Annotated in this window: 51 protein-coding genes, 1 pseudogene and 1 riboswitch; of the genes and pseudogenes, 30 read left to right on the top strand and 22 right to left on the bottom strand. The window is 63.3% G+C overall.

The genetic code is table 11. The features are described from left to right. Together H0485_RS21885 and H0485_RS15535 are read left to right on the top strand one after the other, a co-directional pair. The coding region (locus tag H0485_RS21885) for an IS3 family transposase (RefSeq protein WP_354002440.1) at positions 1-109 on the top strand (109 nt) is incomplete at its 5' end. A gap of 7 nt (positions 110-116) precedes the next feature. Then, positions 117-272 (top strand): annotated as a pseudogene (locus H0485_RS15535) (transposase domain-containing protein); the annotation flags it as partial. Between the two features lie 525 nt (positions 273-797). On the opposite strand, the gene H0485_RS15540 reads toward H0485_RS15535, so the two are convergent. Beyond that, positions 798-3,884 (bottom strand): efflux RND transporter permease subunit, encoded by a 3,087-nt coding sequence (locus H0485_RS15540; RefSeq protein ID WP_226936869.1) that lies wholly within the window; start codon positions 3,882-3,884, stop codon positions 798-800. A gap of 13 nt (positions 3,885-3,897) precedes the next feature. Further along, positions 3,898-5,097 (bottom strand): efflux RND transporter periplasmic adaptor subunit, encoded by a 1,200-nt coding sequence (locus H0485_RS15545; RefSeq protein WP_226936870.1) that lies wholly within the window; start codon positions 5,095-5,097, stop codon positions 3,898-3,900. Between the two features lie 299 nt (positions 5,098-5,396). Next, positions 5,397-5,531, top strand: a riboswitch (FMN riboswitch). A 76-nt stretch (positions 5,532-5,607) separates the two neighbouring features. Here H0485_RS15545 and H0485_RS15550 point away from each other — a divergent pair. Beyond that, the gene (locus tag H0485_RS15550) at positions 5,608-6,060 is read left to right on the top strand and encodes a 6,7-dimethyl-8-ribityllumazine synthase (RefSeq protein WP_226936871.1); all 453 of its coding nucleotides are present in this window, start codon (positions 5,608-5,610) and stop codon (positions 6,058-6,060) included. 4 nt (positions 6,061-6,064) lie between these two features. On the opposite strand, the gene H0485_RS15555 is transcribed toward H0485_RS15550, so the two are convergent. The 8 genes from H0485_RS15555 to H0485_RS15590 all read right to left on the bottom strand — a co-directional run bounded on the left by H0485_RS15555 (position 6,065) and on the right by H0485_RS15590 (position 15,375). Continuing rightward, on the bottom strand, positions 6,065-7,711 hold the full coding sequence (locus H0485_RS15555) for a glycerol-3-phosphate dehydrogenase/oxidase (protein ID WP_226936872.1): 1,647 nt from the start codon (positions 7,709-7,711) through the stop codon (positions 6,065-6,067). After that, complete coding sequence (locus H0485_RS15560; protein ID WP_226936873.1) at positions 7,708-8,475, bottom strand: DeoR/GlpR family DNA-binding transcription regulator; 768 nt, start codon at positions 8,473-8,475, stop codon at positions 7,708-7,710. The genes H0485_RS15555 and H0485_RS15560 overlap by 4 nt, the downstream gene beginning before the upstream one ends. Next, positions 8,472-10,019: an FGGY-family carbohydrate kinase gene (locus tag H0485_RS15565; RefSeq protein ID WP_226936874.1), complete on the bottom strand. Its 1,548-nt coding sequence runs from the start codon at positions 10,017-10,019 to the stop codon at positions 8,472-8,474. The genes H0485_RS15560 and H0485_RS15565 overlap by 4 nt, the downstream gene beginning before the upstream one ends. 74 nt (positions 10,020-10,093) lie before the next feature. After that, positions 10,094-10,972 (bottom strand): DeoR/GlpR family DNA-binding transcription regulator, encoded by an 879-nt coding sequence (locus tag H0485_RS15570; protein ID WP_226936875.1) that lies wholly within the window; start codon positions 10,970-10,972, stop codon positions 10,094-10,096. Positions 10,973-11,100: 128 nt separating this feature from the next. Further along, on the bottom strand, positions 11,101-12,048 hold the full coding sequence (locus H0485_RS15575) for a D-ribose ABC transporter substrate-binding protein (protein ID WP_226936876.1): 948 nt from the start codon (positions 12,046-12,048) through the stop codon (positions 11,101-11,103). Between the two features lie 82 nt (positions 12,049-12,130). Next, on the bottom strand, positions 12,131-13,162 hold the full coding sequence (locus H0485_RS15580) for an ABC transporter permease (protein ID WP_226936877.1): 1,032 nt from the start codon (positions 13,160-13,162) through the stop codon (positions 12,131-12,133). Between the two features lie 22 nt (positions 13,163-13,184). After that, on the bottom strand, positions 13,185-14,726 hold the full coding sequence (locus H0485_RS15585; protein ID WP_226936878.1) for a sugar ABC transporter ATP-binding protein: 1,542 nt from the start codon (positions 14,724-14,726) through the stop codon (positions 13,185-13,187). A 1-nt stretch (position 14,727) separates the two neighbouring features. Beyond that, complete coding sequence (locus H0485_RS15590; RefSeq protein WP_226936879.1) at positions 14,728-15,375, bottom strand: DUF2291 family protein; 648 nt, start codon at positions 15,373-15,375, stop codon at positions 14,728-14,730. A gap of 656 nt (positions 15,376-16,031) precedes the next feature. Between H0485_RS15590 and H0485_RS15595 the strand changes: the two genes are divergently transcribed. From H0485_RS15595 to H0485_RS15630, 8 genes are all read left to right on the top strand, one after another. Continuing rightward, positions 16,032-17,612, top strand: coding sequence for an FGGY-family carbohydrate kinase (locus H0485_RS15595; RefSeq protein ID WP_226936880.1), 1,581 nt, complete (start codon positions 16,032-16,034; stop codon positions 17,610-17,612). Between the two features lies 1 nt (position 17,613). Then, on the top strand, positions 17,614-19,122 hold the full coding sequence (locus tag H0485_RS15600; protein WP_226936881.1) for a glycerol-3-phosphate dehydrogenase: 1,509 nt from the start codon (positions 17,614-17,616) through the stop codon (positions 19,120-19,122). 9 nt (positions 19,123-19,131) lie between these two features. Next, positions 19,132-20,064 carry a sugar phosphate isomerase/epimerase family protein gene (locus H0485_RS15605; protein WP_226936882.1) on the top strand — a complete coding sequence of 311 codons (933 nt, stop codon included), beginning with the start codon at positions 19,132-19,134 and terminating at the stop codon, positions 20,062-20,064. Positions 20,065-20,082: 18 nt separating this feature from the next. Then, entirely contained in the window at positions 20,083-21,033 is a 951-nt protein-coding gene (locus H0485_RS15610; protein ID WP_226936883.1) for a sugar-binding transcriptional regulator, read from the top strand. Positions 21,034-21,044: 11 nt separating this feature from the next. After that, positions 21,045-21,809: a triose-phosphate isomerase gene (locus tag H0485_RS15615; protein WP_226936884.1), complete on the top strand. Its 765-nt coding sequence runs from the start codon at positions 21,045-21,047 to the stop codon at positions 21,807-21,809. Between the two features lie 21 nt (positions 21,810-21,830). Beyond that, the gene (locus H0485_RS15620) at positions 21,831-22,292 is read left to right on the top strand and encodes an RpiB/LacA/LacB family sugar-phosphate isomerase (RefSeq protein WP_226936885.1); all 462 of its coding nucleotides are present in this window, start codon (positions 21,831-21,833) and stop codon (positions 22,290-22,292) included. 71 nt (positions 22,293-22,363) lie between these two features. After that, positions 22,364-23,344 carry a class 1 fructose-bisphosphatase gene (locus tag H0485_RS15625; RefSeq protein ID WP_226936886.1) on the top strand — a complete coding sequence of 327 codons (981 nt, stop codon included), beginning with the start codon at positions 22,364-22,366 and terminating at the stop codon, positions 23,342-23,344. Between the two features lie 138 nt (positions 23,345-23,482). Continuing rightward, positions 23,483-24,676, top strand: coding sequence for a multidrug effflux MFS transporter (locus tag H0485_RS15630; protein ID WP_226936887.1), 1,194 nt, complete (start codon positions 23,483-23,485; stop codon positions 24,674-24,676). A 60-nt stretch (positions 24,677-24,736) separates the two neighbouring features. On the opposite strand, the gene H0485_RS15635 is transcribed toward H0485_RS15630, so the two are convergent. From H0485_RS15635 to H0485_RS15650, 4 genes are read right to left on the bottom strand one after another with little or no spacing between them, the layout of a single operon-like run. Then, a complete protein-coding gene (locus tag H0485_RS15635) occupies positions 24,737-26,014 on the bottom strand; it encodes a F390 synthetase-related protein (protein ID WP_226936888.1) in 1,278 nt (425 codons plus the stop codon). Next, positions 26,011-26,832 carry an MBL fold metallo-hydrolase gene (locus H0485_RS15640; protein ID WP_226936889.1) on the bottom strand — a complete coding sequence of 274 codons (822 nt, stop codon included), beginning with the start codon at positions 26,830-26,832 and terminating at the stop codon, positions 26,011-26,013. The genes H0485_RS15635 and H0485_RS15640 overlap by 4 nt, the downstream gene beginning before the upstream one ends. Next, entirely contained in the window at positions 26,816-27,793 is a 978-nt protein-coding gene (locus H0485_RS15645; protein WP_226936890.1) for an NAD-dependent epimerase/dehydratase family protein, read from the bottom strand. Before H0485_RS15645 ends, H0485_RS15640 begins: the two co-directional genes overlap by 17 nt. Beyond that, positions 27,793-28,755 (bottom strand): 3-oxoacyl-[acyl-carrier-protein] synthase III C-terminal domain-containing protein, encoded by a 963-nt coding sequence (locus H0485_RS15650; protein WP_226936891.1) that lies wholly within the window; start codon positions 28,753-28,755, stop codon positions 27,793-27,795. Before H0485_RS15650 ends, H0485_RS15645 begins: the two co-directional genes overlap by 1 nt. Positions 28,756-28,921: 166 nt before the next feature. On the opposite strand from H0485_RS15650, the gene H0485_RS15655 reads away from it, so the two are divergent. The 3 genes from H0485_RS15655 to H0485_RS15665 all read left to right on the top strand — a co-directional run bounded on the left by H0485_RS15655 (position 28,922) and on the right by H0485_RS15665 (position 31,147). Beyond that, positions 28,922-29,521, top strand: coding sequence for a TetR/AcrR family transcriptional regulator (locus H0485_RS15655; RefSeq protein WP_226936892.1), 600 nt, complete (start codon positions 28,922-28,924; stop codon positions 29,519-29,521). Further along, positions 29,518-30,567, top strand: a complete 1,050-nt coding sequence (locus H0485_RS15660; RefSeq protein ID WP_226936893.1) for a sulfotransferase — start codon at positions 29,518-29,520, stop codon at positions 30,565-30,567. Before H0485_RS15655 ends, H0485_RS15660 begins: the two co-directional genes overlap by 4 nt. Before the next feature lie 157 nt (positions 30,568-30,724). Further along, positions 30,725-31,147 (top strand): hypothetical protein, encoded by a 423-nt coding sequence (locus H0485_RS15665; protein WP_226936894.1) that lies wholly within the window; start codon positions 30,725-30,727, stop codon positions 31,145-31,147. A 31-nt stretch (positions 31,148-31,178) separates the two neighbouring features. Here H0485_RS15665 and H0485_RS15670 read toward each other — a convergent pair whose 3' ends face one another. From H0485_RS15670 to H0485_RS15685, 4 genes are all read right to left on the bottom strand, one after another. Beyond that, on the bottom strand, positions 31,179-31,691 hold the full coding sequence (locus H0485_RS15670; RefSeq protein WP_226936895.1) for a flavin reductase family protein: 513 nt from the start codon (positions 31,689-31,691) through the stop codon (positions 31,179-31,181). Positions 31,692-31,711: 20 nt separating this feature from the next. Next, a complete protein-coding gene (locus tag H0485_RS15675; protein ID WP_226936896.1) occupies positions 31,712-32,389 on the bottom strand; it encodes a flavin reductase family protein in 678 nt (225 codons plus the stop codon). A gap of 4 nt (positions 32,390-32,393) precedes the next feature. Then, complete coding sequence (locus H0485_RS15680) at positions 32,394-33,530, bottom strand: HPP family protein (protein WP_226936948.1); 1,137 nt, start codon at positions 33,528-33,530, stop codon at positions 32,394-32,396. Positions 33,531-33,638: 108 nt separating this feature from the next. Beyond that, positions 33,639-35,555: a lytic transglycosylase domain-containing protein gene (locus H0485_RS15685; RefSeq protein ID WP_226936897.1), complete on the bottom strand. Its 1,917-nt coding sequence runs from the start codon at positions 35,553-35,555 to the stop codon at positions 33,639-33,641. Positions 35,556-35,724: 169 nt separating this feature from the next. On the opposite strand from H0485_RS15685, the gene dapA reads away from it, so the two are divergent. The 6 genes from dapA (at position 35,725) to H0485_RS15715 (ending at position 40,748) form a co-directional block, all read left to right on the top strand. Next, positions 35,725-36,597, top strand: a complete 873-nt coding sequence (dapA, locus tag H0485_RS15690) for a 4-hydroxy-tetrahydrodipicolinate synthase (RefSeq protein WP_226936898.1) — start codon at positions 35,725-35,727, stop codon at positions 36,595-36,597. A gap of 24 nt (positions 36,598-36,621) precedes the next feature. After that, positions 36,622-37,500 carry a DMT family transporter gene (locus H0485_RS15695; RefSeq protein WP_435531512.1) on the top strand — a complete coding sequence of 293 codons (879 nt, stop codon included), beginning with the start codon at positions 36,622-36,624 and terminating at the stop codon, positions 37,498-37,500. 49 nt (positions 37,501-37,549) lie between these two features. Further along, the gene (gene smpB / locus H0485_RS15700) at positions 37,550-38,032 is read left to right on the top strand and encodes an SsrA-binding protein SmpB (protein ID WP_226936899.1); all 483 of its coding nucleotides are present in this window, start codon (positions 37,550-37,552) and stop codon (positions 38,030-38,032) included. Positions 38,033-38,199: 167 nt separating this feature from the next. Next, positions 38,200-38,493: a hypothetical protein gene (locus H0485_RS15705; protein ID WP_226936900.1), complete on the top strand. Its 294-nt coding sequence runs from the start codon at positions 38,200-38,202 to the stop codon at positions 38,491-38,493. A gap of 158 nt (positions 38,494-38,651) precedes the next feature. After that, complete coding sequence (sseA, locus tag H0485_RS15710) at positions 38,652-39,521, top strand: 3-mercaptopyruvate sulfurtransferase (protein WP_226936950.1); 870 nt, start codon at positions 38,652-38,654, stop codon at positions 39,519-39,521. 51 nt (positions 39,522-39,572) lie between these two features. Beyond that, positions 39,573-40,748, top strand: a complete 1,176-nt coding sequence (locus tag H0485_RS15715; RefSeq protein WP_226936901.1) for an amino acid aminotransferase — start codon at positions 39,573-39,575, stop codon at positions 40,746-40,748. A 115-nt stretch (positions 40,749-40,863) separates the two neighbouring features. Here H0485_RS15715 and H0485_RS15720 read toward each other — a convergent pair whose 3' ends face one another. Together H0485_RS15720 and H0485_RS15725 are read right to left on the bottom strand one after the other, a co-directional pair. After that, positions 40,864-41,304, bottom strand: a complete 441-nt coding sequence (locus tag H0485_RS15720; protein ID WP_226936902.1) for a GNAT family N-acetyltransferase — start codon at positions 41,302-41,304, stop codon at positions 40,864-40,866. 195 nt (positions 41,305-41,499) lie between these two features. Continuing rightward, entirely contained in the window at positions 41,500-43,812 is a 2,313-nt protein-coding gene (locus tag H0485_RS15725) for a transglycosylase domain-containing protein (RefSeq protein ID WP_226936903.1), read from the bottom strand. A 290-nt stretch (positions 43,813-44,102) separates the two neighbouring features. On the opposite strand from H0485_RS15725, the gene H0485_RS15730 reads away from it, so the two are divergent. Both H0485_RS15730 and H0485_RS15735 read left to right on the top strand, forming a co-directional pair. Beyond that, positions 44,103-44,441 (top strand): P-II family nitrogen regulator, encoded by a 339-nt coding sequence (locus tag H0485_RS15730; RefSeq protein ID WP_226936904.1) that lies wholly within the window; start codon positions 44,103-44,105, stop codon positions 44,439-44,441. A 31-nt stretch (positions 44,442-44,472) separates the two neighbouring features. Then, positions 44,473-45,825: an ammonium transporter gene (locus H0485_RS15735; protein ID WP_226936905.1), complete on the top strand. Its 1,353-nt coding sequence runs from the start codon at positions 44,473-44,475 to the stop codon at positions 45,823-45,825. A 106-nt stretch (positions 45,826-45,931) separates the two neighbouring features. Here H0485_RS15735 and H0485_RS15740 read toward each other — a convergent pair whose 3' ends face one another. After that, the gene (locus H0485_RS15740; RefSeq protein ID WP_226936906.1) at positions 45,932-46,543 is read right to left on the bottom strand and encodes an MlaC/ttg2D family ABC transporter substrate-binding protein; all 612 of its coding nucleotides are present in this window, start codon (positions 46,541-46,543) and stop codon (positions 45,932-45,934) included. Position 46,544: 1 nt separating this feature from the next. Next, positions 46,545-47,327 (bottom strand): MlaA family lipoprotein, encoded by a 783-nt coding sequence (locus tag H0485_RS15745; protein ID WP_226936907.1) that lies wholly within the window; start codon positions 47,325-47,327, stop codon positions 46,545-46,547. A 199-nt stretch (positions 47,328-47,526) separates the two neighbouring features. Here H0485_RS15745 and H0485_RS15750 point away from each other — a divergent pair, with 199 nt between their 5' ends. The 8 genes from H0485_RS15750 to H0485_RS15785 all read left to right on the top strand — a co-directional run bounded on the left by H0485_RS15750 (position 47,527) and on the right by H0485_RS15785 (position 57,105). Continuing rightward, entirely contained in the window at positions 47,527-49,311 is a 1,785-nt protein-coding gene (locus tag H0485_RS15750; RefSeq protein WP_435531513.1) for a type I secretion system permease/ATPase, read from the top strand. After that, positions 49,308-50,624: an HlyD family type I secretion periplasmic adaptor subunit gene (locus tag H0485_RS15755; RefSeq protein ID WP_226936908.1), complete on the top strand. Its 1,317-nt coding sequence runs from the start codon at positions 49,308-49,310 to the stop codon at positions 50,622-50,624. Before H0485_RS15750 ends, H0485_RS15755 begins: the two co-directional genes overlap by 4 nt. Positions 50,625-50,741: 117 nt before the next feature. Further along, positions 50,742-51,716 (top strand): deoxyribose-phosphate aldolase, encoded by a 975-nt coding sequence (gene deoC / locus H0485_RS15760; RefSeq protein WP_435531514.1) that lies wholly within the window; start codon positions 50,742-50,744, stop codon positions 51,714-51,716. Positions 51,717-51,732: 16 nt separating this feature from the next. Then, positions 51,733-54,093 (top strand): aldehyde dehydrogenase family protein, encoded by a 2,361-nt coding sequence (locus H0485_RS15765; protein ID WP_226936909.1) that lies wholly within the window; start codon positions 51,733-51,735, stop codon positions 54,091-54,093. Between the two features lie 165 nt (positions 54,094-54,258). After that, entirely contained in the window at positions 54,259-54,717 is a 459-nt protein-coding gene (locus H0485_RS15770; RefSeq protein WP_226936910.1) for a RidA family protein, read from the top strand. A gap of 3 nt (positions 54,718-54,720) precedes the next feature. Beyond that, complete coding sequence (locus H0485_RS15775; RefSeq protein ID WP_226936911.1) at positions 54,721-55,500, top strand: glycerophosphodiester phosphodiesterase family protein; 780 nt, start codon at positions 54,721-54,723, stop codon at positions 55,498-55,500. A 67-nt stretch (positions 55,501-55,567) separates the two neighbouring features. Continuing rightward, a complete protein-coding gene (locus H0485_RS15780) occupies positions 55,568-56,728 on the top strand; it encodes a GNAT family N-acetyltransferase (protein ID WP_226936912.1) in 1,161 nt (386 codons plus the stop codon). A gap of 11 nt (positions 56,729-56,739) precedes the next feature. Then, positions 56,740-57,105, top strand: coding sequence for a 4a-hydroxytetrahydrobiopterin dehydratase (locus tag H0485_RS15785; protein WP_354002455.1), 366 nt, complete (start codon positions 56,740-56,742; stop codon positions 57,103-57,105). Positions 57,106-57,170: the final 65 nt, after the last annotated feature.

Below are 57,170 nucleotides of genomic sequence, written 5' to 3' on the forward strand. Positions count from 1 at the left end.
CGATTACATCGAGATGTTCTACAATCCGAAGCGCAAGCATGTGAGGAACGGAATGCTGTCGCCTGCCGAGTTCGAGCGGAAGCAGATGATGAGACGCGAAGGTGTCTAAGAAACTCGGGGCTATTCACATCGCCTCGTTGATCGAGACCTGCAAAATCAACGGCATCGAGCCCTTTGCCTACCTCAAGGCAACCCTCACAGCCATCTCCAGCGGCCACCCCCAAAGCCGCATCGATGACCTGCTGCCTTGGAGCTTCAGGCCGTCAAGCTAAGCTGACAGTGCTGCCCAGAGACCGCTTACCGTCGATCGCATTCAAACGAAAACCTGAGCCGGCTCTCATGCCGGTTTTTTCAGTCTTTCTGTAAGGCAGTCCTATCAGACCAAAAAGGCAGGAGCTTCGAAACATTCGTCCAGTCTATCACTGAAAACATTGAGAAATTTCGACGCCAAAAGGCAAATCTTCGTGGCCCTGAATATCTCTGAAAAAAGCGCTGAAATATCTGCCTTTTCAGTCAGACCTCCCGAATGAAATAAAGCGCCCTTGGGCGCTTTTTCTTTTCTGGCCGGGCGTTGCCTCCCTATCCCTGCCCTCGGCTTTACCTCTGCGACGGATCTCTGCAGCTGCTGTCATAGAAAAAATCCGGTCTCTGGCCGCATTTTTGACAATCGCTCGCAAGGGCCTGGACCCATGGATGCGCCCCGGTCGGAGGCGTTAACTCTGAGGCGGATGGACCTCGGCTGAAAATAAAACGGCCCCGACCTGGGAAGGGCGGGACCGTTTGGCTTGTCTTCGGGTTTAATGGGCTTCGGCGGTTCCGAACTGTTTTGCGACCGCGCGTTTATGCAGCGCATAAGAGGCATCCGACCGCGAGATCAGCGTGTAGAACATCGGCACCACGAAGAGGGTGAAGGTCGTTCCCACCAGCAGGCCGGTAAAGATCACCAGACCCATAGCCTGGCGTGCCGCCGCCCCTGCCCCTTCGGCGATGATCAGTGGCACCACGGCCAGGGCCATGGCGGCGGTGGTCATCAGGATCGGCCGCAACCTGGTCTTGGCCGCGGCGACTATCGCCTCGCGGCGGCTATGGCCATGTTCTTCGCGCTGCTGATTGGCAAATTCAACCATCAGGATCCCGTGTTTGGTGATCAGCCCGACCAGGGTGATCAGCCCGACCTGGGTATAGATATTAAGGGTCGACACGCCGAGATAGAGCGGCAGCAGCGCACCGAAAATCGACAGCGGCACCGACATCATGATGATGAAGGGATCGCGGAAGCTTTCAAACTGCGCCGCCAGCACGAGGTAAATCACCACCAGGGCCGCGCCAAAGGCGAGCATGATGGTATTGCCTTCGGATTTCTCCAGCCGCGACTGGCCGGAATAATCGATGAAGAAACCATCGGGCAGCACTTCGGCGGCGATGCGCTCCAGCTCGGCCAGGGCCGGGCCGGTCGAGAGGCCGGGGAAGGGCATGGCAGACAGCGTGGCCGAATTCAGCTGGTTGAACTGCTCGATCGACGAGGCTGCCACGCCCGGGTTGAGGGTGATCACCGAAGAAAGCGGCAGCATCTCGCCGCTGGCCGATCTGACGAAGAACTCTCCCAGACGTTCGGGATTGTCGCGCCATTCGCGCGGCACCTGGGTGATGATGTCATAGCTGTTGGAATCGCGGTCGAACTGCGAGACCGCACCGCCCCCGACCAGCAGGCCGAGTGTGGTGCCAATCTCCGAGACCGTGACGCCAAGGGTCGCGGCGCGGTCGCGGTCGATGGTCAGTTTGACCTGGGGCGCATCGAAGGACATGCTGTTCTGCACCACGATAAACATGCCCGATTGCATGGCTTTCTGCCGGATCTCATCGGCGATTTCGACCACGCGTTCGGGGCCATGGATCGACTGGATCACCATAGAGATCGGCAGGCCACCCCCGGCCCCAGGCAGAGAGGGCGGGGCAAAGGCATAGCCCTGCAGGCCCGGGGCGGAATCGAGAATAGCCTGGATCTCGGTCTGAACCTCTTTCTGGCTGCGCGTGCGCTCGGACCAGTCGACCAGCGGCCAGATATAGAAGCCGGTATTGGCCGCGCCCCCCATACCAGCGACCGAGAAGGCGTTATCGGCTTCAGGGATATTCGCGGAACGGCGCCCGATCTCGGCGGTGAAGGCCTGGGTATAGTCCAGCGTCGCATAGCGCGGGCCGTTCAGAATGGCGAAAAGCGCGCCCTGATCTTCTTCCGGCGCCAGTTCGGAAGAGGTGTTCATCGCCATAAAGCCGGTCGCCCCCAGCAGCGAGACCACCATCAGCAGGGTAACCGGGCGATAATCCAGCGAAGAGGAGACGCGGCGCTCATACCAGTTCGCAAGGCCGTTCAGCGTGCGGTCTACGATGCGCTGGAACCGGCCGGGCTCGCCATGCGAAAGCAGACGGGCCGACATTGCGGGCGTGACGGTGAGCGCGACAATCCCCGAGATTATCACCGATCCGGCCAGGGTCAGGGCAAATTCGGTGAAAAGTGAGCCGGTCAGACCACCGGTAAAGGCCAGGGGAGAGAGAACAGCGGCAAGGGTGATTGTCATTGCGATGACCGGGCCGGTGATTTCTTTCATGGCGATGATCGAGGCCTGGGGCGGCGAAAGACCCTCATCAATGTGGCGGTGAATGTTTTCGACCACCACGATGGCGTCATCGACCACAAGACCAATCGCCAGCACCATGGCCAGCAGTGTCAGCAGATTGATCGAATAGCCAAGCGCCAGCATGATGGCACAGACCCCGATCAGCGACAGCGGGATGGTGACAATCGGCATCAGCACCGAGCGGAAGGAGCCGAGGAACAGCAAGATCACCACCACCACGATCACCACGGCCTCGGCGATGGTCTTGAATACCTCGCTGATCGAGGCCGAGATGGTTTCGGTGGAATCGTAGACGAGGCGGATCGACATCCCATCGGGCAGGGTGTCATTCAGCCGGGGCAGCTCTGCCAGCACATTGGTGGCCACATCGAGCTGGTTCTCGCCGGGGGCAGGGACGATACCGATGAAAATGCCTGGCTCATTGCCAAAGGTCACAATGGCATCGGGTTCGCCCGAAGACATTTCAATCCGCGCCACGTCGCGCAGCCGCACCTCGCCATTCGGTCCCTGGCGCAGAGGCAAAGCGCCGAAAGCCTCGGCATCCTGGAGGGTGGAGGCGAGGGTCAGCGAATAGATGAAATAGTCATTTTCGGTTTTACCCGGGGCAGAGAGAAAGTTTGACGAGCGGATCGCCCCCAGAACCTCGGCGGCGGTGATGCCCCTGGCCGAGAGCTGCAGCGGATCGAGCCAGACCCGCATGGTATATTCTTGGGCGCCCATGATCTCCATCTGCGCCACGCCGTCGATATTGGTCACGCGCGGCCGCACCACGCGCTCAAGATATTCGGTCAGCTGCTCGCCCGTCATATTCGGATTCTGCACCGCAAGATACATCAGCGCAAAAGTCTGGCCGGTGCCCTTCAGGATCACCGGATCCTCGGCATCGCCTGGCAGCTGGCCGCGCACCTGGTTCACCTTCGACATCACTTCGGTCAAAGCGATGTCAGGGTCTGCCCCCAGCTTCATCTGCACCGTGACCGATGAGGCCGACTGACGCGAGGCGCTGGTGATGTAATCGACATTCTCGGTGGTCGAGACGGCCGAGGCAATCGGCGCGGTGATGAAGCCCTGGATCAGCTCGGCATCGGCGCCAGGATAGATGGTTGAGATGGTGATGACCGATTCCTCAACCTCGGGATACTGGCGCACCGGCAGCACCATAACGGCGGCCATGCCGATGAAGAGGATCAGGGCTGCCAGCACCGTCGAGAGCACGGGCCGGCGGATGAAAATTTCTGAGAAATGCATCTGCTGCCCCTTCTTACTCGGCCGGAGCCGGCTGAGTGGCGGGTTCTGCAGCGGGTTCCGTGCCAGGCTGCGCCTCGGGGGTGGCTTCAGGCCGGGGCGCGGGGTCAGCCCCCTGTGCCGGTGTCAGAGAGACCGAATTATCAATTTTCACCCGCGCCCCCTGGGTCAGGCGGTTCTGACCCGAGGTGACGATCTCGTCGCCGGCCTTCAGCCCTTCGACCACCTCAATCCGGTCGCCCGAGCGCCGCCCGACCTTTACAAAGAGCTGCTCGACCTTTCTGACCTCAGGATCATCAGCCTCATCGCCCTTGCGGATGACATAGATCGTATCGCCATAAAGCGAGGAGGCGACAGCGGTCTGCGGTACTGCGATCACGCCCTGTTCTTCGGGTAAAGCGACGCTGACCCGCAGGAACTGGCCTGGCAGGAGCAGGCCCGAGGGATTTTCGACCTCGGCACGCACCGAAACCATCCGCGTATTCGGATCAACACGCGGTTCAATGCCGGTGATCCTGCCCGTGGCTCGGTAGCCGCCGACTTCGCTGGCGACGCTGACGCTGCCGCCCAGGGCCAGGGCGGCAATCTGCTGTTCGGGTACCGAGAAATCGACGCGCATCCGGCTCAGATCCTGCAAAGTCGCGTAGATCTGACCGGGGCTTACATATTGACCGATTTCGACCTGGGGAATGCCGATCACCCCGGCAAAGGGGGCGGTCAGCTTCTTATGATCGAGAGAGGTCTGAACCCGGGCCATTTCGGCACGGGCGCTCTCAACCTGGGCTTCTGCGGTTTCGAGCGTGGTCGCGGCACCGACGCCACGATCGGTCAGGGTCCGGGCCCGGCTCGCCTCGGCCAGGGCCAGGCTGAGGCTGGCGGTGGCCGCCGCAAGCGAGGCTTTCTCACTTTCGTCATCAATCTGCAGCAGCTGCTGCCCCTCGGTCACGTCTTCATTGGATGTGAACCGCACCTCACGGATCAGCCCGCTCGATTCAATCGCCAGATCAACGCCCTGGGCTGAAATGGCGGTGCCAACCGCATCAATGCCGGGCTTCCAGGTGACCGGGACCACGGTTTCGGCATTCACCGGCACCGGCGCCGGGACCATGCCGCCGAGCACCTGGGCAATCATCTGTTCGCGGAAGTATTTGAACCAAACGATCCCGCCGACAACCAGGCCGAGCAGCACTATTGCAATGAAAAGACGTTTGAACATGAAACCTCCTGCCTGGCGATCGGGCATCGGCTGCCTGCGCGGGGGGCCAGCCGCACTGAACCTCGCCAGAAGCTGCGAGGCAGGGTCGGTGCCCGGAATTCTGCGTCAGACAGAATGCGTTTGGGTTAATGGATAAGTAATCAGCGCCGGATCACAAGAGAATTGCGCAATCTCCCCGGGCGGCTCACCGGTCACGGTGCATTTTGGCCCGCATTTTTACGTTGCTTTGCCGCTTTCCTGGTCCTGGGGACCCGGCACAGAGAGGGGCTTGCGTTTCGGAATTTGCCTTGCTAGCCCTTAACTGTTCTCAGGGCGGGGTGAGATTCCCCACCGGCGGTTATAGCCCGCGAGCGCCTTTTTCGTCAGAGAAAGGGTCAGCAGATCCGGTGAAACTCCGGGGCCGACGGTATAGTCCGGATAAAGAGAGAACCGCTGTCGGGACCGGCTTGCCGGTCTGTCGGTGGGACATGCTCTGGGGCCGAAAACGTTACTTAACGGATAGGTTCCGATATGACTGCTAAAACTCAGAAAATCGCCTTCATCAAAGCCCGCTGGCATGCGGAAATCGTCGACCAGGCCCATGATGGCTTTGTCGCAAAAGCGGCAGAGCTGCTGCCGGGCGCAGATATCGTCGCGATCAATGTGCCGGGTGCCTTTGAAATGCCACTGGTGGCCAAAAAGCTGGCCCAGACCGGGAAATATGACGCGATCGTTGCGGCCGCCCTGGTGGTGGACGGCGGCATTTATCGCCATGATTTCGTCGCCGGCGCCGTGGTGGACGGGCTGATGCAGGTCGGGCTTGAAACCGGAGTTCCGGTGTTCTCGGTCTCGCTGACCCCGCATAACTTCCAGCCGGTCGACAGCCTGATCAGCTATTATACCGAGCATTTCGTGAAAAAAGGCGGCGAAGCGGCCGAGGCTGTGAAACAGATCCTCGACCTCGAAGCCACTCTGAAGGCCTGAGCCTTCAGAGTTTCAGCCGGTGGCGCCCGACGAGGCGCTGCCGCACGGCTTCGATCTCGGCCTGTCGCCGCGCCTCATCCCAGCCGAGCGCGGCGGCGGCCACACCCGCCGCCTGTTCAAGGCCCTGGGCGCTCAGAATGCCGGTGACCGCCAGAGCGGTGCGCCGCATCACCAGGTCTTCCAGCGTCACCACCTGTTCATTGCGGATCAGCCAGCCCAGTTCCTGCAACGAATAATCAGGCGCATCCGACAGGCGCAAAGGCCGCTGCCCCTCGCATTTGGCAATGGCACGGGCCTTGCTGCCATAGCGATCCAGCAGCACCTGCAGCCGGGCCGGAGCTGCCGAGGTTTCAGCCGAGACCTCCCCGGTCCATTTTGCCACATCCTGCGGATAGTCGCGCCCGCCGCCGATCGGCAGATCGGTGGTCGAAACCTGGCGGCTCCGGCCCAGGCGTTTCAGCACCAGGTCGCTGACCTCTTCCGAGAAGCCACGAAACGTGGTCCATTTGCCGCCGACCAGCGAGATCACCGGCCAGGTTCTGGCGCCCTCGGCCTCGATCACCGGGGCTGAATGATCGCGCGAGATCAGACCTGGCGCCACGCCTTCGGAATTGGGCAGTGGCCGGATGCCGGAATAGGCATAGACGATCTGCTCTTTTGAGAAGTTCAGCCCGGGCAGAAGATCGCGCATCGCCTGGATGAAGTAATCGATCTCATCCTCTTCGCAGCGCACGGTATCGGGATCGGCGGCGCGAATATCGGTCGAGCCGACCAGGGCCCGCCCCAGATAGTCAAACACCAGGCAGATCCGGCCGTCATCAGCCTCAAAATAGATCATCCGCCCTTTCAGCGCGGCGATCAGATCCGGGTGGTCGAGCAGGATATGCGAACCCTTGGTGCCGCCGATCAGCTTTGTGCTCAGACCAAGCGTGGCATTGATGCGGTCGATCCAGGGCCCGCCGGCATTGAGCACCAGTTTCGGACGAAAAGCCCGGGCCCTGCCGCTGGCCTCGGTGACATGGATCACATCGCCGGCCGCTTTGTTCAGCGTGCAGTGGTTCAGTGCCTCAGCCCCTGGACCGGTAGCAATCCCGTCCTGGACCAGTTCCATCACCAGGCGTTCCGGCATGGTAACGGCGGCATCATAATAGGTGCCGGCGGCGACAATTTTCGGGGTCAGCGGCGGCAGTTCCGCCAGCGCGCGTTTGCGCGACCAGAGCTTATGTTTCGGCATCACCCGACGCCGCGCACCGTGGATATCATACATCACGAGGCCCAGTTTCACAAGAACAGCGCCGCGCGAGCGCGGTGCGGTGGTCGAGCCGAACAGGGTGCGCAGGGCCGCCGGAATGCCCTTGAGCCAGGAAAAAATCGGGATCACCGTTTCCAGCGGCCGCACCGCATGGGGGGCGTTGCGCAGCAGCAGGTTACGCTCCAGTGTCGATTGCGCGACCAGGCCAAATTCGCCGGTCTCAAGATATTTGATGCCGCCATGGATCAGGCGCGAGGGCGCGGATGAGGTGCCGCCGCCGAAATCGCCCTTATCGGTGATCACAACGCTGAGGCCCTGTTCGGCCAGGTCGCGGAACGTGCCCGCGCCATTCACCCCGCCACCCAGGATCAGAACGTCAATCTCTTCAATCGCAGTCATTGGTCACTCACCAGAGTAAGGGGGATGCCCGCCGCGCGCAGCGCCCCGGCCGTGGCCGGGGAAAGCGCGGCATTGCTGTAGACGGCATCAAACTCCTGCAGCGCCGCAAAGCGGTGCAGGGCGATTTTGTCGAATTTCGAGGCATCGACGAGCAGGATCCTGCGCGAGGCTGCGGCCAGCATGGCCTGTTTCACCCGCGTGACCCGTGCATCCTGGATCAGCGCCACCTCGCCCGAAATGGCCGAGGCCGAGCAGATCGCCAGGTTCACCCGCAGGCTGGCAATAGTGGTTTCGCAGATCGTGCCAATGAAGGCATTATAGGTCGGATGATACTCGCCGCCGAGGGCGATAAGCTCAATCCCTTGCTGACCCGCCAGGTCCTGCATCAGCCCGAGGCTGTTGGTGGCGACGGTCAGTGGCCCGGAGGCAGCCAGATAAGGCGCCAATGCCGAGGCGGTGGTGCTGTCATCGAGCATGATGGCCTGGCCTGGCTGAATCTCGGCCAGCGCGGCCCGGGCCAGGGCAGATTTGGCCAGGGTTTCGCGGTTCTGGCGATAGCGCCAGAGGCTTTCATAGACCCCCGAAGGGCTGGCCGAGACCGAGCCGTGCAATTTGCGCAACAGCCCCTGGCGCGCCAGTTCCTCGACATGGCGATGAATGGTCATGCGCGACACGCCGAAGGCCTGCGCCAGGTCGTCGATGCGGACCTCGCCGCGTTCGACCACATAGGCGGCGATCTCCTCGCGCCGGTCTGCCGCGCTCATGCCCCTGCCCCCGCCAGGTCTTCAATCTGTTGCCAGAGCGGCTCTAACCTTGCTGAAATCTCGCAATGAAGCGCGTAGCGGCGGTTCATTTCCGCTTGCCGCGCCAGGTCGGGCCGATAGCAGGTGCCAAGCGTTTCCGGGGCACGGGGATCATCGGTGGGGCTGGCAAAGAGGCCGATCCCCGAACCGGCGCAAAGCGCTGCCCCCCAGGCCGCTGCCTCCTCGGTCTCGGTCACGGTGACCTCCATTCCCAGGACATCGGCAAAGATCTGGGCGAACAGCGGGTTGCGGGAAATGCCGCCGGTCAGCATGGCCTGATTGGGCGCAAAGCCCTGGCGCAGGGCGTCAATATGAATGCGGTGGTTAAAGGCGATGCCTTCGATCACCGCGCGCAGCATATCGCCGCGATCATGCCAGCCGCGCAGGCCAAGGAAGCCGGCCGAAGCCCCTGCCCCATGCGGCGAGCCATAGAGATAGGGATGGAACATCAGTCCCGAGGGACGGGTGAAGGCGGCCTCAATTTCAGGGGTGATCAGCTGGTGGAAGCTCTCGCCCGCGGCCTCGGCCCTGGCCCGGTCTTCGCCACAGAGCCTGTCGAGGAACCAGTCATAATTCGCCGCTGAAGCGGGAGAGATCGACATATTGTTCCACTCGCCACGGCGCAGCCCGTTGCGGCAGAACCAGCGTTCATCGGTTTTGGCCATATTCGAGACGGTTTCATTGATCGAATAGGTGCCCGCGACGATGGCCACCCTGCCCTTGCCATGCCCGCCGATCCCGAGCGCCGAAGCGGTGACATCGTGAATTCCGGCGACGACCGGCACGCCAGGTTTCAGCCCGGTCAGGCGGGCGGCGGCCGCGCTGACATGGCCGACAATCTGATCGGGGCGGGCAATCGGCGGCAGGGCAAGGGCCAGGTCGCCGAGGCCGAACAGCGGCAGCACCTCGGGGTGATACTCCTGGCTTTCCACCTCGGTAAAGGAGGTGCTGGCCTCGGTCAGATCGGTGCCGATCGTGCCGGTCAGACAAAAGCGCAGCCAGTCCTTGCAGGCGAGGATATGGGCAATTTTTGCATAGCGCTCCGGCTCGTTGCGGCGGATCCAGGTCAGCAGGCTGGCCGGGGCCGAGGCATGGGGTTTTTGTCCGGTCAGGCGCAATGCGGCATCCGAGATGCCCTCCTGCTCCCAGGTTTCAACGATCCCGGCGGCGCGGCTGTCGAGCGAGAGAATGCCGGGTCCGAGCGGCTGCTGCTCTGCATCGAGGAGATAGAGCCCATCCCCATGCGCCGTGGCGGCGATGGCGGCAATATCACCGGCCCTCCCCGAAAGCGTCAGCGCCTCGGCGACGGCTTCGGCCGTGGCCTGCCACAGCCCGGCCATATCGCGTTCGACATGATGCGGTTGCGGAATCTGCTGGGGCAGGCGGCGCCGGGCCACGGCCAGGGCCCTCCCGCTGGCGTCAAAGACGACGGCCTTGGTCACGGTCAGCCCGTTATCAATGCCCAGAAGGCAGGGGCCTGTGGCTGCATCGCGCTTGATCGACATTTTCACTTCTCCGGCAGGCCAGGGCCTTGATCAGATATGTATCACAAATAATGTGAACTTCACATTATTTAATGTTAAAAATGTTCTGATTCAAGCACAATTGCCGGCGTGCGGGGGGCTGACCTGCTGCAGGGCACCAGCAATAGTGGCACTTTTTCCTGCTGAAGCTGGCTGATCAGGCGCTGCGGCACCCCGTCATCAAGGATGACCAGATCAAAGTCGCGCAGCGGGCAAAGCGCATGCAGGGCGCGGCGTTCAAATTTACTGTGATCGGCCAGAAGGATCTTCCGGGCCGCGCTGTCAAACATCGCGCGTTTCACCTCGACCATCTCGGGGCTCTGGTGAAAGGCCTGGCCATCGGTGATCGCTGCCATTGAGATGAAGCACAGATCGGCACGCATCCGGCGGATCTCGGTGGTGGTGACCGGGCCCATGAAAGCATTGCACCAGGGCTGGAACTGGCCCCCGAGGCCGAGCAGGCTGATATCCGGCGTTGCTTTCAGCGCATTCATCAGCACCAGCGAATTGGTGATCGCGGTCAGTGGCACCCGGGCCGGCAGATGCGCGGCCATTTCAAAGACTGTGGTGGAATCGTCAAAAAAGGCGGACTGGCCAGGTTCAATCAGCGCGGCGGCGGCGGCGGCGACCGCGCGCTTTTCATCCTGCTGCCTGGTGACGCGCCAGGCGTCGGAGGCCTCAACCAGCGGGGTCGGGGCGGCGGAAACCACGCCGCGGGTTTTGCGCAGCAGACCACGGCTGGCCAGCTCGTCAAGATCGCGATGCGCGGTCATCAGCGAAATGCCAAAGCGCTCGGTCAGATCCTCAATGCGGATCGTCCCCTCGGCCAGCACCGCTTCGGCGATCATCTGGCGGCGGACAATCTGGCGGGCATGGCGGCTGTCGGTTGGCAGCACATCGGAGGAAAGGTCGGCCTGAGGCCGCGGATCTGACATTCGGAGCCTCGCTTGCCTGCCAGGTCGGGAGGGGAGCGACTGAAAAACGGCCCGAGAGGCCGGAAAGGGATGGTGAGTGCCGGGCCGGCAAAAAAAGGCGGGCCGCTGAACGGCCCGCCCGGTATCGATTATTCCGACAGCGTGAAGGCGGCGGTGTATTTATCGACATTTTCTGCATTGATCAGCAGGCAGTCAAACAGCTGCTTCTCGGTTTCGACACCGGTCGAGCCGGTTTTCAGGAAGCTGTCGGCCTGAACCACAGCGGCGCGCGAGAAGACAGCGACCGGCTGCAGAACGGTATAGGCCAGCTCGCCCGCCTTGATTGCCTCAACCGCGTCCGGCGAGCCGTCGAAGCCACCGACTTTGACATTGGCCAGCTTGCCGGCCTCTTTCAGAGCGGCAATCGCACCAAGCGCCATTTCGTCATTGCCCGAGATCACGCCCATGATGTTCGGGTTGGCCTGCAGCAGCGACTGCATCTTTTCATAGCCCTGAGCGCGGTCCCAGTTGGCCACTTCCTGACCTTTTTTGACCAGGTCCGGATACTGGCTCAGCACGGTCTCATAGCCGTTCGAGCGGGTGGCAGCATTATTGTCTGCCGGATTGCCGAACAGCTCAACGAATTCGCCGGTATCGCCGACAGCCTCAACCCAGGCCTGAGCACCGAGGGCTGCGCCCTGAGCGTTGTTCGAAACCAGCTGCGCCTTTGCCAGGCCTTCCTGGTTGATCTCAGCATTCACGAGGAAGACCGGGATGCCTGCATCCACGGCTTTCTGCACCGCACCAATCGAACCGTCGGCATTGGCCGGGTCGAGGATGATCGCCACCGATTTATTGGTGATTGCGGTCTCGATCAGCGTCGATTCGGTGTTGGTGTCGCCTTTATGGGCGGTGACATTGGCGGTATAGCCCAGCTCTTCGGCGGTGGCTTTTGCCACTTCGCCTTCGGTGAACCAGTAGGGGTTGGCCGGATCGGTCACGATGATCGAGATCAGGCCTTCGGCATTGGCTGCGAATGCCATCATCGGCAGGGCAGCAGCAGCCCCCATCAGGGCGCGGCGGGTCAGTTTCAGCATCTTCATTCCTCCCAAAGGTACAGAAGCGGTTCAGTCGAAGCCTTTCCGGCGGATCGTACCCGCCGGAAAAGTTTATCAGGCATCAGCTGCGACGTTTGCCTTTGCCATATTGGATCGAGTTCATCAGCACGGCCAGAACGATGACGGCGCCGGTGAAGACGGTCTGCCAGTAGCTCGAAACGCCCACGGTCACGAGGCCGGCCGACAGGAAGCCGATCACGAAAGCGCCGAGCATGGTGCCCAGAACCGTACCGCGCCCGCCGGTCAGCGCCGCGCCACCGATCACCACCGCGGCAATCGCGGTCAGCTCGTAGGTTTCGCCGGCGGTGGGGCTGGCCGAGGTCAGACGCGAGGACAGGACCAGGCCCGCAATGGCCGCCATCAGCCCCGAAAGCGCATAGACGGTGACTTTGACGGCCTTGACCGGCACGCCCGACAGTTCGGCCGCACGCTCATTACCGCCCGAGGCATAGAGCCAGCGGCCAAAAGCGGTGCGCGACAGCACCAGCCAGGCGATAATGGCGCAGATAAACAGCAAGATCACCGAGATCGGAATGCCCTGAACGCGGTTAAAGCCCAGCCAGTTGAAGCCGGTATTGCCAAGTTCGGCCTTGCCCGAGAGGTTGTTGAAGGTCAGGCCATTGGTCATCAGCAGCGCAATGCCGCGGGCCACATACATGACGCCGAGCGTGGCGACAAAGGCCGGAACTTTCAGCCAGGCGATCAGCACACCATTGACGGCCCCGACCAGCGCCCCGATCGCGCAGGTGATCACCACCACGGCCCAGACCGGCGGATAGAGGATCACGCCCATGGCGGGGATCTCAACGCCTTGCATCAGCCAGCCGGCGATCACGCCGCAAAGCGCCAGAATAGAGCCAACCGAAAGGTCGATACCGCCGTTCAGAATGACCAGCAGCATACCAATGGCGAGGAAGCCATAAATCGCGACCTGGCTGGCCATGATCAGGAAGTTCGAGGTCGAGAAATAATTCGGCGACAGGAAAGAGAAGACAGCGATGATCGCAATCAGTGCGAAGAAGGCGCGGCCTTCCAGCAGGAAGTGGATCAGGCTGAAGCCCTCGGCGGAGCGGGTTGCAGATTTATCTGACATAGGTGGTGTTCCCGAACCTCTCTCAGGCCGCATGTGCTTCGCCGGAAGCGGCCATGATCATTTCTTTGGTAGCGTCCGCGCCAAATTCAGCCGAGATCCGGCCTTTGTGCATGACGATGATACGGTGAGCAATCGACAGGCATTCGCTGACCTCAGAGGTGGTATAAACCACCGCCAGGCCCTGCTTTGCCCCTTCGGCCAGCAGCCGGAAGACCTCGGCCTTGGCACCGATATCGATGCCGCGCGAAGGTTCATCCAGCAGGATAACCTTCGGATTGGTGGCCATCATCTTGCCGATGACGACCTTTTGCTGGTTGCCGCCAGAAAGCGAGCCGATCGGCGCATCGCCGCCGGCTGTTTTGACGGTGACCGCTTTGATCGATTGCTCGATCAGCTCTTTCTCGGCCTTCTTCGAGGTGAAAAGACCACGGGTGAAGGTTTTGATCGAGGCCAGCGACAGGTTCTGCCCGACGCTCATGGTCTGAACCAGGCCGTCGCGCTGCCGGTCCTCGGGCACGAGGGCGAGGCCCGCGCTGATGCGCTGTGCGATGCTGAGGCCGGAAATCTCGCGGCCTTCCAGCTCGATCCGTCCGGAACCGGCGCGCAGCCTTCCGGCGAGCGCCTCCATCAGCTCCGAGCGCCCTGCCCCCATCAGCCCATAGATGCAGACGATTTCACCCGCTCTGACATCAAGCGACAGGTCGTCGACCACATTGTAATCATTGCCGCCCGGATCGCGCATCACCATGTTCTGCACCGAAAGCGCGGTGCTGCCGAAGGCATAGCCCGAGGGCGGTGAGCCGAGGTCGTAATTCTCGCCGACCATATTGCGCACGATCCAGTTCAGATCGATCTCAGCGCGCGGTGCCCAGGCGGTCATATTGCCATCGCGCAGCACCACCGCATGATCGGTGATCTGCAGCGCTTCTTCGAGATGGTGCGAAATATAGACGATCGCCACGCCTTTTGCGGTCAGATCATTGATAACCTTGAACAGAACCTCAACCTCAGCGGCCGAGAGCGCCGAGGTCGGCTCATCCATGATCAGGATGCGGCTGTCGATGGAGAGGGCGCGCGCGATCTCAACGATCTGCTGCTGGCCCAGGCGCAGCTCTTCGACCGGGGTCATCGGGTCGATATCTTCTTCCAGATCCGCCATCAGCTGGCGCACCTGGCGCTCTTCCTCGGCAAAATTCACGCCGGTCGGGCCCATGATCTCACGGCCCATGAAGATATTGTCCCGCACCGGCAGATTGGGCGCCAGGCTCAGCTCCTGGTGGATGATCGAGATCCCGAGGTTGCGGGCATGGGTCGAATTCTGGAAGCTGACCGGCTGGCCGTCGAGGATGATCTCACCCGAAGTGGGCTGAATCACGCCGGAGAGAATCTTCATCAGCGTCGATTTACCGGCGCCGTTTTCGCCAAACAGCGTGGTGACCTGGCCGCGACGGATCTCAAAATTCACGCCTTTGAGCGCGTGGACCGCGCCGTAGATTTTGGCGACGTTACGCGCCGCGAGGACGACCTCACCTTCAGCGTTGCGGCTGGAAACGGGCGCGCTCATCTTATTTCACCGTCAGCGCGACCGGGGTCACCAGCCACATTTTCGGGTTGATCAGGCGGAAAGTGCCGGTGACCTCAACGGTTTTGCCGCTCAGCGCCGCGGTATCGACGGGGTCGAGCACCACAGCTTTCATCGCGCGGTTCAGCCCCGAGCCTGCATCCTGATATTCAATCTGGTTTTTGAAAGCGCCGAAAGCAATATCTCCGGGCGCATCGCGCAGATCGGTGCCATTGATCGCCGGGCCGGTCTGCAGGCGCAGGCGGATGTCTTCGGGCAGGCCTTCGACCTTGACCTCATAGACGCCGGATTTGACCTCACCGGCCAGGCCGGTGAATTTCACCATCATAATCGCGCCGGTGGTCGAGGCGGTGCCAAATTCTTTCGCCGCCGCATCCTTATCGGCCAGTACCGCCGGGCCAAGCGCCAGGGCGTCAACCGCTTTGCTCAGGACATATTCCTGAATACGCGGAAATTCCTGCTGCCCCCAGCTGACCGGCGAGAAGGCCTGCTGCCGCAGATCCTGGTCCGAGCCGACATGGATGACTTTGGTGTCGAATGCGATCGCCGCGAGGACGAGGGCGATTACGCCGCCGGCGATCCAGACACTGCGGCTGGTGCGGGGCGCGGCATTATCGGGGCTATGGCTCATCGGGCAGATCCTGAAACAAAACGGGCTGAACAGAGGGAAGGGGTGCAGATGCGTTAAAGGGACGAGGCGCCACAGGGGCGTCGCTCCGGACATATTGTCTCACGTGATCCTCCCCTGTTCGCCATCCTGCGTCCCTTCGCGCCCCTCCGCGCGCTGGCCGGTGGCCAGAGGGCTGTCATTAGCGCGACCGTGATATAATAGTGATACATTACCCGTCAAGCGCGTTAAAAAATCACCGGGACACAACCAGATCTGATGCCAGGGATGCCGTCAGATCCGCCGGTGCAGGGCTGCTGTGAGGATAAGGGGGAGCCAGGAGGATGCAGTGCATGTGACCATTGCCTCGACGCTATGGTGGCGTTAACAAAGGAGAATAACCCAAAAAACGCCCCGATAAACCGCCAGATATGGCCGGTTCGGGCTGAATGTCTTTGCTTCAGGCTGGTCTGGTCTGGTGTCTCTGGTCGGGGATCTGACCCTGGTATTCCGACCATCATACATGAAATATTTTACTATGTCAGTAAAATAATTCGTTCACTATGCGATAATTGTGATATATATTGACGGCTGCCCAGGGGGCGGGGTTTTGCCCCTGCTGTCCTGGCGCCTGCGGGCCGGACGGGGCTCCCGGGCAGGCGGAGGACTGAGGGATGATCATGCGCTCTGACACTGGCCACCAGGCCCTTTTGATTGGCATTGATGCCGGGACCTCGGTGATCAAGGCGGTGGCCTTTGATCCGTCGGGTCGACAGGTCGACAGTGCCTCGGTGGTGAACCGCTATCATACCGCGCCGGATGGCTCGGCCACGCAGTCGCCCGATCAGACCTGGCAGGATTGTGCCCGTGCGCTGCGAGATCTCGGAGAGAAAATTCCCGGCCTGGCAGAGCGCGTTGTCGCGCTTTCGGTGACGGGGCAGGGGGATGGGACCTGGCTCGCGGGGCGGGACAACCGCCCGGTGGGCGATGCCTGGCTCTGGCTCGATGCCCGCGCCGCGCCGACGGTCGACCGGCTGGCAGCCTCGGGGGCGAACCGCGCCAGGTTTGAGGCGACCGGCACCGGGCTGAACACCTGCCAGCAGGGCAGCCAGATGGCGCATATGCAAAGCCATCGCCCGGAACTGCTGGCAGCCGCTGAAGTGGCTTTGCATTGCAAGGACTGGCTCTATCTCAACCTGACCGGGGTGCGGGCGACCGACCCTTCCGAGGCCAGTTTCACCTTTGGAAATTATCGCAACCGCCAGTATGATGATACGGTGATTGAGGCGCTCGGCCTCGCCTCGCAGCGCCATCTGTTGCCGCCGATTGTTGAGGGCACCGAGCTCACCCATAAGCTGACGCCCGAAGCTGCGGCCCAGACCGGGCTTTTGGCGGGAACGCCGGTCAGCCTTGGTTATGTCGATATGGTGATGACGGCGCTTGGTGCCGGGGTCTATGGCGGCGGCGGTCAGGATGTGGCCTGTTCGACCGTTGGCTCGACGGGCGTCCATATGCGCGCCGTGCGCTGGCAGGATGTGCATCTGAATGCCGGGGGAACCGGCTATGTGATCTGTCTGCCGGTGCCGGGCGTGGTGACCCAGGTGCAGACCAATATGGCGGCCACGCTGAATATCGACTGGGCGCTGAACCTCGCGGGCGATGCGCTGAAGGCCTTTGGCCAGGAGGTCAGCCATAAAGAACTGGTGTCGCGCCTCGATGGCTGGCTGCGGCAGAGCCAGCCGGGCCAGGTGATCTATCACCCGTATATTTCTGAGGCGGGCGAGCGTGGCCCCTTCGTCAATGCCCGGGCCCGCGCCGGTTTCACCGGCTTTTCGCAATATCACGGCTATCCCGATCTGCTGCGTGCGGTGACCGAAGGTCTCGGCCATGCGATGCGCGATTGCTACAGCGCCATGGGGCAGCTGCCGGGTGAATTGCGGCTGACCGGCGGCGCGGCGCGCTCGCGGGCGCTGCGCGGCATTTTCGCCGCCAGCGTCAATGCGCCGGTCCGGGTCTCGCAGCGTGATGAGGCCGGGGCGGCGGGGGCGGCGATGATGGCTGCGGTCGCCGTGGGGCTTTATCCCGATATGGATGCCTGTGTGAATGAATGGGTTTTGCCGCTGCTCGGCGAGGCCGAAACCCCTGATCCGGATCTGGTTGCGGCCAGTGACCGGATTTTCCCTGCTTACCGGCGGGCGCGTGAAGCCCTGCTTCCGACCTGGGAAGCCCTGGCTTCGGCCCGACGTACCAATGGAGAATAAAATGTCTGCAGCAGCTGAAATGGTTGATCTCTTTGTCATCGGCGGCGGCATCAACGGGGCCGGAGTGGCGCGCGATGCGGCGGGCCGGGGTCTGTCAGTGGTTCTGGCCGAGAAAGATGACCTGGCGCAGGGCACCTCTTCGCGCTCGGGCAAGCTGGTGCATGGCGGGCTGCGCTATCTGGAATATTACGAATTCCGCCTTGTCCGGGAAGCTCTGATCGAGCGTGAAGTGCTGCTGAATGCCGCGCCGCATATCATCTGGCCGATGCGTTTCGTGTTGCCGCACAGCCCGAGCGACCGCCCGGCCTGGCTGGTCCGGCTTGGCCTCTTCCTCTACGACCATCTTGGTGGCCGTAAGAAACTGCCGGGCACCCGGACGCTGAACCTGCACCGCGACCCGGAAGGGGCGGCGATTCTGGATCAGTATAAAAAGGGCTTTGAATATTCGGATTGCTGGGTCGATGACGCGCGCCTCGTGGTGCTGAACGCGCTTGGCGCGGCGGAAAAGGGCGCGCTGGTTCTGACCCGCTCGCCCGCCGTCTCGGCGGTTCGCGAAAACGGCGCCTGGACCGTGACCACCCGCAATGCCCGCACCGGCGAAGAGCGCGTCTTCCGCGCGAAATGCCTGGTGAACTGTGCCGGTCCCTGGGTCAGTGATGTGATCAATAATGTCGCCGGCACCAAATCGACCCGGGGCGTGCGCCTGGTCAAAGGCAGCCATATCATCGTGCCGAAATGGTGGGCCGGGCAGAATGCCTATCTGGTGCAGAATCACGATAAGCGCGTGATCTTCATCAACCCCTATGAGGGCGACAAAGCGCTGATCGGCACCACCGATATTCCCTGGGAGGGAAGGGCCGAGGATGTGGAGATCGCCGAGACTGAGATCGATTATCTGCTGACCTGTGTGAACCGCTATTTCAAGGAAAAGCTGCGCCGCGAGGATGTGGTTCATGCCTTCTCGGGCGTGCGGCCGCTGTTTGATGATGGCAAGGGCAATCCCTCGGCGGTGACGCGTGACTATGTGTTTGATCTTGATGAGGCCGGTGGCGCGCCGCTGCTGAATGTCTTTGGCGGCAAGATCACCACCTTCCGCGAACTGGCCGAGCGCGGTATGCATAAGCTGAAACATATCTTCCCGCAGATGGGGCCGGACTGGACCGCTGCGGCAAAGCTGCCGGGCGGCGATATGCCGGGTGCCGATTATGAAAGCTTTATCAATTCGGCCCGCGATGCTTTCCCCTGGATGCCGCGTGAACTGTTGCAGCATTACGGCCGTCGCTATGGTACAAGGGTGAAAGATATTGTCGGCGCCGCTGCTTCGGTTGAAGGGTTGGGACGTCACTTCGGCAGCCATCTTTATGAGGCCGAAGTTCGCTACCTCGTTGAAAAAGAATGGGCGTTGACGGCAGAGGATGTGATCTGGCGCCGCACCAAACACCAGCTGCATCTGAATGCGGATCAGATCCGTGACTTCCAGGCCTGGTTCAATACCACTTTCGCGCTCTGAGGCCCGGATATGAAACTGACACTTTCGCTGAACACCAATCCTCTGGTTAACCGCTTTGCCGATCCGGCGGATCTGATCGAGACCGTGGCGCGGGATATCAAAATCCGCGACCTGCAGCTGACCCATGAATTCATCAACCCCTCCTGGCCCGCGCCGGTGATCCGGCGCATGACGCGTGAGATGCAGGCGGCAATGGGGCGGACCGGCGTGCGCGTCACCTCGGGCATGACCGGCCCCTATGGCCGTCTGAACCATTTCGGCCATCCTGACCGGGATGTGCGCCGCTATTACAGCGATTGGTTCAAGACCTTTGCCGATATCACCGCCGATCTGGGCGGTGTCTCGGTCGGCACGCAATTCGCGATCTTTACCTATAAGGATTTCGATGATGCGGCGCGGCGCGAAGAGCTGACTGCGATCGCCATCGACTGCTGGGCCGAAGTGGCCGAACATGCGAAAGCGGCCGGGCTGAAATATGTCTATTGGGAGCCGATGTCGGTGGGCCGGGAATTCGGTGAGACCATTGCCGAGGCAATGAAGCTGCAGGACCGGCTGACCGCTGCCAGTATGGCGGTGCCGATGTGGATGATGGCCGATATCGACCATGGTGATGTAACCAGCCCCAATCCCGATGATGTCGATCCCTATGCCTGGGCGCGCGCCGTGCCAAAGGTCAGCCCGATCATCCATATCAAGCAAAGCCTGATGGATAAGGGCGGCCACCGCCCCTTTACCGCCGAATTCAACGCCAAAGGCCGGATCCATCCCGAGCCGCTGCTGGCGGCTTTGCGCGAGGGCGGCGCGGCTGAGAATGAGATCTGCCTTGAGCTCTCCTTTAAGGAACGTGAGCCTAGTGACCGCCAGGTCATTGAACAGATTGCAGAAAGTGTGGCTTACTGGGCACCGCATATCGACAGTGGTGTGCAGGATCTGCACCTTTGAGCTGAGGAAGGCACAGGGATGGCACCGCGCCGCGATATTGATCCCGAAGAAAGCCTCGCGATCCGCGCGGCCTGGCTGCATTACGCCGGGGGCATGACCCAGGGCGCGGTGGCCAAACGGCTGGGTCTGACCTCGGTCAAGACGCATCGGCTGATCTCGCGCGCGGTGCTCGATGGCGCGGTCAAAGTGTCGATCGACGGGGCGATTGTCGAATGTGTCGAGCTGGAAGCGGCTCTGTGCAAGCGCTTTGGCCTGAGCAGCTGCGAGGTTGCACCGGATCTCGGCGAAGAGGGCCTGCCGTTGCGCTCGCTCGGGCTGGCCGGGGCCGCTTTTTTGCGGCGTGAGATCGAACGGGGGGATTATCCGGTGATTGGCATTGGCCATGGCCGTACCCTGTCGGCGGCGGTGCGCAATATGCCCCGGATCAGCGCCGGAGAGGTGAGCTTTGTCTCGCTGCTCGGCGGGCTGACCCGCAATTATTCCACCAACCCGCATGATGTGATGTATCTGCTGGCCGAGAGGACAGGGGCACGCGCCTATGTGCTGCCGGTGCCCTTCTTCGCCCGCTCGGCCGGGGATCGTGAGATTTTGCTGTCGCAGCCAGGCGTGCGCGAGGTGTTCGACCTCTCAGCCGGCGCTGGTCTGAAACTGGTTGGGATCGGCACCGCCAATATCGGTGCGGGTCTGGTTGAAAGTGGCATGATCGAGCCGCGTGAGATTGAGGAAATCACCGCCACCGGCGGTGTGGGTGAAATGCTGGGGCATTTCTACGATGCAAAGGGCCGGGTGCTGGAAACCACACTGACGGCCCGCACCCTGAGCTCGGGAGCCCAGGCGGATGGCAATATTGTCGCCATCGCCGGTGGCCAGGGCAAAACCGCCGCCATTCGCGCGGTGCTGGAGAGCGGCCGGCTGAGCGGGCTGATCACAGATGAGCCAACGGCGCGGGCGCTGTTGCAGAAACGTTGAGAGGGAAGATTATGGACGGCAAAACCTGGGTTGGCACCAACTGGAAGATGCATAAAACCTTTGCTGAAGCGAAGGCTTTTGCCGAGGGTTTGCTGGCCTCGGATAAGGATCACGATCGCCGTATCCAGCGCTTTATCTTCCCGCCGGCGCTTTATGTGCGCGAGATCAAAGAGCTGCTGAAGGGCACCGATGTGATGGTCGGCACCCAGAATATGCATTGGGCCGATGAGGGGGCTTTCACCGGTGAAATCTCGCCGGTGATGCTGAAGGATGCCGGTCTCGATATTATCGAACTGGGTCATTCCGAGCGCCGCGAGATGTTTGGCGAAACCGATGAGGGCGTCGGCCTCAAGGTTGAGGCGGCGATCCGCCATGGCCTGATCCCGCTGATCTGCATTGGCGAAACCCTGGAAGACCGCAATTCCGGCCGGGCCAGCGAAGTGCTGGCAACCCAGGTCCGGGCCGCTCTGGCAAAGCTCACGGCTGAGCAGATGCAGACCACGATCCTGCTGGCCTATGAGCCGGTCTGGGCCATTGGCGTCAATGGCATTCCGGCCAGCGCCGAATATGCCGATGCCCGTCAGGCCGAGATTATCGCTGTGGCTCAGGAAGTCACCGGCCGCCGTCTGCCCTGTCTCTATGGGGGCTCGGTCAATCCCGGCAATGCGGAAGAGCTGATCCGCTGCCCGCATATCGACGGGCTTTTCGTCGGCCGTTCGGCCTGGCAGGTCGAAGGCTATCTGGGCATCATGGCCCAGGTCAGCGCGCATATCTGATTAAAATCTGAGGAGAAGATCATGAAAATCGCAATTGCAGGCGACAGCGCCGGTGAGGGCCTGTCGAAAATCCTCGCCGATCACCTCGGTGCAAAATTCGATGTGACGGAAATCTCGCGCACCGAGGCTGGCCCGGATGCATTCTACGCCAATCTCTCGGACCGCGTCGCCAGCGAAGTGATGGCCGGTAAATATGACCGCGCGATTCTCGTTTGCGGCACTGGTATCGGCGTCTGCATCGCGGCCAATAAAGTGCCGGGCATCCGCGCCGCACTGACCCATGACACCTATTCGGCCACCCGCGCGGCTTTGTCGAATAATGCCCAGATCATCACCATGGGCGCGCGGGTGATCGGATCGGAACTGGCAAAAGCTATCGCTGAGGCCTGGCTCGCCGAGACGGAAAACTTCGATGCCGCCGGTAAATCGGCGTCGAATGTCACCGCCATTGACGAGGTCGCTGCGAAATACAACAAGCGCTGATGTGCTTGCAGGGGCGCGCGCCTCCTCCTCCCAACCGATGCGCGCGCCCCGTCAGATCAGAGGTCAGACCCATGAAAAAGCTGCAGCTTCCCGGTGATCGCGCCCCAGAGGGTGTGCTTCTCGCTGATCATCTGGCGGGCCGGTCCGGCCCGGCTGAGGTGATCGCAGCTTTTGCCGCTGCGCTGCCGGGCATTGCCGCGCGGCTGGCGGCGGGCCGGCTTTATGGTGATCCGGCGGCGACTGTCGGGGTGAATGACAGCGGTGATAAGCAAAAAGCGATGGATGTCGCGGCGCATCATTATGTGCTGGAATTTCTGAAAGACGCGGGCGTGGCCCGGGTATTGTCAGAAGAGGCCGATGCGGTGACCGGGCTGAACCCACAGGGTCTGTGGGATGTGGCGATGGATCCGATCGATGGCTCAAACTCGATCGGGATCGGGGCGCCTCTGGGCCTGTTCTTTGCTATCTTCCCGCATAATCCGGCCGGTTTTTTGCGCAAGGGTCGTGAGATTGTCGCCGCGGGCTATGCCTCTTTCGGCCATTCGCTGGATTACGGTTTCTCGCTCGGGGCAGGGGTCGATCTCTTTTCATTCGACCCTGCGACCGCCGAATTTCGCCTGACCCGTCCGCAGCTGCAGCTGCCGCCCGAGGCAAAGGTCATTGCCTATAATGCCTCAAACGAGCAGCATTGGGAGCCGGGTCTTCAGGCCTGGGCCAGGGATATGCGGCTGGGAAAATCCGGTCCGCGCGGCCGTGATTTCAATATGCGCTGGCTGGCTGCCGCGGCCGGGGATCTGCACCGGATCCTGATCGAGGGCGGGGCGTTTCTTTACCCGGCCGATGCGCGCAAAGGCTATGAGCGTGGCCGGCTGCGCACGCTTTATGAGGCTTTCCCGATTGCTTTCCTGATCGAACAGGCCGGCGGCGCGGCGAGTGACGGGCGCAATCCGATCCTGGACCGCCTGCCAGAGGCTGAGCATGAACATTGCCCGCTGGTCTTTGGCGCGCGTGAGGAAGTGGCTTTGATCGGCAGATATCTGCGCCAGGAGTAAGGCGGGCCTGCCACCAAAGCTTGCCCCTGGCGAAAAAGTCTGAGCAACTGCGCCCAGACCGCTGTCGGCTTTCAGGCCGCGTGGCAATCCGCTGTGCTGATATTATGGTTCGGCGCAGCCCGTTACAGGCAAATTTCTATGCGCGATCCGTTGTTTCGTATGGCCCTTTTGTTGGGCGTGCTTTCCGCCGTCGGTCCTTTCGCGATCGATATGTATCTTCCGGCCCTGCCCTCGGTGGCGCGCGATCTGGGGGTGGATGAGGCCAGGGCCGCGCTGACCCTGACCGCCTATTTCATTACCTTTGGCATCGCGCAGATGCTTTACGGGCCTATGGCGGATGCGATTGGCCGTAAAAAGCCGATCCTTCTGGGGATGGCGATCTTCATCCTCGCCACTTTCGGTGCAGCCTTTGCCCCGGACATGTCCTGGCTGCTGGTCGCCCGTGCCATTCAGGGCTTTGGCGCCGCGACGCTGATGGTGGTGCCGCGTGCGGTGATCCGCGATATGGCCTCGGGGCCGGATGCGGCGCGGATGATGGCGGGGATCATGATCGTGATTGCGGTCTCGCCCCTGCTGGCTCCGCTGGGTGGCTCGGCCATTATGGCCAGCGGCGGCACCTGGCGTGAGATTTTCCTGCTTCTGGCGGTGGTCAGCTGCCTGGTGTTCCTGCTGACCTGCCTGATGCTGCCCGAAACCCTGAAGCCAGAGAACCGCCGCCCGGTGCGTATCCTGCCGATGCTGGAGGCGGCGAAAATCCTGCTGACAGACCGGCGTTTCATGGGGCTGACCATGATTAACGGCTTTGGCATGGCGGCCTTCTTTGTCTTTCTCGCCACCGCCAGTTTTGTCTATACCGAGCAGTATCAGCTGAGCCCGACCCAGTTTTCCCTGGCCTTCGGGGTGAATGCGATCGGCTTTTTTGCCGCCTCGCAATTTGCCGGGCGGCTGACAGCGCGCTACGGGATGGAGCGGGTGATTTCCCTCGCTGTGACCGGCTTCACCGCCACGCTTGTCCTGCTCGCGCTGCTGATCCTGGCCGGGGCACAGTCGCTGTGGCTGCTGCAGGCCGGGCTGGGGCTGGGTTTTGGCTTCCTCGGGCTGGTGATGCCAACCGCGACCGTGATGGCGCTGGACCCGCATCCGACGATTGCGGGTATGGCCTCATCGCTGGGCGGAACCATCCAGATGCTGACCGGCGGCGCGATGATTGCGATCTGCGGCCCCTTCCTCGACAACAGCACCGCAACCATGGTGCCGGTGATTGCGCTTTCGGCGCTGCTCGCCTGGGTTTCGGCTTTTATGTCATTGCCGCGTCTGCGTTTTTTCACGTGAAACCCTCTGGCCGCTGAGAGGGGCAGCTCTGAGCGGCCAGGACCAGACCGGGGCCCCGGCTCAGCGGCGGATCACCGTGACCCGGCGTCGCTTGGCGCCGGTTTCAACCGGCAGGCCCCGGCGGATTTTCAGCTCGGGCAGGATGCAGCTGTGCTGCTGCGCCAGGGTTTCGAATTTGCTGCGCAGGGCCGGAAAGGCGATTTCGGGCAGGGAAGTGTCGAGCCAGACCGTCAGCAGCTCCTCCTCGGCAATAACCCGGTAATCGCGGACCGGCACCGGCAGGGTCGCAACCATCTGGCGGAGCAGATCCGAGGCGATCAGTCGCTGTTTTCCGTCATGACCCTGCCACCACAGGATATCATCCGCCCGTCCCTCGATCCGCGCAATGCGCTGGCTGGCGCAGCCGCAGGGGCATGGCTCGGGATCGGGAAACAGCACATCATCGAGACGATAGCGCAGGATCGGCAGGCTGCTGCGGGTAAAATCGGTGACGATCGGGCAGAAGGCCCCGGTTTCGCTGTCGAGCACATCGCGGCCAAATTTCACGAAGCGCTCATTGAGATGCAGGTTTCCGGCGCGGCAGCTATAGGCAAGCAATCCCTCGGTCGCCTGGTAGACCTGATCGGGCTTGCGGCCAAAAATAGTCTCTATACAGGCTGAATCTTCGGGTGAAAGCACCTCTGCGACCGAGATCAGACGTTTCGGAGCAATCCCGATCTGGTTGCGCTGCTGTGCCCGGGCGATCTGCGCCAGCATGGTGGCGGGGGCGACCAGAATGCTGGGCTGCAGCTTCTGCAACCCGACCATATTGTCGGAGAACGGGTTCAGAAGATCGAAAAAGTGAAACTTCAGCAGCGGATTGGCCACCCGGCGATAGAGCGCATTATCGGCGCGCATAAAAAAGCCAACCCGCTGGCGCTGCAGCAGCGGGAAGGGCCAGAACCGGCCGCAGATCACCGCGGCCCAGAGCGCCCGCTCATGGCGGCTGGTCAGAAACAGCCCGCGCTGCCCCGAGGTGCCGGTCGACAGGCCAACCGCGATCTCACCCATCATCGGCTCAAAATTCCGGGTTTCTTCCGACTTCAGGGCCAGCGCCATCGCAGCATCGCGGTCGATGCCGCAGGTATTGATCTCGCTGAAATGCGCCATCAGCAGGGCCTTGGTCATGATCGGCCAGTCTGCCATCCGGCTTTCGGCATATCGGGCATAGAAAGGCGACAGCGGCATGATCTTCTGCCGCAGCCGCGCCATCCCATGCGCCTGCCATGCCTGAATCGCCTCACGCGAGCTGAAGCCTCGCCCATAGCGCGTGATACGAAACGCCGAAAAGGGGGTCACGAAAATGCCTCCGGGCAATGCGATGGCCAGAGGCCGATATCGGGCCTGCCGCGCGAAAGGGCGCAGAGCGAGCGGAAGGTCCGGCTGTAGTCCCCGGGCACACCAAGGCGACGGATGATGGCATCGGGTGGCGGAACCTGGTCTCTGAGCGCCGCCCGGCTCCAGGCCGCGTCGGAGATCAGAAACTGTGGCCCGGTCGTGGTTTGTGGCAGCAGCAGTCCGAACTGTCCTGCGCCATGGCCGGGCAGCGGCAGGGCAAGCAGGCTGCCATCGCCCGCCAGATCATAGCAAGGCCCGCTCAGCCAGTCTGAGAGCGGCGAAGGAATGGTGGGGTAATCCTCGATAAACCGCGGCTTCAGGCTCAGCAGCCTGCGCCGCACCAGCTCGGGGCAGCCGGCTTTCAGCGTGGCCAGGCGCCCGCCCTGCTGCAGCGCGTTCCAGGCCTCGCGCGATGTCAGCACCGGCGGCAATCTGGCCAGGTCGAACAGGCCGCAGACATGATCGGCATGCAGATGGGACAGCAGCACCAGATCGGGCCAGGCCTGCAGCCGCGACAGCTGACGCTCGAGGCTTTCTGCGGGCAGCAGCCGGGTGGGGGTGGTCCAGCGATAGAACCGCTCGGGCAGGCTTTGCGTCGCAGTAAAAAACGCTGCGCCATAGCCAGTGTCAAACAGCAAACTGCCCAGTGCGGTGCGGCGGATCAGGGCCGCTCCGGCAGGAAAGCGAATGGGGCGCAGGCCAGCGTCACGCCGCGCCGCAAAGGCGGGTGCCTTGCAATGGCCGATCTGCAAAGCTGTCATTTCAGGCAGTATAGTCACGAATCCCCTCTCTCAGGCCGACCTGTGGCCTGTAGCCTAACTGCTCACGCGCTGCAGTGAGATTCAGGGTCATGCTGCGCCCAAGCGCTATCACCGCCTGGCGGGTGAGCAGCGGCTCCTGATCGGGCCTGAACAGGCGATGGCAGGTCTCAAGCGCATGGCCAAGCGTCAGAGCAAGGCGATAGGGAATGGGAATGCGCTTGGGCGACAGGCCGAAATGCGCGCAGATCTGATCGAGCAGATCGACAAATCGCCAGGGCTCTCCCGAAGAAATATTGAAAACCTGGCCACCCGCTGGCCCGGCCTGCTGCGCGGCGAGGATCATGGCGCGGGCTGCATCCGAGACATGAGTCAGATCGATCAGGGCCTGGCCAGCATCAATCAGCGGCACCTTGCCACGCTGCAGGGCCTGCAGCAGCCTTGGCATCAGCGCCCGGTCGCCGTGGCCATAGATCGCGCGCGGCCGCAACGCAACGCAGCGCATCGCGCCAGGCATATCGGCCTGCCTTACCATCGCCTCAGATACGGCTTTTGTGCGTGAATAGTGACTGAACTGGCGTAGGGGCAGGGGGGCGCTTTCCGTCAGGTTCAGCCTGTGGCTGCCATCGGAGCAGATGCTGGGGGAAGAGGCAAAGATAAACCGGCTGACCCCGGCCTCGCGTGCGGCAGCCAGTAAACGGGCGGTGGCCTCAACATTCAGCGCCTGAAACGCTGCGGCGGGGCCCCAGGCCGAGGAAAGCGCGGCACAGTGATAAATTGTGTCGATCCCGGCGAGATGCGGGCGCAGCGCAGCCGGGCTGGTGAGATCGAGGGTCAGAAACCTGGCCCCCTCTGCTGACAGGCGCTGGCCGATCCTGGCATCGCGCCCCTGGGCCAGCACGGATTGCCCCGCCGCCAGCAGCTGACGGGTGATTTCTGCGCCGAGGCAGCCTGTGGCGCCGGTGACAAGGATCTGACCCATCAGTAACGCAGCACCATGCCGCCGAGCGAAATGCCCGCTGATGTGCCGAGCAAAAGCACAAGCTCGCCACGTTGCAGCCGGTCAGTGATGATCGCTTCATGCAGGGCCGAGGGGATCGAGCTGGCGATCTGATTGCCGCTGTCGGCGAAGATGCGGATGACCTTTTCCCCGGGCAAACCCAGCCGCGCAAGTCCATGTTCTAGCGCGGGTGCACTGGCCTGATGTGGCACTATGCAGGCTAAATCACCCAGTTTTACCCCGGCCTGGTCCAGCAGCTTTCTGAGAAAGCCGGGCAGATAGCGCGAGCTGTGGCGCAGGGCGGCGCGGCCGTCCATCTGAAACACCGCGCCCTGGTGCAGCCGTGCCGGATCGCTTTGCAGGGTGATCCTGGTGCCCCCAGCTTCCAGCCTGCAGGCTGCGCTGGCGATGCTATAGGTCTCCATCCGGCTGGCCAGCACCCCCTGACCAGGGGGCGGATCGGGATCCGCGCCCAGAACCACGGCAGCGGCGCCGTCGCCAAAGATCGCGGCACAATCCGGCTGGCTCCAGTTAAGCCCGGCCGAGGCGATATCGGCTGAAAATACCAGCACTTTTCTGGCCTGACCTGCGGCGATTTTCAGCGCCGCCAGCTCGAGCGCCTGGACAAAGCTGAGGCAGGTCGCATTCACATCATAAGCGGGGATGCCGGAGGTACAGAGGTTCAGGCGGCGCTGGACCAGGGTGGCGGTTGAGGGGATCGGCTGCTCCATCACCCCGCAGGCCCCAAGGATCAGATCCAGCGCACTGGCCTCGAGGCCGGCGGCAGCAAGTGCTGCCTCAGCCGCCGCCGCTGCCATCATCGAACTGGTTTCGTCAGCTGCGGCGACGGCGCGGCTTTCCAGCCCGTAGCGTGCGGCTGTCGTCCCCTCAGCCCAGCCAAGATTGCGGTCGACTTCGGCCGAAGTCAGGCGGCGTCGCGGCATATAGCGCCCGGTTCCAAGGATTCGCAGCGCTGGTGCTCTGGAAAAATCTGTCATCTCTGAACCCATGCTGCATCTTAATGAACGCCGTTCATTAACCATTGACCGAAGCCGCTATCTCGGTCAAGAATATTTTTGAACGCCGTTAAATAACTATGGTGAGCCCCGCATGAGCCGACCCCAACGTGTGCCCCGGGCGCAGCTGCGTGAAGAGATCCTGCGGGCGGCAGGGCAGATTCTCAGCCGTGAGGGGGCTGAGGGGCTGACCGCTCGGGCCGTTGCGCGGGAGGTCGGCTATACGGCGGCCTCGATCTATAACGTCTTCGGTTCGATGTCGGACCTGCTGATGGAGCTGAACCGCGACACGCTGCTGCGGCTTGAAGAGCTGTTTGCACAATTGCCCGATGCCGCAGATCCGGCGGAAAAACTGCACCATCTGACCGCGGCCTATATCGCTTTCATGCAACAAAATCCGGCGCTCTGGCAGGCGATTTTCGGTGGGCTGCGTCAGCGCGAGCAGTTTCCGGACTGGTATGTCGCGGCGATTGCCGGGCTGAAGCAGAAGCTGGCCGGTCTGCTCGGGCAATATGCGCCCGGGCTGAGCGCGGAGCGGGCGGATCATCTGGCCGAGCAGCTTTACGTTGCAGTGCATGGCGCGGTGGCGCTGGATCTGGAACGCCGCCTCGATCTGCTGACCCGGCAGAGCGCCGTCTCGGTTGCGGCGGCAGTGCTGGATATGATCCTGCTCAGCCTGCGATCTGCTTCGTGAAGCCCGCCTTTATCCTCGGCTCGGGGCGCTGCGGCTCGACCCTTGTTTCACAGATCCTGCGGTTGCATCCGGAGGTGCTGAGCCTGTCGGAAGTGTTTTCAACTGCCGGGGCCAGGGCCTTTTCACCGCGGCCACTCAGCGGGGCGGCCTTCTGGCGCGTGATCGGCCAGGCGGACCGGCTCGGTGCGGCGCTTGGCAATCCGCAGCGAGCCCCGCGTGAGTTTCTCTACGGCAGTCAGCAGGGCAACAGATATGACCCCTTCGCCTGCCCGCCGCTGTTGCAGGTGGCACTGCCGCATCTGACCGACAGGCCGGATGCTTTGTTTGAAACTTTACGAAAACAGGCTCTGACATGGCCAGTTCAGAGCATTCAGGCGCATTATCTGGCGTTATTTGCGGCATTGAAGCAAGGCGCGGGGCAGGAGGTGCCGGTGGAGCGCTCGGGTGGCTCGCTGGTTGCGGCCAGAACCCTGCGCCGGCTGTTCCCGGACGCGCGCTTTGTGCTGCTGCATCGCAGCGGCGCCGAGACGGTTCTGTCGATGTGCGATTACCCGGCGGCGCGCCTGGCGCTGTACAGCTGGCAGCATTTCCGCCGTATCGGGCTCGATTTTCTGGCGCCAGACCATCATTATGGCCGGGGAGGGATCTGGCCGGTTCTGCAGCGTTTCAGCTGGCTGCTTCCGGTTCAAAGGATTCTCGATACCGCGCCCGATCCTGTCGGGATGGCGCGGTTCTGGTCAGAGATGATGCAGCGTGGCTGCGCTGCTTTGCAGGATCTGCCGGGGCCACAGCTTATGGTGCTGGAATATGAAGAGCTGGTGGCGCATCCGGCGGAAAACCTGGCGCGGCTGGGGTATTTTCTGACGGGCGGCGCGCCAGAGCCCTGGCTCAGCGCTGCCTCGGCCCTGCCGGAGCAGCGCCCCTCCCGCTCAGCCCGGCTGGAGCCGAAGGATCGCGCGGCCCTTGTCGCGGCCTGTGAACCGGGAGAGCAGGCCTTCGCCAGGCTGCGCGCAGCCCGCCAGGCCGGGTTGGATTTTAATGTTTAAAACCCTGTTCAGCCAGGATCTGTCACCAGGATCCTAACCATTCTGTGGCAAGCTGGTATCCACAGCTGCGGGTGGGGGCCCGTCACGGCACGGCTGCCGTATCTGTGGGGTGGTGCTGGTGAGGCAGGGTTCAGCGTGCCGCCAGGCATGGCTTTGGGTGCTGATATCTGTGCTGGCCATGCCTGGCCGCATATTGGCCGCGGGAGAGGGCAGTCGTGCTGTTCTGGTCATAAGCGACGATACTGGCGGCCTGCTGGCGGAACGCAGCCGGGCGGTGCAAGAGCTGCGGCTGGCAGGGGTAAGGGTTGAATTGCGCGGTCGCTGTTATTCGGCCTGCACCCTGTATCTGGGGCTTGAGACTGTCTGCGTCAGTCGCAGGGCGCGGCTCGGCTTTCATGGGCCGAGCTCATATGGCCGGCCGCTGGCCCGGCCCGAGTTTGAGCGCTGGTCGCGGCTGATGGCTGGATATTACCGTGAGCCTCTGCGCAGCTGGTATCTGCAGGCGGCGCGCTATGAGATTGCCGGCTATCTGACCCTTTCGGGGGCAGAGCTGATCCGTCTGGGCTATGCCGAATGCTGAGCCTGGGCCTCCGGCCTGTGCCCTTGGCAGCTCAGCTGCCGGGGAAGTTTACCGCCCGGCGATAGCCGCGCCCGCCATAGAGCAGGGCTTCGGGATCTTTTGACAAAGTGACCGAGGTGACGTGTCCCACAAAAATATGGTGGGTCTCCCAGTAGAGGGCGGTGGCCAGGCGGCATTCAAAAACCGCCGTTGCCCCGCTGATCATCGGCTGGCCCAGGCTGCCGGTCTCCCAGCTGGCGCGGTCAAACCGTTCGTCATGATTGGCCAGCCCGGCGCGACCGGCGAAAAGATTGGCGACATCCTGCTGGCCCTCATGCAGAAGATTGGCGCAGAAAGCCCGGTTCTTCAGGATGGCGGCTGCGGTCGAGCTGCGGTGATGGATACAGGCCAGCAGCGAGGGATGCTCACCATCCGCCGAAACCGAGGTCAGCGAGCTGATCGTCACGCCAAAACGCCCGGCCTCACCATCGGTCGTGGCCACGGCGACAAAAGTCGCGGCGCGGCTCATCCCCTCGATGAAGCAATCGCGCAGTTCATGATCCATGTTTCACCCCTGTACCCACATCACCCCTGCTCTGCCCCTCCCTTCGCATGATTTTGCGGCTGAGACGAGGGGGCAGCCGCAGGGTGGTTCTGCCAGCGCGGCCGTTCGCGCTGCAGTCTTTCGCCGGGCCGCAGATATTCAGGGCCGAAGGAGCGGGCAATCAGATCGAGCGCCGGGGCATCGATATGGCCGCGCGCCGCATCGAGCACGACGCTATCCGCAATATGCATCGCCAGAATGGTGGCGATCAGCGCATATTGCCCGGGGCCGGTCTCAACCGCATGGGCCAGACGGCATTCAAAAGCCACCGGGCTTGCCGCGATGCGGGGCGGCGCGATCCGGGTCGAGGGCGCAGGGCTCAGCCCGGCCAGTTCCAGCTCATTCACCCCGTCCGGCGCATCAATGGCGGTCAGGTTCATCGCATCAAGCAGCGCAGCGGGAACCAGATTCACCACGAAATCGCGGGTCGCGAGGATATTGCGGGCGCTGTGTTTCAGTGTGCCATCGGCTTTGCCGGTCAGGCCGAGGACAAGGGTCGGGGGCGCATCGCCGAGCAGATTGAAAAAGCTGAAAGGCGCGGCATTGATCTCCCCTGCCTCACTCTGGCTGACCACCCAGGCGATGGGTCTTGGCGTGACGCAGGCGGTCATCAGCTTATAGGCAATGCCCTCACCAAGGGCGGAAAAATCGAAATACATTGCTTCAGGTCTCGCTTCCACGCCGTCGTGCCAGTGCGGCGATCAGATCGGTGCGGGTGACAATACCGATGATCCTCGCACCTTCAAGCACGGGTACGGCATCGTTACGCCCCTCTGCCAGCAGTGAAAGCAGCTGCGGCAGCGGCGCATCCGGCCCGAGGCAGGGCACTTCGCGGTCCATCACCGCCGCGGCGCGCAGCGGCTGGCCATTGTCCGGGCGCAGCAATGCGGCGAGGGCGCGTGAAAACCGGCTCTGGCTGCGCGCCGCCTCGGCCTGGCCGGCGCGGATCAGATGGATCGGGAAGATCACCCCTTCATAGACCTGGCCCGGCCCGGTCACCGGCAGCGAGGAAAAGCCCCGGTCGCGGAAGATATCGGCCAGCTGATAGAACGGCGTCTCCGGCGTCACCGTGACAAGGTCATGCGACATGATATCTGCGGCGGTCAGATGATCGCTCTCATGGCTTGCGGCCAGGCGCTCGGCGGCGGCAATCAGCCGGGCCAGATCCTCGACCCCGATATTGGCGCTCTGGCGATAGTCGAGCAGCAGGTCCGACAGCTCAGCGCGCGACAGCGCCAGCCGGTCGAGCGGTGCCGGATCGGCCGCCGGGGCGGCGGGCTGACGGAACGGGTAATGCCGGCCGGTCAGATGCGCGAAAAGGGCGGCGACCGGGACGAGGGCGAGGGTGCCGATCGCGACCGGGGCCAGTACATAGAGCCAGCCGCTCTGCAGCAGCGGTTCGGGGTTGAGCACGGCGAGCAGAGCAACCGCCCCGCCGGGCGGATGCAGGGCACGGCAGAGCATCATCACCAGAACCGCCAGTCCGGGCGCGATAATGATCTGCAGCAGATGATTGTCGGTCAGCATCAGCAGCGCCAGCGCCGCCAGGGCCGAGACGCTGTTGCCGATCACCGCCGACCAGGGCTGGGCCAGCGGGCTGTTTGGCAGCGCGAACAGCAAAACCGCGCTTGCCCCGAAAGGCGCAATCAGAAACAGGCCAAAGCGGGCGCTGGGCAGGTCCGGGGCCAGCAGCAGCGCCAGGGCCAGCATCCCAAGACTGACACCGATGCTGGCGCGCAGGGTTTCCTTCCAGCCGGCAAAGGCCATTGCCGGCCCGGCATGGGCGATTTTTCGGTGCATCACTCGGCCCTCCGCCAGATTCAGCTCTCAGAGAGCCGATCCGGGCGGGGGCTGCAAGCGCTGCTGTGTCGGGCCGGGGCAAAACCGGCGCGGCGGCTCTGAACGGCCTCAGCCCTTCAGCTCGGCGGTTACCCGTACCGGGCCAGGGCTGCCCCGCAGCTTGGCGCGGTAGATCACCACCCCCTCAACCACCCGCATCACATAGGTGCGGGTTTCGGCAAAGGGGATGCTCTCGACCCAGTCGATGACATCGACATCGGGGCGTCGCGGATCACCGAATTCGGTGATCCAGCGCCGCGGACGCCCCGGCCCGGCATTATAGCCCGAGGCGACCAGCGCGATCGAGGGGCCGAATTCCTCGACCAGTTTCGCCAGATAGGCCGAGCCGACCTGGGCATTGAAACCGGGGTCATAAAGTTTCGACAGCGAATAGGTCAGGCCGATGTCTTTCGCCATCCGCTCGGCTGTTTCGGGCAGCACCTGCATCAGGCCACGCGCATTGGCCGAAGACCTGGCGATGGGCTCAAATTCGCTTTCGCGCCGGGCAATCGCCAGCGCCAGCGCCCGGCTGACCCTCAGCCCCTCCGGCACAAGGCGGGTCAGCGGGTAATAGCTGCGGGTCAGAATGGCACCGCGCTCGGCGGCCTGTTTCGACAGCACAAGGGCGATATGGGTCTGGTCCATCTGCAGCGCCATCTCGGCCAGCTGCGCGATCTCGCTGGTATCGAGACTTTCCGCCAGATGCAGCAGGAAGCGCTTCCCCTCGGCGCGGTTATCGGCAGCGAGCAGCAGCCGGGCCATCTGCAGAACCGATGAGCTGGCAAAACGTGACTGCTCCCAGCCCTGGGCCTGGCGGTCATCCAGCAGCGCCGGATCCAGCTCCAGCCCCAGTTTCTCGGCGGCGAGCAGGCCGTAATAGGCGGTCTGATGCCGGGCGGCGGTGCGGTAATGCGCCTCGGCCTGCGCCTTGCGCCCGGCCGCCTCTTCGGCGCGGCCCTGCCAGTAATCGGCCCGCGCCACCGAGATTGCGGTCGAGACCCCCTGGCGCAGATGGCCGAAATGGCGCAGCGCCGTTTCAGGGTCATTCAGCCGGCGCAGCGCGATAAAGCCGGCAAGGAATTCAAGATCGGCATAGGCTGATCCCGCGCTCAGCCCGTGGCGGGAGGCCACCCGATAGGCATCCTGAGCGCGGTCCTGACGCAGCAGCCAGCGGGCCAGCAGGGCGCGACGCGGCGCCCAGTCCCCGGCCCGGCCCAGCTGATCGGGCGCCGTCGCAAGGATCAGCGTGGCGGCTTCGGGGTAAAGATCACGCCGCATCCGCCAGGTGAAGCGCTCATAGGCCAAGCCGGGGTCAGATTGAAGCGCGGCAGGTATGGCCTCGATCAGCCTGTCAACCCCGGGCTGATCGCTGCGCAGAGCCAGCCGCGCCTCGGCGAGTTTACGCCTGCCCTCGGGCACCCGTGGCAGCATCCGCAAAGCCTCGGCCCGGCGCCCTTCCCAGAGCAGGGTCTCGAGCCGCAATTCATGCACCATGGCCACAGCTTCGGGCATCAGCAGTTGCAGGCTGGCCTCTTCCTCGGCGCTCAGCGACAGCTCGGCCCAGGCCCGCATTGCCTCGGTCTCGGCCATGGACGGCTGACCCAGCGCCCGATAGGCGCTGACGAGGGCCACAGCGCCAGCCCCGGTTCTGGGCGGATTTCCGGCGAAATAGGCCACAACCCGCGCCGGGGTCCGGGAGCGGGTGACCGCCTCCTCTCCCTTGCGGCGCAATAAGGCGAGGCCGGGCCAGTCCGGGCGGCGTTTAAGGAAATCCTCGTAATCCCCGAGCCGCCCCTCGCCGTCGCGCAGCCAGGACCAGAGCACGAAATCGCGGCCGAGCCCCTCGGGTGCGGCGGCAAGCGCCTCCTGCCACTGTTCCTTGCGCAGCAGATCCAGCGCCGTGGAGAGCTGTGCGGCGGGATCCGCCCGCAGCGGCAGCGGCGCGGCAAGGCTGGCAATGAGAAGCAGTCGGAGCAGGAGGGTCATGGCGGTGACTCTGCCAAAGCCCTGGTTTGGCGACAAGCCACGATCCTGTCAGAACGGGGCTTCCTGCCTGTCACTCGCGCTTGGCAAGCGGCTTTTGCACCGCTAAGGAAGTCGACGTTACACAGAGGGGCGAGAGGCCCCCTAAGCCCATTATCAGGAGATGCGTACCATGTTCCAGGGATCAATCCCCGCTTTGGTTACGCCGTTCAAGGACGGCGCACTGGATATGGATACGCTGAAGAAGCTGGTCGACTGGCAGATCGAGCAGGGCTCGACCGGCCTCGTTCCGGTCGGCACCACCGGCGAAAGCCCGACCCTGACCCATGAAGAACATGAGGCAGTGATCGAGGCGGTGGTGAAATTCGCTGCCGGTCGCGTGCCGGTGATTGCCGGGGCCGGCTCAAACAACACTGCCGAGGGCATCCGCCTGATCCAGCATGCCGAGCGCGTTGGCGCCGATGCGGCCCTGGTGGTCACGCCTTATTACAACAAACCGAACCAGGCTGGCCTGATCGCGCATTTCACCGCGCTGCATGATGCCTGCAATCTGCCGATTGTGATCTATAATATCCCGGGCCGCTCGGTCATTGATATGACCCCCGAAACCATGGGCGAGCTGGCCAAACTGCGCCGCATCGTCGGGGTGAAAGACGCGACCGGAAAAATCGAGAAAGTCAGCCAGCAGCGCCAGAGCTGCGGCCCTGATTTCATTCAGCTTTCCGGCAATGACGATACCGCCCTGGCCTTCAACGCCCATGGTGGTCATGGCGCGATTTCGGTCACGGCGAATATCGCACCGAAGCTCTGCGCTGAATTCCAGGCCGCCACGCTGCGCGGCGATTTCAAAACCGCGCTGGAATACCAGGATCGTCTGTTCCCGCTGCATGAGGCTATCTTCATCGAGCCGGGTCTGGTCGGGGCCAAATATGCGCTCTCGCTGCTGGGACGCTGCAGCGAAGAGGTCCGCCTGCCGCTGGTCGGCCTGAGCGAGGGCACCAAAGCGCGCATCCGCGTCGCGATGCAACATGCCGGTCTGCTCTGACCCCATCCGATTGCGGGCCCGGCAGTGAAGGCTGCCGGTGCCTCCGCCAATCTGCGCGGCGCGGGGCTGATGAGCCTTTCGATGGCGGGATTCGCGGTTGAGGATCTGTTTCTGAAAAAAGCCGCCGCCAGCCTGCCGATCGGGCAGATCATGGTGATCATGGGCTTTTCCGGCGCGGTTTTCTTCGCTTTGCTGGCGTTTCGCGCCGGTGAGGCGGCTCTGCCCCGCGCTTTTCTCTGCCGTCCCATGCTGATCCGCTCGGTCCTCGAGATTTCGGGGCGGCTGTTTTATTCGCTGGCGATTGCCCTGACGCCTATGGTCGGTGTGGTGGCGATTCTTCAGGCCACACCGCTGATGGTGGTGGCGGGCGCGGCGATGTTCTTTGGCGAGAAAGTGGGCTGGCGACGCTGGTCGGCGGTGGGCTTTGGCTTTCTCGGGGTGCTTGTGGTGCTGCGTCCGGGGCTTGATGGCTTCTCTGTGCTGTCTTTGCTGGCCCTGGCCGGAATGCTGGGCTTTGCCGGGCGCGATCTGGCGACGCGCGCCGCACCGAGAACCCTGTCGAACCGCCAGCTGGGCACGGCTGGTTTCACCATGCTGGGCATCGCCGGGCTGATTGTTCTGGGCTTCAGCGAAGGCGCGCGCCTGCCCGATCTGCGTGAGGCCGGGCTGATCCTCGGGGCGACGGTCTTCGGCGTGGCAGGCTATCACGCGCTGACCGCGGCGATGCGCACCGGCGAGCTGGTGGCCGTGGCCCCCTTCCGCTACACGCGCCTGCTGTTTGCTCTGATCCTGGCGGTTTTGCTGCTGGGGGAGCGGCCGGATACAATGACCCTTGCCGGCAGCGCGATGATTGTCGGCAGTGGGCTTTATGCGCTGATCCGCGCGCGCAGAGCCCAAAGCTGAGTCCGGCCCGCTTGCCTCAGCGCACGCCATCGCCTATTTCCACAGGATCATGCAGAAAAAACACGATCCTAATTCCAGACTGATTGCTGAAAATCGCCGGGCGCGGTTCGATTATCATATCGAAAGCGACCTGGAGGCGGGGATTGTGCTCCAGGGGTCGGAAGTGAAAAGCCTGCGGCTGGGCGGCTCGAATATCGCCGACAGCTATGCCTCGGTCGAGGGGGGCGAACTCTGGCTGATCAACGGCTATATCGCGCCCTATCGCCAGTCGAATGCCTGGGACAGCCATGAAGAGCGCCGTCGCCGTAAGCTGCTGGTCTCAAAGCGGGAACTCTCGCGTCTGTGGTCGGCCACCGCGCGTGAGGGCATGACCATTGTCCCCTTGCGGCTTTATTTCAATGAGCGCGGCATGGTGAAAATTGCCCTCGGTGTGGCCAAGGGTAAGAAGCTGGCGGATAAGCGTGAAACCAGCGCCAAGCGGGACTGGGATCGCCAGAAAGCCCGGATCATGAAGCAGGGTCATCAGGGCTGAGACCGGCATCAGCCCTTGCTAAGGGCTGATATGGTGGTGTCTCGCTGCGCAAACACAACATTTGCCAGAAGGCTGCGGATCAGGCAGCATCTTGCTGCCCGGGGGCGGCACCAGCCGTCCCGCCGGGTGCAAAGCCGGAGCAAACCGGCTTCAGGAGGGATGTTCTGATGGAACCGATGCAATTGCTTCTTCAGCTGGTTGCCGGACTTGTCGGCGGCAATGCAGCAGGGGCAGGACTTAAGAATATCAGTATGGGCACTGCCCTGAACTCAATCATCGGCCTTATTGGCGGCTTTGGCGGCGCACAGATCCTGGCTCTGCTGGGCCTTGGCGGTGCGGCGGCAGGCGGGGGGGCCGGGTTCGACACGGCCGCCCTGATCCAGAGTATCGTCGGCGGCGGCGCCGGGGGCGGCATTCTGGTGGCCATTGTCGGGGCGATCAAAAAGACTCTGGCGCGCTGAGAAAGGCGAAACAGCCCTCCGCGCTCCGGCTGCGGAGGGTTTTCACGCGGCTGCGATTCTGAATCCGCACTCACAGGCCCGCGCGGGCTTGCATGATGATCTCTGGGGGATATAGGGGAAGCAATCCGTTCGATCCTGGACCTGAGGCACCGATGGCGATGACCCCTTCTCCGAGTGATGATCCGATGACTCTGGTCTCGACTGACTGGCTTGGCAAGCATCTGAAGGATCCGGATCTGAGGATTCTGGATGCCAGCTGGTTCATGCCGGGCGTCGCCCGCGATCCCCGGGCCGAATATCTCGCCGGGCATATTCCCGGCGCGCGGTTCTTTGATATCGACGAAATTTCCGACAGCCGTTCCAACCTGCCGCATATGGCCCCCCCGGTTGAGAAGTTCATGTCCCGGTTGCGGGCGATGGGCATCGGCGACGGGCATCAGGTGGTGGTCTACGATTCCTCCGGGGTTTTCGCCGCGGCCCGGGTTTGGTGGACCTTCCGCCTGATGGGCAAGACTGATGTGGCGGTGCTGGATGGTGGTCTGCCGAAATGGCAGGCCGAAGGACGCCCGGTTGACGATCTGCCGCCGGTGATCCGGGACCGGCATATGACCACCTCTCGCCAGAACCAGCTGGTACGGGATGTGACCCAGGTCGCCCATGCCGCCAAACTCAAACAGGCGGTTGTGGTGGATGCCCGCCCTGGCCCGCGCTTCCGCGGCGAGGTGGCCGAGCCGCGTCCGGGCCTGCGCCCGGGGCATATTCCCGGCGCGCTCAATCTGCCCTATGCCGAGCTGATCGCCGCCAATGGCACGCTCAAACCGGTGCCCGAGCTGAAAGCCGCCTTTGAGGCCGCAGGCGTCGACCTGGCGCGGCCGGTGATCACCAGCTGCGGCTCGGGGATTTCTGCCGCCGTGCTGGCGCTGGCGCTGGAACGCATCGGCCATCGGGACTGGTCGCTCTATGACGGCTCCTGGGCCGAATGGGGCATGTATGAGGATTTGCCGGTCGCTACCGGACCGGCAGAATAGGGCGCGGTTTCCCAGAAGGGATCCGGCCAAGCCTGTTGAGAAGAGGATAAAATGCTCGAGGCTCTGAACCCCCAGCCGCAGGATAAAATCCTGCAACTCATCGCGATGTTCCGTGAGGACAAGCGCGACGGCAAGATCGATCTTGGTGTCGGCGTCTATAAAGACGCGACTGGCCTCACTCCGGTGATGCGCGCCGTGAAGGCGGCCGAGAAGAAGATCTGGGAGGCAGAGACCACCAAGACCTATACTGCTCTGGCGGGCGAGCCCGGCTATAATGCGGCGCTGTCTGGCCTGATCCTCGGCGAGGGCTATGGCGATCGTCTGGCCTCGGCCTCGACCCCGGGCGGGACCGGCGCGCTGCGCCAGGGCTTTGAACTGGCCCGTCTGGCCAATCCGGATCTCAAAGTCTGGCTCTCGGCCCCGACCTGGCCGAACCATCCGTCGATCCTGAAGTTCCTGAAGATCGAAATGGCGGAATATCGCTATTTCGACGTTGCGACCTCGGGTGTTGATTTCGACGCGATGCTCGCTGATCTCGATGGGGTGAAAGAGGGCGATCTCGTGCTGCTGCACGGCTGCTGCCACAACCCGACCGGCGCCAATCTGACCATGGCGCAATGGGATCAGGTGATCGCGCTTCTCCAGGCCAAAAAGGCCGTGCCGATGGTCGACCTGGCCTATCAGGGCTTTGGCGACGGGCTTGACGCCGATGCCGAGGCGACCCGCAAAGTGGCGGCAGCTTTCCCGGAAGTCATCATCGCGGCGTCCTGCTCGAAAAACTTCGGCATCTACCGCGAGCGTGCAGGCCTCGTCATCGCGCTTAGTTCGGCGGATCGTAAGGCCGTGGTCCAGGCCAATCTCAACTTCCTCAACCGCCAGACCTATTCCTTCCCGCCCGATCACGGCGCGCGGATCGTGACCACGATCCTTGAGGATGCGGCTCTGACCGCTGACTGGAAGGCCGAGCTGGAAGAGACCCGCCTGAATATGCTGAACCTGCGGGTGCAGCTGGCGGAAGAGCTGCGCAAGGCCAGCAATTCGGATCGCTTTGATTTCGTGGCGCATCACCGCGGCATGTTCTCGCGTCTGGGCCTGAGCGAGGCCCAGGTGAACCGTCTGCGTGAAGAACATGCGGTCTATATGGTCGGCGATTCGCGGATCAATATCGCCGGTCTGAACAAAGACACCGTGCCGGTTCTGGCAAAGGCTATTGCTTCGGTGCTCTGAAGCGGGCCCGCACAAATAATAAACCCCGCCCGGCAGGATCCTGGCGGGGTTTTTTCATGACGGATGGCCGGGCTTTCCGGACCAGGGCCCGCGCCCCTGGAAAGCCGCAGCAGCCTCAGCGCTGATATTTGATGAAAGGCGTTACTCTGGCGATGCGGTCATAGAGCTGGCGCGCCGTGGCGTTGAATTCCTGGGTCAGCCAGTACACAGCCGGGGTGCCATTGGCATCGGCCCGTGCATAGACCGCCTCAATCAAAGCCCGTCCGGCCCCGGTGCCGCGCGCCTCGGGGCTGACGAACAGATCCTGAAGATAGCAGACCTCTTCCACGCGCCAGTTATGCGGGTGGAAAATACCGTGCACCAGGCCAATCGCCCGGCCCTCAGCCTCGGCGATCAGGCCAAACTGGGCCTTCACTTCCGGGTCGGTCAGCCTTTTGAAGGTGGTTTCATAGACCTGCTCGGGGACGCTGGATTCATAAAATTCCAGATACTGCGTCCAGAGCTGCCGCCACACGGGCTCATCGGCCGGGCAAAGGGGGCGAATGGTCACTGACATCGGCAATCCTGTTATGTGAAATAGCCTGCGTGCCTCAGCAGGGGGCGCGGTGCCAGCGGCATGGGGCGGCGCGAAATATAGTCATTGGGCGCAAAGCCTGTAAAGCCAGGCCGGTCTCTGGCTCTGCCCTGCCCGGAGACCGGGCAGGGCATCAGAATTGCGGGCGCCCCGGATGCAGAAGCGGGGCGCGCCCCGTCAGTTCATGCCGAGCGCTTCGCGGATCGCGCGGTCAATCTCTTCCTGACGCCGGGCATCCGGCATGCCTTCCTGGTTCGAGCCGCCCTGATAGACCGGGGCGTTCGAGCCATCGAAATAGGGCACTTCCTCGGGCATGATCGGCCGGTCCACGCCGCCGATATCGGGCGAGGGACCAAGCGCCGGATTGCCACCCTGAACCGTGTTCTGCGGCACGGCTTTCGGCAGGGGCATCGGTGGCACCCCTTTGTTGATCCGCAGCATCACCTCTTTCCAGATTTCGGCCGGCAGACCGCCGCCGGTGACGCCGGTCAGCGGCCGGTTATCGTCATAGCCGAGCCAGACCCCCACCACATAATCAGCGGTAAAGCCGACGAACCAGGCGTCGCGTGACGAGTTGGTGGTGCCGGTCTTGCCTGCGGATTCGCGGTCGGGCAGGCGTGCCCTACCGCCGGTGCCCGAGGTCATGACCTCGCTCATCATATAGATCAGCGCATGGGCCGCCTCTTCCGAGATCACCCGCTCGCCGATGCCGCCGCCCTGGCCGAACAGTTCTTCATCCTCGCCCTGCAGCCGCAGGCGGCGCAGCCCGTAGGGGGTCACCGAAGATCCGCCGTTCAGAATGCCGGCATAGGCGCCGGTCATTTCGATCAGCGTTGATTCACTGGCCCCAAGCGCAAGGGCCGGACCATCGGCCATTTTTGAGGCCACGCCGAATTCGGTCGCAACCTTGCGCACCAGATCGCGGCCCACCAGCTCTGAGATCTTCACCGCCGGAATATTGCGGCTTTCGGCCAGGGCCTGGGTCAGGGTGATCATGCCCTTGAATTTGCCGTCGTAATTCTTCGGGCTATAGGGGCCGGATCCGGGAACGTTGATCGTATAGGGCGCGTCATCGACGTAATCCATCGGGCTGTAGCCCAGATCCATCGCCACCGCATAGACGAAGGGCTTAAAGGCCGAGCCGGTCTGGCGCAAAGCCATAGTGGCGCGGTTAAAGTCACCGGCGCGCGGGATCGCCCGGCCGCCGACCATGGCGCGCACCGCCCCGTCTGAGCTCATCACCACAATCGCCGCCTGGGCGGTCGAACCCTCTTTGACCTTGGTGTCGAAGACCGATTTCAGAGCCGCTTCGGACTGGCTCTGCAGCCCCTGATCCAGCGTGGTTTCGATGATCACATCCTCAGTGGTGTCGCGCGCCAGGTAATCGGGCGTGGTCTCCATCAGCCAGTCGGCGAAATAGCCACCGTTCTTCTGCCGCGCCGCTTCGGAAAGCTGGGCGGGGTTGGCCCGGGCCTCATCGGCTTCGGCTTTGGTCAGATAGCCCTGCTCTTCCATCAGACCGATCACCACATTGGCGCGGGTCTGCGAGCGCCCGAGGTTGGCGGTCGGGGCCAGGGCCGAGGGGGCCTGGAGCAGACCGGCCAGCATTGCCGCTTCGGCCGGGGTCACATTGGCGGCCGATTTGCCGAAATAGCGCTGCGCTGCGGCCTCAAAGCCACGCGCCCCCGCCCCGAGATAGGCGCGGTTCATATAGATGGTCAGAATATCCGCCTTGGAATATTTCAGCTCCATCGCGATCGAATAGGGCACTTCCTTCAGCTTGCGCCTGATGCCGCCCCCGCGGCAGTCGCGCTCATATTCCGCCTCGGATTTCCACTGCGCCGGATCGTAATTCACCCCAAGGCACAAGAGTTTTGCCACCTGCTGGGTGATGGTCGAGCCGCCATTGCCCTGAAACGCACTGCGCCCTTCCGAGAGGTTGATCCGGATGGCGCTGGCAATGCCGCGCGGGCTGACGCCGAGATGGTAGTAGAAGCGCTTGTCTTCGGTGGCGACAATGGCGTGATGCAGATGCGGCGACACGGTCGTGGTGTCGATCTGACCGCCGAAAGTCTCGCCCCGCCAGGCAAAGACCTTACCGTCGCGGTCGAGCATGGTGACCGAGCCTCGGGCCCGGCCGTCCAGCAAAGTGTCGAGTGGCGGCAGCTGGCTGTAGAAATAAAACACCACCCCGCCCAGAACGAGGGCGGAAACCGCGGTCACACGCCAGAGCACCGCCCAGATGATGCGCCAGAAGAACAGGAATGTTCCCATGATAAAGCCATGGCGGCGCGCCGGGCGCCGGGCTTTCGCGGCTGCCGGTTTAGGGGCCGGGCGGCGCGAGGGTGGTGGCTTTGGCGGCTGGCGTCCGCCGCCCGATGTGCCGCCACCCCCGGAGGCGCCCCCGGAGCCGCCGCCGGAGGAAGGAGCCCGCGAAGGATAACGCTTGTCTGCTACCAGGGGGCCTCTGCCCCCGCCACTCGTTGCCATATGTCTGTATGCCCGTGCCTTTACCTGGCGGCTCCGACCTCTGACAGGTCTTTGCGCGATTGCGGCGAGACTAACCTGCTTTTGTCGGGTTGCGAAGGGCAGGGCGCAGCGATTCGAATCTCCGGGCCGCCTGAAAAACGGGCAAAGCCACCGATCACCGCATTTTTTTTGGACAGGTCAGCGGTTTGGCGACAGTCAGAGCCGCCGCTTTCTTGTGCTGCAGCAGCGAAATCCCGCCTGATTTCCACAAGGCCAGTCCCGGGCCGACCTGAAAGACAGAGGGGAAAGAGGTGAAACTGATCATTGCGGCACTGAAACCATTCAAGCTCGACGAGGTGCGCGAGGCGCTGACCCTGATCGGCGTCCGCGGAATGATGGTGACAGAGATTAAGGGCTTTGGCCTGCAGTCGGGCCATACCGAAATTTACCGTGGTGCCGAATATGCGGTGAATTTCGTTCCGAAGCTGCGCCTTGAGATCGTCGTGCCCGACGCTCTGGCCGAGCAGGTGGTCGACACGATCGCCCGCACCGCCCGGACCGATAAGATCGGTGACGGCAAGATTTTCGTCCTCGACGTCGCGCAGGCGCTGCGGGTTCGCACCGGCGAAACCGGCGATGATGCGATCTGAGCAAAGACCCAGTGAAGGGGAAAAGAAAATTATGAGCAATTTCTCAAAACTTTCCGGTCTGACGGCGCTTGCCGCACCGCTTCTGGCCAGCCTGCCCGCCTGGGCCCAGGAGGCTGCGGAAACGGTTGCAGAAACCGCCGCCGGGGTCGTGGAGGAGGTTCCGGCCCCCGATAGCGGCGATACCGCATGGATGCTGATCTCGACCGCGCTGGTGCTGTTCATGATCATTCCGGGTGTGGCGCTGTTCTATGGCGGTCTGGTGCGCAGCAAAAACATGCTGTCGGTGCTGATGCAGACCACCACGATCACCGCCATGTGCCTGGTGATCTATGTGCTTTACGGCTATTCCTTTGCCTTCGGCGGCGGCGAGGGCCCCTATTTCGGCGGGTTTGACAAGCTCTTGCTTGCCGGTATCGGCCCGGACACGCTTTCGGGCAGCATTCCGGAATATGTCTTCATCAGCTTCCAGGCCACTTTCGCCGCCATCACCTCGGCGCTGATCATCGGCGGCTTTGCCGAGCGGATCAAATTCAGGGCGGTGCTGCTGTTCATCTTCCTCTGGGTGACCATCGTTTATTTCCCGGTTGCGCATATGGCCTGGGATGCGAATGGCCTGTTCTTCGGCTGGGAGGTCTTTGACTTTGCCGGTGGTACGGTTGTGCATATCAATGCCGGTGTGGCGGCTCTGGTCGGGGCGATCTGCGTCGGCAGGCGCGTCGGCTATGGCAAGGATAATATGGCGCCGCATTCGCTGACCCTGACCCTGGTCGGCGCGGGCATCCTGTTTGTCGGCTGGTTCGGCTTTAATGCCGGTTCGGCGCTGGGCGCGAATGGCACTGCCGGTCTTGCGATGATCAATACCTTCACCGCCACGGCCGGTGGTATCCTCGGCTGGGTGGCGGTGGAAGCGATCACCCGTGGCAAAGCCTCGATGCTGGGCGGGGCCTCGGGCATGATCGCAGGTCTGGTTGCCGTTACCCCGGCGGCCGGGGCGGTTGGCCCGGTGGGGGCGATCTTCCTTGGCGCGATTGCTTCGGCTGGCTGCTATTATTTCGTGGCGGTGGTGAAGAACCGGTTCGGTTATGATGACAGCCTCGATGTCTTCGGTATCCATGGCATCGGCGGCATCATTGGCGCGGTCGGCGCAGGCATCTTCGCGGCGCCGGCGCTGGGCGGCCAGGGCTTCCCCGGCGAACGCGGCATGGGCGAGCAGGTCTTCTACCAGATCGCGGCCGTTGGCATCACCATTCTCTACTGCGCCATCGTCTCGTTCATCCTGTTCAAAGTGGTTGGCGCTCTGACCGGCGGGTTGCGCGTCAGCGAAGAGGCCGAGCGCGAAGGGCTTGACCTCACCTCGCATGGCGAGCGCGCCTATCATAACTGAGCTGTGTCAGGCCCTTTCGGGGGCCTGACCTGGCCGAAAGCAAAAGGCCCGCCGGGAAACCTGCGGGCCTTTTCACCATCCTGCTTTGCCACAAGGGCCGAAGCGGTCAGCTGTTCTGCAGATCCTGGATCAGCGCATCGATATTGCCTTTGCGCCTGTCGAGCATCGCGCCGATCTCGCTGCGCTCAGAGGCGAGCATATTCACCCCCTCGATGATGATATTGAAGAACAGGTCACGGCCGCTGCGGCTCGAGACATGCCAGCGCAGATCGAAAGGCGCCTCGCCCTTCAGATGCGCGACCGAGATCACCTCGAAATAGCTCTTGATCGGGCGGGCGCCGGTCACTTCGATCCGGCCGCCGATAAATTCGCGGAAGCGGCGGCCATATTTGCGGCTGATATAGCCCTGGAAAGCCTGGGTATAGGCGGCGAGCTGGGCCTTGCTGGCCTGGCGGGCCGCGGTGCCCAGCGTCGACTGGGCAATCTGCGGCACATCGGCATAGCGGACAAACAGCTTCTCAAAGCTGCCATACATCTGCTTTTCCGACTGGCCCGAGCTGATGATCTTGTTGATATCGGCCACCGCACTGTCAATCAGTGCCCGCGCCTGGCCATCGGTAAGGGCGAAAGCGGGGGCCGCGCCGAAAGCGGCGGCGGCGACAAGGCCTGTTCCGAGGAAACGGCGGCGCGAAAGGCCGGGAACGAGTGTTACAGACATGTCAGTCCTCGTAGGGATCGATAAAACCGGAATCCTGATAGGGATCGATGAAATCCCCATCCGCAGCTGCATCCCCTGTGCCCCCTTTCGCTTTCGCGATCTGGTGACGCCGGTTCTGCTGATAGAGCAGGCGCAGCTGGCTATAGCTGTCAGCGCTCTCATATAGGAGCGAATCCACGGTATCGGAATAGCGGTAGCGGCTGTTCAGGCGGGAAGCCGCCTCAAGCCCCAGCACCGCAGTGGCATCATCGCCCTCAAACACATTGTTTAGCGGGTTCATCGCCATATCTGCGGCAATGCCAATGGTGTCGCGCAGATTAGAGGGGCCAAACACCGGCAGTTCGATATAGGGGCCTTCGCCGACACCCCAGACCGCGAGCGTCTCGCCGAAATCAGCATCGGTCTTGGGCAGCTGCAGCACGCTGGCCACATCGAACAATCCGCCGATCCCGGCAGTGGCATTCACCGCAAAGCGCAGCGTGTTATTGGTGGCATCCTCAATCCGGGCCTGCAGGATCTGGTTCAGCACCACGCCAGGCAGATCGAGCGTATCGGCGACATTGGACACGCCCTGCCGCAAAGGCTCGGGCAGAACGGTGCCATAAACCTTGGAGGCCGGGCGCACGAGCACGGTATCCAGGCCTTTGTTCACGCCATGCATGGCACGGTTCACCGGCTCGATCGGATCCTGGATGCCATCCGCCGAAGGGGCACGGGCACAGGCTGCGGGCAGGACCAGCAGCAGGCTGACGGCCAGGGGGCTGAACAGAATACGGAACTGCAAAGAAAGGCCTCAGCTGGGTCAGAGAAAAAGGGAGGATACCGGCACTGGCGCCACAAAGCGATGCGACCAATGCCTGAAGGCATTAAGGGCTGGCAAAGCGCAAGACAACACGCATTCTCTGTGGCATGGTCATATTGGCAGCCTTTGGCCAGCAGAATCTATCCTTTCGGCATTGCAAACACAATTTCGGAGCAGGATTTTGAGCAAAGATCAGCTGCAATCCGGGCGAGGTGAGCTCGCCGAGGTCCGGGCCCTGTCGCGCAAGGCGCTGTTCGCGGCCATCCTGTTTTCGGTCTTTGCGAATCTGCTGATGCTCACCTCGCCGCTGTATATGCTGCAGATCTATGACCGGGTGCTGCTCTCCCGTTCCGAGCCAACGCTGATCGCTTTATCGGTGCTGGTCTGCTTTTTGTTTCTGATCATGGGGGTGTTGGATCATGCCCGCGCCCGTATTCTGGCCAGGATCGGGGCGCGTCTACAGGAAAAACTCGATCCGCGCGTGCTCTCGGCCTCTTTTCGCCGGCTGACTTTGTTTCCGGCAGATCGCGAGGCGCGCAGCGCCCAGGCGGATCTGGAAACCCTGGCGCGGTTCTGGGGTTCTCCATTGCTGCAAAGCCTGCTCGATCTGCCCTGGACGCCGGTGTTTATCGGCGCTTTGTTCATCTTTCATCCGCTGATGGGCTGGTTCGCGGTGGCTGCGGCGGTGCTGCTTTTGTTCATGGCCTGGGCCAATCAGCGCAGCACCGAAGAGATCACCCAGGCCGCAACCATGGCCGGCTTTGCCGCCGACCGTCAGGCCGAGAATTTGAAATCGGAATCGGAACTGGTGCGCTCGCTCGGGATGAGCGGCAATGCTTTTGCCCGCTGGTACCGGCTCCGTCGTGAGGCCCAGTCGAGGACGATGGCGCTGAATGATGCGGCCGGGGCGTTTCAGGTCACTTCGAAAACCCTGCGGCTGTTCCTGCAATCGGCGATTCTGGGCCTTGGCGCCTGGCTGGTGCTGCGCAATCAGCTCTCGGCGGGGGCGATGATCGCCGGGTCGATTTTGCTGGGCCGGGGGCTGCAGCCGATCGAGGGTACGATCAGCCAGTGGGCCATGCTGTCGCGCAGCCGCGCCGCGCGCGAGCGGCTGGTGAAGCTGCTGAGCGATGCTCCGGCCGAAGCAGAGCGCACCCGGCTGCCCCGCCCCGCCGCGCGGATTGAGGCCAGCGGCATGAGTGTGATGCCGCCCGGAGACAACCGTCCGGTGCTGCGCGGCGTCAGCTTCCGGGTAGAGCCAGGCCATGCGGTGGGGGTGATCGGGGCCTCGGGCTCGGGCAAAAGCTCGCTGGCGCGGGCGATCTGTGGCGTCTGGCCCCCGGCTGTGGGCCAGATCAGGCTCGATGGGGCGACGCTCGATCAGTATGATCCGGATCTGCTGGGCAGCTATATCGGCTATCTGCCGCAGCGGGTGACTTTGTTCGATGGTACGATTGCCGAGAATATCGCCCGGCTGGATGCGGCGGCGGATCCGGCCGGGGTGGTGAAGGCGGCGCAGCAGGCGGCGGTGCATGATCTGATCCTGCGGCTGCCCAGGGGCTATGACACCCAGGTCGCGACCATGGGCGGACAACTTTCGGGCGGGCAGATCCAGCGCATTGGCCTGGCGCGGGCCTTTTATGGCAATCCGGTGATCCTCGTGCTGGATGAGCCGAATTCCAATCTCGACAATGACGGTTCGCAGGCGCTGAACCAGGCGATACGGCTGGCCAAAGCGGCGGGCTGTTCGGTGTTCATCATGGCGCATCGTCCGGCGGCCATCCAGGAATGCGAGCTGCTGCTGGTGATGAAAGACGGCATGGTCCAGCATTTTGGCCCCCGCGATCAGGTGCTGCGCGAGGCGGTCAGAAATGCCGGTGATATCCTGCGCCCGGGGCCGGTTGCGGTGGCCTCTGAGCCTGTCAGCCCGCCTGAACAGGCCGCGCGGGAGGGGGGCGTTGCATGAGCCGTTCCCATGACCCCGGGCCGAAACCATGGTCGATGCGGCAACCGCTGGCGCTGGGCTTTGGCGCGCTGGCGGTGCTGGTGCTGGGCTTTGGCCTCTGGGGCTCGGTCAGCACCCTCTCGGGCGCGGTGGTGGCCCCGGGTCAGATCGAGGTCGAGCAGAACCGCCAGGTGGTGCAGCATCCCGATGGCGGCGTGGTGGCCGCTATCGAGGTGATCGAGGGCGGCCGGGTTGCGGCCGGGGATGTGCTGATCCGCCTCGATGGCGGGCTGCTGAAGACCGAGCTGGCGATTGTCGAGGGGCGGCTGAGCGAGGCGATTGCCCAGCGGGCGCGGCTGGTGGCGGAACGCGACCGGCTCGCCGCGCCGGTCTTCCCGGAGGCTTTGCTGCAGGAGGCGGCACTGCGCGCCGAAGTGGCTGAGCAGATCGAGGGCCAGACCAGCCTGTTTATCGCCCGTACCGAGGCGGCAGATCAGGAAAAGGCGCAGCTGCAGCGTCAGGTCGGCCAGATCCGCGCCCGGATCAGCGGCTTTGACGCGCAGCAAGAGGCGGTTGAGGTGCAGCTGAGCCTGATCCGCCAGGAGCTGACCAGCCAGCAAAGCCTGCTGGACCGGGGGTTAACCCAGGTCGGCTCGGTTCTGGCTTTGCAGCGCGAGGAAGCGCGGCTGATGGGCCAGGCCGGTGATCTGATCTCGAGCCGGGCCCAGGCCGAGGAGCGGATCACCGAAATTGAGCTGGCGATCGGCAATATTGATGTGGTGCAGCGCGAGGAAGCCACCGACCGGCTGCGCGAAAGCGCGCCGCTGGAGCTGGAGCTGGCCGAACGACGCAGCAGCCTGCGCGAGCGCATCGACCGGCTCGATATCCGTGCCCCGGTTTCGGGCATCGTGCTGGGGCTGACGGTGACCACGCCCCGGGCGGTGCTGCGTGCAGCTGATCCGGTGCTCTATATCGTGCCCCAGGACCGGCCACTGGTGATCGCGGCCCGGATTTCCCCGATTGATGTCGATCAGGTCTGGGTTGGTCAGGAGACCGAGCTGGTGTTTTCGGCCTTCTCCGCCCGCTCGACGCCGCAGCTCAAGGGCAGGGTCAGCCTGGTCTCGGCGGATGCTTTCAATGATCAGAATGCGCAGGTCAGCTTCTACCGCGCCGAGATCGTGCTCGAGCCGGGCGAGATTGACCGGCTCGAGGGGCTGGTGCTGATGCCGGGCATGCCGGTTGAGGCCTTTATCCGCACCGAAAGCCGCACGCCGCTGGCCTGGCTGCTGAAGCCCTTTACCGATTACTTCAACCGCGCCATGCGCGAGACCTGACCTCCGGCCCGCAAGCCCCGGCATCCATGGTTGAGATTCGGTCTGCCCCGGCCCTAAGATCGCGGTTGCAGCTGCTGCCTTTGTCTGGCCGCAGCCGAGAGAACCGGAGCCGCCCCCATGAGCCGCAGACCCCTCGGTGCCAATGAGCCGCGCAATCCTGGCATGGCGCTGGAAGAGGCCTGGTTTACCGGCAGGGCCATCAACCGCCCGGCGGCCGAACGCCGCGCCGCCCGGCTGACCTCGGGCCGCTCGGTCAAAAAAGAGCATCAGGCCGCCTGGCTGCTCAATGCTCTGCGCTGTATCGATCTGACGACGCTTGCCGGCGATGATACCGGCGCCAGGGTGAAACGGCTCTGCGCCAGGGCGCGTCAGCCACTTGATCCGGTGATCGTGACCGCGCTGGGCCTTGAGGAGGCGCAGATCAGGGTGGGGGCGGTCTGCGTCTACCCGACCATGGTGCGCCATGCCGTGGCGGCATTGCAGGGCAGCGGTATTCCGGTCGCCTCGGTCGCCACCGGCTTTCCCGCCGGTCTGATGCCTTTGCCGCTGCGGCTCGAGGAGATCCGCTATGCGGTGGGCGAGGGGGCGGAGGAGATAGATATCGTCATCACCCGCGAACATGTGCTGACCGGCAACTGGCAGGCGCTCTATGACGAGGTGGCGGCGATGCGCGCGGCCTGCGGCGCGGCGCAGCTGAAAGCCATTCTCGCCACGGGTGATCTGCAGACGCTCGGCAATGTCTATGCCGCCTCAATGGTGGCGATGCAGGCGGGGGCCGATTTCATCAAGACCTCGACCGGGAAAGAGGCGGTGAATGCGACTTTGCCGGTCGGGCTGACCATGGTCCGGGCCCTGCGCGATTACCATGATCTGACCGGGCACCGGATCGGCTTTAAACCGGCGGGCGGGATGAAATCGGCAAAAGACGCGCTGAACTGGCAGTTTCTTCTGCGCGAGGAACTGGGTCTGGCCTGGCTTGATCCTGGTTTGTTCCGGCTCGGGGCCTCATCCATGCTGGGCGATATCGAGCGTCAGCTGATGCATCATGTGACCGGGGCCTATGCTTCGGCCGAAAAACTGGCTTTGGCCTGAGCCCCAGGGGAAAACCATGAACAAAGTCATCGCGGCGCTTGAGAGCATGGATTACGGGCCGTCACTCGAGGATCCAGGCCCGGCGCTCGCCTGGCTGCAGGCCAGTGAGGCGCGGTTCGGCCATTTCATCAATGGCAGGTTCACCCCTCCGCGAGAGACCTTCGCTGTGCTAAACCCCGCCACCGGAGCGGAGCTGGCACAGGTGAGCCAGGGCAGCGCGGCAGATGTGGATGCGGCCGTCAGGGCGGCGCAGAGCGCGCAGCCGAAATGGGCAGCTCTGTCGGGCCATGAGCGGGCCAAACACCTCTATGCCCTGACGCGGCATCTGCAGCAGCATGCCCGCCTGCTTGCGGTGCTCGAGGTGCTCGACAGCGGCAAGCCGGTGCGTGAGGCGCGCGATATTGATCTGCCGCTGGTGATCCGGCATTTCTGCCATCATGCCGGACAGGCAGAGATCCTGGAGGATGAGTTTCCGGGACATCTGCCCTATGGGGTCTGCGGTCAGATCATCCCCTGGAACTTCCCGCTGCTGATGCTGGCCTGGAAGGTCGCGCCGGCTCTGGCGGCGGGAAATACCCTGGTGCTGAAACCGGCTGAATATACGCCGCTCACCGCGCTGGCCTTTGCCGAAATCGCGCGCGAGGCCGGGCTGCCGAAGGGGGTGGTCAATATCGTTACCGGCGATGGGGTGACCGGGGCGGCGCTGGTGGCGCATCCCGGGGTGAGCAGACTGGCCTTTACCGGCTCGACCGGGGTCGGGCGCCAGATCCGGCGCGACAGCGCAGGCACGGGCAAGGGGCTGAGCCTGGAGCTGGGCGGGAAATCCCCCTTCCTCGTCTTTGCCGATGCCGATCTGGATGCGGCGGTTGAGGGGGTGGTGGAGAGCATCTGGCAGAACCAGGGCCAGGTCTGTTGTGCCGGATCGCGGATCCTGGTCGCCGAAGCCGTGGCCGGGCGGTTCACCAGCCTCTTGAAACGGCGCATGGCGCGGCTGATTACCGGCAATCCGCTGGATAAGAACACCGATATTGGCGCGATCATCGACCCGAAGCAGCGCGCGAGGATCGCAGATCTGGTGGCGCTGGGCGTGGCGGAGGGGGCAGAGCTATTTCAGGGCGCGGCTCCCCCGGGATGCTTCTACCCGCCAACCCTTGCGCTGGGCGTTGAGCCTGCCTCGACCCTGGCGCGCGAGGAGGTATTTGGTCCGGTGGTCACGCTGACCGCTTTCCGCACGCCCGAAGATGCCATCGCTCTGGCCAATAACAGCCGCTATGGCCTTGCCGCCTCGGTCTGGTCGGAGAATGTCACCCTCGCTATGGATATTGCGGCGCGGCTGAAGGCGGGGGTGGTCTGGATCAATGCCGCCAATCTGCTCGATGCCGCAGCGCCCTTCGGCGGGATCCGCGAAAGCGGCTTTGGCCGTGAGGGCGGGCGCGATGGCATGGCGGAATATCTGCGCCTGCCGCCGGCGCGGGCCTCGCGCGCTGAGGCTGACCTGCCGCCCCCTGTAACCCGCCCGGGCGAGGCCATGGCCGGGCCGGGGATAGACCGGACGCTGAAACTTTATATCGGCGGCAAACAGGTCCGGCCCGACAGCGGCTATTCCTACCGCACCGGCGGCGGTAAAATCGCGCCTGGCCTTGCGCCTTTGGGGGGCCGCAAAGACATCCGCAATGCGGTTGAGGCAGCGCGGGCGGCAAAGGGCTGGACGGCCACCAGCGCCCATAACCGCGCCCAGGTGCTGTATTATCTCGGGGAAAACCTCTCGGCCCGGGCGGCGGAATTCGGCGCCAGGCTGCAAAGTCTGGGCCAGAAGCCTGCGGCGGCCGGGGCCGAGCTGGCCACCGCGATCCGGCGGATTTTCTGGTATGCCGCCCAGGCCGATAAATATGACGGCAGGGTCCAGGCCTGCAAAGCCGCGCATCTGACCCTGACCATAGCCGAAGCCTGTGGTACCATGGGTCTGGTCTGCCCGGAGGCCTTCCCGCTGCTGGGTCCGGTTTCGCTGCTGCTGCCCGCCATTGCCATGGGCAACCGGGTGGTGCTGATCCCCTCGCAGAGCCAGCCACAGCTGGCGCTGGAACTGATCCAGGTGCTGGAAACCTCGGATCTGCCGGGCGGGGTGGTGAATATCGTCTCAGGCCCGCGCGATGAGCTGGCCCGGACACTGGCCGCGCATGAGGATCTTGATGCGCTCTGGTATTTTGGCAGCAGCGCCGGGGCCAGGGCGGTGGAAGAGGCTTCGGCCGGCAATCTGAAGCCGGTCTGGTCCGAGCCGGGCGGGGCCCGCAGCTGGGCGACCGGCGCGGGGCAGGGCCGGGAGTTTCTGGCCAGGGCCACGCAACTGAAGACCATCTGGCTGCCCTATGGGGCCTGAGCGCGCCGCGGGCACCACAGGGCGCCCGATCTGCCCGCTGCCCACCCCGCCTGGTGCCCGGCCCCGCCTGGAGCATTGCGCCCGTCTTGCCCCCGTCACGGGGCCTCGCTAGGCTCCGCCTCACCCGGGCTGTCAGAGCCTGATCCGAAATCTGTGAGGAAGACCATGACCATCGAAGCCCGCCTCAGCGCCCTTGGCGTCACTTTGCCCGCAGCTCCGGCCCCGGTGGCCAATTATGTCGGCTATGTCGTGACCGGCAATCTGGTGCATATCTCGGGCCAGATCAGCGCCGATGAGAACGGCCCGATCAAGGGCAAACTTGGCGCCGATGTCCCGGTCGAGGCCGGGGCTGCCGCTGCGCGTCGCTGCGCCATCTCGCTGCTGTCGCAGGTCAAAGCTGCCTGCGGGGGCGATCTGGAAAAGATCGTCCGCCTCGTCAAACTGACCGGCTTCGTCAATTCGACCCCGGATTTCACCGATCAGCCCAAAGTTATCAACGGCGCCTCGGACTTCATGGTTGAGGTGCTGGGCGATAAGGGCCGTCATGCCCGCGCGGCGGTCTCGGCCAATTCGCTGCCGCTGGGCGTGGCGGTTGAGATCGACGCGATCTTTGAGATTGCCTGAGCTATGACCTCTGTCCCCCTGCCGCCCGCATTTCTGGCCTTGCCGGTCGCGCATCGCGCTTTGCATGACCGGGCGGCGGGGGTGATCGAAAACTCACCCACGGCGATCCGCAAGGCGATTGCCGCGGGCTATGCGATTGAGATCGATATCCAGCTTTCCGCCGATGGCGAGGCCATGGTCTTCCATGATGAGGAGCTGGACCGGCTGACCGGTGAGAAGGGCTGGGTCAAAGACCGCAGCGCTGCAGAGCTGGGCCAGATCCTGCTGAAAGACAGCAGCGATCCGATCCTGACCCTGACACAGGTGCTGAAGATCGTGGCGGGCCAGGTGCCCTTGCTGATTGAGATCAAGGATCAGACCCTGACCATGTCTGAGACCGATGGCCGGCTCGAGGCCGCCTGCGCCCGCGCGCTGAAAGGCTATCGGGGCGATGTGGCGCTGATGTCGTTCAACCCGCATTCGGTCGCGCATATGGCGCGGCTTTGCCCTGACCTGCCGCGCGGCCTCACCACTTCGGCCTATGATCCGGGCGAATGGGCGCCGCTTGATCCGGAAACCTGTGACCGCCTGCGCGAGATCCCGGATTACGCGCCGACCTTCTCGTCTTTCATCAGCCATGAAGCCAGTGATCTGGCCCGCCCGCGTGTGGCGGAGCTGAAGGCCGGGGGCGCGGCAATCCTGTGCTGGACCATCCGCTCGGCAGCCGGGGAGGCGCGCGCGCGCGCTGTCGCCGATAATGTCACCTTTGAATCCTATCCGGCGGCGCTGCCCGCCCCGGGCTGATCCAGATGTTCTGTGGCGCGGCGCGGCGGATTGATATCTGCAGCCTGCGCTGTTTCGGGGGTGATCCATGACGGAGCTCAGTCTTGCTGAAAGCTTCAGCCAGATCCCTGCTGACGCCTGGGATGCTTTGTCCCCCTCAGGCGCAGCCGGCCGGCCGGTCGACCCTTTTACCACGCATCGCTTTCTCATGGCGCTGGAAAGCTCGGGCTCGGTCGGCCAGCGCAGCGGCTGGGGCGCGCATCCGCTGCTCTTGCATGACAGGGGCAGGCTGGTAGCGGCCTTGCCGCTCTGGGCCAAGAGCCATAGCCAGGGCGAATATGTTTTCGATCATGGCTGGGCCGAGGCCTATGCCCGGGCCGGGGGCAGCTATTACCCCAAGCTTCAGGTCGCAGTGCCCTTTACCCCGGTGACCGGTCCGCGTTTTCTCGGGGCGCCCGAATACCGCATGGCGCTGGCTTCGGCGGCGATCAGCCTCGCGCGGTCAAACCGGCTGTCTTCGCTGCATATCACCTTCTGCACCGCCGCCGAGGCGCAGAGCCTGCAGGGCCATGACGGGCTGCTGTTGCGCCAGGGCCAGCAGTTTCACTGGCTGAACCGCGGCTATGGCTGCTTTGACGATTTTCTTGCCGAACTCTCGTCACGCAAGCGCAAGATGATCCGCAAGGAACGCGAAGGCGCCCGGGCCCTGGGGCTGCGGATTGAAAGCCTGAGCGGCGATCAGATCCGGCCCGAACACTGGCAGGCCTTCTGGGCGTTCTACCAGGATACGGGATCGCGCAAATGGGGCCGTCCCTATCTGACGCGCGAGGCCTTTGATGCTTTCGGTCAGACCATGGGCGATGACATCCTGCTCGTGCTGGCGTTTGACGGCGAGACCCCGGTGGCGGGGGCGCTGAATTTCATCGGCGCCGATACGCTTTTCGGCCGATACTGGGGGGCGACCGGGGATTACCCGTTCCTGCATTTCGAACTCTGCTATTATCAGGCCATCGACTATGCCATTGCCCGGGGTCTTTCCCGGGTCGAGGCCGGGGCGCAGGGAGAGCATAAACTCGCGCGGGGCTATCTGCCGGTGCCGACTTTTTCGCTGCACTGGATCCATGACCCGGGCTTTCGGCAGGCGGTCTGTGATTTTCTGCAGGCCGAGCTGCGGGCGGTGGATGACGAGATTGAGATCCTGACCAGATATGGCCCGTTCCGTCGCAGCGGCCAGGGCGAACAGCAGTGAAAGGGCAGAATATGGCTGATCTTCTGACGAAAGCGGCGCGGCAGTCGCGGCTGCCTGGCCTCGCCGAAAGCGGCTGGCAGGCGGTCGAGGGCCAGGATGCGATCCGCAAAATATGGAAATTTAAGAGCTTTTCTCAGGCCTGGGCTTTCATGAGCCGGGTGGCGCTGGCGGCGGAAAAGGCCGATCACCATCCGGAATGGTCAAATCGCTATAATATCGTCGATCTGAGCCTGACCACGCATTCGGCAAAGGGGCTGACGGCGCTGGATCTCGATCTTGCCGAAAAGATCGACCGTTTCGCGCCCGGGGCCGAGGTGATCACCGATCATGGCGCGCCGCTGCTCTGCCTGTGTGAAGAGCGCGCGCAGAAGAGCTGATTTCCGGCGCCGGAAAACCCCTGCCGGGAATGCGGGGGGCAGAGCCTGCCCCCCCCGGCCTGGTC

This window comes from Pseudogemmobacter faecipullorum, assembly GCF_020539525.1.
GTDB lineage: Bacteria > Pseudomonadota > Alphaproteobacteria > Rhodobacterales > Rhodobacteraceae > Pseudogemmobacter > Pseudogemmobacter faecipullorum.

Bases quoted from the DNA above. Each gene is read 5' to 3' on its own strand.
- H0485_RS15620 (WP_226936885.1), top strand. From the start codon at position 21,831: ATGAAAATCGCAATTGCAGGCGACAGCGCCGGTGAGGGCCTGTCGAAA.
- H0485_RS15735 (WP_226936905.1), top strand. From the start codon at position 44,473: ATGAGCAATTTCTCAAAACTTTCCGGTCTGACGGCGCTTGCCGCACCG.
- H0485_RS15720 (WP_226936902.1), bottom strand. From the start codon at position 41,304: ATGTCAGTGACCATTCGCCCCCTTTGCCCGGCCGATGAGCCCGTGTGG.
- H0485_RS15740 (WP_226936906.1), bottom strand. From the start codon at position 46,543: ATGTCTGTAACACTCGTTCCCGGCCTTTCGCGCCGCCGTTTCCTCGGA.
- dapA (WP_226936898.1), top strand. From the start codon at position 35,725: ATGTTCCAGGGATCAATCCCCGCTTTGGTTACGCCGTTCAAGGACGGC.
- deoC (WP_435531514.1), top strand. From the start codon at position 50,742: ATGAGCCGCAGACCCCTCGGTGCCAATGAGCCGCGCAATCCTGGCATG.
- H0485_RS15560 (WP_226936873.1), bottom strand. From the start codon at position 8,475: ATGAGCGCGGCAGACCGGCGCGAGGAGATCGCCGCCTATGTGGTCGAA.
- H0485_RS15565 (WP_226936874.1), bottom strand. From the start codon at position 10,019: ATGTCGATCAAGCGCGATGCAGCCACAGGCCCCTGCCTTCTGGGCATT.
- H0485_RS15780 (WP_226936912.1), top strand. From the start codon at position 55,568: ATGACGGAGCTCAGTCTTGCTGAAAGCTTCAGCCAGATCCCTGCTGAC.
- H0485_RS15615 (WP_226936884.1), top strand. From the start codon at position 21,045: ATGGACGGCAAAACCTGGGTTGGCACCAACTGGAAGATGCATAAAACC.
- H0485_RS15630 (WP_226936887.1), top strand. From the start codon at position 23,483: ATGCGCGATCCGTTGTTTCGTATGGCCCTTTTGTTGGGCGTGCTTTCC.
- H0485_RS15705 (WP_226936900.1), top strand. From the start codon at position 38,200: ATGGAACCGATGCAATTGCTTCTTCAGCTGGTTGCCGGACTTGTCGGC.
- H0485_RS15650 (WP_226936891.1), bottom strand. From the start codon at position 28,755: ATGCCGCGACGCCGCCTGACTTCGGCCGAAGTCGACCGCAATCTTGGC.
- H0485_RS15725 (WP_226936903.1), bottom strand. From the start codon at position 43,812: ATGGCAACGAGTGGCGGGGGCAGAGGCCCCCTGGTAGCAGACAAGCGT.
- H0485_RS15645 (WP_226936890.1), bottom strand. From the start codon at position 27,793: ATGGGTCAGATCCTTGTCACCGGCGCCACAGGCTGCCTCGGCGCAGAA.
- H0485_RS15765 (WP_226936909.1), top strand. From the start codon at position 51,733: ATGAACAAAGTCATCGCGGCGCTTGAGAGCATGGATTACGGGCCGTCA.
- H0485_RS15680 (WP_226936948.1), bottom strand. From the start codon at position 33,530: ATGCACCGAAAAATCGCCCATGCCGGGCCGGCAATGGCCTTTGCCGGC.
- H0485_RS15625 (WP_226936886.1), top strand. From the start codon at position 22,364: ATGAAAAAGCTGCAGCTTCCCGGTGATCGCGCCCCAGAGGGTGTGCTT.
- H0485_RS15555 (WP_226936872.1), bottom strand. From the start codon at position 7,711: ATGACTGCGATTGAAGAGATTGACGTTCTGATCCTGGGTGGCGGGGTG.
- H0485_RS15590 (WP_226936879.1), bottom strand. From the start codon at position 15,375: ATGAGCCATAGCCCCGATAATGCCGCGCCCCGCACCAGCCGCAGTGTC.
- H0485_RS15675 (WP_226936896.1), bottom strand. From the start codon at position 32,389: ATGTATTTCGATTTTTCCGCCCTTGGTGAGGGCATTGCCTATAAGCTG.
- H0485_RS15540 (WP_226936869.1), bottom strand. From the start codon at position 3,884: ATGCATTTCTCAGAAATTTTCATCCGCCGGCCCGTGCTCTCGACGGTG.
- H0485_RS15715 (WP_226936901.1), top strand. From the start codon at position 39,573: ATGCTCGAGGCTCTGAACCCCCAGCCGCAGGATAAAATCCTGCAACTC.
- H0485_RS15655 (WP_226936892.1), top strand. From the start codon at position 28,922: ATGAGCCGACCCCAACGTGTGCCCCGGGCGCAGCTGCGTGAAGAGATC.
- H0485_RS15570 (WP_226936875.1), bottom strand. From the start codon at position 10,972: ATGTCAGATCCGCGGCCTCAGGCCGACCTTTCCTCCGATGTGCTGCCA.
- H0485_RS15595 (WP_226936880.1), top strand. From the start codon at position 16,032: ATGCGCTCTGACACTGGCCACCAGGCCCTTTTGATTGGCATTGATGCC.
- H0485_RS15785 (WP_354002455.1), top strand. From the start codon at position 56,740: ATGGCTGATCTTCTGACGAAAGCGGCGCGGCAGTCGCGGCTGCCTGGC.
- H0485_RS15610 (WP_226936883.1), top strand. From the start codon at position 20,083: ATGGCACCGCGCCGCGATATTGATCCCGAAGAAAGCCTCGCGATCCGC.
- H0485_RS15670 (WP_226936895.1), bottom strand. From the start codon at position 31,691: ATGGATCATGAACTGCGCGATTGCTTCATCGAGGGGATGAGCCGCGCC.
- H0485_RS15575 (WP_226936876.1), bottom strand. From the start codon at position 12,048: ATGCTGAAACTGACCCGCCGCGCCCTGATGGGGGCTGCTGCTGCCCTG.
- H0485_RS15755 (WP_226936908.1), top strand. From the start codon at position 49,308: ATGAGCCGTTCCCATGACCCCGGGCCGAAACCATGGTCGATGCGGCAA.
- H0485_RS15580 (WP_226936877.1), bottom strand. From the start codon at position 13,162: ATGTCAGATAAATCTGCAACCCGCTCCGCCGAGGGCTTCAGCCTGATC.
- H0485_RS15605 (WP_226936882.1), top strand. From the start codon at position 19,132: ATGAAACTGACACTTTCGCTGAACACCAATCCTCTGGTTAACCGCTTT.
- H0485_RS15685 (WP_226936897.1), bottom strand. From the start codon at position 35,555: ATGACCCTCCTGCTCCGACTGCTTCTCATTGCCAGCCTTGCCGCGCCG.
- sseA (WP_226936950.1), top strand. From the start codon at position 38,652: ATGACCCCTTCTCCGAGTGATGATCCGATGACTCTGGTCTCGACTGAC.
- smpB (WP_226936899.1), top strand. From the start codon at position 37,550: ATGCAGAAAAAACACGATCCTAATTCCAGACTGATTGCTGAAAATCGC.
- H0485_RS15600 (WP_226936881.1), top strand. From the start codon at position 17,614: ATGTCTGCAGCAGCTGAAATGGTTGATCTCTTTGTCATCGGCGGCGGC.
- H0485_RS15585 (WP_226936878.1), bottom strand. From the start codon at position 14,726: ATGAGCGCGCCCGTTTCCAGCCGCAACGCTGAAGGTGAGGTCGTCCTC.
- H0485_RS15775 (WP_226936911.1), top strand. From the start codon at position 54,721: ATGACCTCTGTCCCCCTGCCGCCCGCATTTCTGGCCTTGCCGGTCGCG.
- H0485_RS15770 (WP_226936910.1), top strand. From the start codon at position 54,259: ATGACCATCGAAGCCCGCCTCAGCGCCCTTGGCGTCACTTTGCCCGCA.
- H0485_RS15550 (WP_226936871.1), top strand. From the start codon at position 5,608: ATGACTGCTAAAACTCAGAAAATCGCCTTCATCAAAGCCCGCTGGCAT.
- H0485_RS15545 (WP_226936870.1), bottom strand. From the start codon at position 5,097: ATGTTCAAACGTCTTTTCATTGCAATAGTGCTGCTCGGCCTGGTTGTC.